Annotated in this window: 33 protein-coding genes and 1 rRNA gene (1 of these 34 running past the window's edge); 16 read left to right on the forward strand and 18 right to left on the reverse strand. The window is 45.1% G+C overall.

Annotated elements, in window-relative coordinates:
* Positions 1-457, reverse strand: the 5' portion of a protein-coding gene (locus IRJ16_RS03645) for a glycoside hydrolase family 5 protein (protein ID WP_194110151.1). 623 nt of this gene lie to the left of the window's left edge; only the first 457 of its 1,080 coding nucleotides appear in the window; its start codon is at positions 455-457; its stop codon lies off the left edge, out of view.
* 130 nt (positions 458-587) lie between these two features.
* On the opposite strand from IRJ16_RS03645, the gene IRJ16_RS03650 reads away from it, so the two are divergent.
* The 4 genes from IRJ16_RS03650 (at position 588) to IRJ16_RS03665 (ending at position 7,526) form a co-directional block, all read left to right on the forward strand.
* On the forward strand, positions 588-1,934 hold the full coding sequence (locus IRJ16_RS03650) for a sensor histidine kinase (RefSeq protein WP_194110152.1): 1,347 nt from the start codon (positions 588-590) through the stop codon (positions 1,932-1,934).
* 17 nt (positions 1,935-1,951) lie between these two features.
* Positions 1,952-4,039: a cellulose biosynthesis cyclic di-GMP-binding regulatory protein BcsB gene (locus IRJ16_RS03655; RefSeq protein WP_194110153.1), complete on the forward strand. Its 2,088-nt coding sequence runs from the start codon at positions 1,952-1,954 to the stop codon at positions 4,037-4,039.
* Between the two features lie 80 nt (positions 4,040-4,119).
* Positions 4,120-5,964, forward strand: coding sequence for a glycosyltransferase family 2 protein (locus IRJ16_RS03660; RefSeq protein WP_194110154.1), 1,845 nt, complete (start codon positions 4,120-4,122; stop codon positions 5,962-5,964).
* Positions 5,961-7,526: a hypothetical protein gene (locus tag IRJ16_RS03665; protein WP_194110155.1), complete on the forward strand. Its 1,566-nt coding sequence runs from the start codon at positions 5,961-5,963 to the stop codon at positions 7,524-7,526. The genes IRJ16_RS03660 and IRJ16_RS03665 overlap by 4 nt, the downstream gene beginning before the upstream one ends.
* A 34-nt stretch (positions 7,527-7,560) precedes the next feature.
* Here IRJ16_RS03665 and IRJ16_RS03670 read toward each other — a convergent pair whose 3' ends face one another.
* Positions 7,561-13,233, reverse strand: a complete 5,673-nt coding sequence (locus tag IRJ16_RS03670; RefSeq protein WP_194110156.1) for a carboxypeptidase-like regulatory domain-containing protein — start codon at positions 13,231-13,233, stop codon at positions 7,561-7,563.
* A gap of 326 nt (positions 13,234-13,559) precedes the next feature.
* On the opposite strand from IRJ16_RS03670, the gene IRJ16_RS03675 reads away from it, so the two are divergent.
* From IRJ16_RS03675 to IRJ16_RS03710, 8 genes are all read left to right on the forward strand, one after another.
* Positions 13,560-14,213: a hypothetical protein gene (locus IRJ16_RS03675; protein WP_194110157.1), complete on the forward strand. Its 654-nt coding sequence runs from the start codon at positions 13,560-13,562 to the stop codon at positions 14,211-14,213.
* Between the two features lie 122 nt (positions 14,214-14,335).
* Complete coding sequence (locus tag IRJ16_RS03680; protein WP_228079784.1) at positions 14,336-15,307, forward strand: TIGR01212 family radical SAM protein; 972 nt, start codon at positions 14,336-14,338, stop codon at positions 15,305-15,307.
* A gap of 346 nt (positions 15,308-15,653) precedes the next feature.
* On the forward strand, positions 15,654-16,670 hold the full coding sequence (locus IRJ16_RS03685; protein WP_194110158.1) for a ParM/StbA family protein: 1,017 nt from the start codon (positions 15,654-15,656) through the stop codon (positions 16,668-16,670).
* A 16-nt stretch (positions 16,671-16,686) separates the two neighbouring features.
* Complete coding sequence (locus tag IRJ16_RS03690; protein ID WP_194110159.1) at positions 16,687-17,463, forward strand: polymer-forming cytoskeletal protein; 777 nt, start codon at positions 16,687-16,689, stop codon at positions 17,461-17,463.
* A 98-nt stretch (positions 17,464-17,561) separates the two neighbouring features.
* Entirely contained in the window at positions 17,562-18,761 is a 1,200-nt protein-coding gene (locus IRJ16_RS03695; protein ID WP_194110160.1) for an acyltransferase family protein, read from the forward strand.
* Positions 18,762-18,764: 3 nt separating this feature from the next.
* Positions 18,765-20,894, forward strand: a complete 2,130-nt coding sequence (locus IRJ16_RS03700) for a tetratricopeptide repeat protein (protein WP_194110161.1) — start codon at positions 18,765-18,767, stop codon at positions 20,892-20,894.
* 138 nt (positions 20,895-21,032) lie between these two features.
* Entirely contained in the window at positions 21,033-22,391 is a 1,359-nt protein-coding gene (locus tag IRJ16_RS03705; RefSeq protein ID WP_194110162.1) for an acetylxylan esterase, read from the forward strand.
* A gap of 34 nt (positions 22,392-22,425) precedes the next feature.
* Entirely contained in the window at positions 22,426-23,271 is an 846-nt protein-coding gene (locus tag IRJ16_RS03710; RefSeq protein ID WP_194110163.1) for a hypothetical protein, read from the forward strand.
* A gap of 141 nt (positions 23,272-23,412) precedes the next feature.
* Here IRJ16_RS03710 and IRJ16_RS03715 read toward each other — a convergent pair whose 3' ends face one another.
* The 4 genes from IRJ16_RS03715 to IRJ16_RS03730 all read right to left on the reverse strand — a co-directional run bounded on the left by IRJ16_RS03715 (position 23,413) and on the right by IRJ16_RS03730 (position 25,983).
* Positions 23,413-23,886, reverse strand: a complete 474-nt coding sequence (locus IRJ16_RS03715) for an SRPBCC family protein (protein WP_194110164.1) — start codon at positions 23,884-23,886, stop codon at positions 23,413-23,415.
* Positions 23,887-23,936: 50 nt separating this feature from the next.
* Positions 23,937-24,776, reverse strand: coding sequence for a sulfurtransferase (locus IRJ16_RS03720; protein ID WP_194110165.1), 840 nt, complete (start codon positions 24,774-24,776; stop codon positions 23,937-23,939).
* Between the two features lie 57 nt (positions 24,777-24,833).
* Positions 24,834-25,355, reverse strand: a complete 522-nt coding sequence (locus IRJ16_RS03725) for a TlpA family protein disulfide reductase (protein ID WP_194110166.1) — start codon at positions 25,353-25,355, stop codon at positions 24,834-24,836.
* A gap of 154 nt (positions 25,356-25,509) precedes the next feature.
* A complete protein-coding gene (locus tag IRJ16_RS03730) occupies positions 25,510-25,983 on the reverse strand; it encodes a ribonuclease H-like YkuK family protein (RefSeq protein WP_194110167.1) in 474 nt (157 codons plus the stop codon).
* A 213-nt stretch (positions 25,984-26,196) separates the two neighbouring features.
* On the opposite strand from IRJ16_RS03730, the gene IRJ16_RS03735 reads away from it, so the two are divergent.
* Positions 26,197-28,236: a M13 family metallopeptidase gene (locus tag IRJ16_RS03735; RefSeq protein WP_194110168.1), complete on the forward strand. Its 2,040-nt coding sequence runs from the start codon at positions 26,197-26,199 to the stop codon at positions 28,234-28,236.
* Between the two features lie 132 nt (positions 28,237-28,368).
* Here the strand turns inward: IRJ16_RS03735 and ettA are convergent, their stop codons facing one another.
* From ettA to IRJ16_RS03765, 6 genes are all read right to left on the reverse strand, one after another.
* The gene (gene ettA / locus IRJ16_RS03740) at positions 28,369-30,048 is read right to left on the reverse strand and encodes an energy-dependent translational throttle protein EttA (RefSeq protein ID WP_194110169.1); all 1,680 of its coding nucleotides are present in this window, start codon (positions 30,046-30,048) and stop codon (positions 28,369-28,371) included.
* Between the two features lie 115 nt (positions 30,049-30,163).
* On the reverse strand, positions 30,164-30,925 hold the full coding sequence (locus IRJ16_RS03745) for a hypothetical protein (RefSeq protein WP_194110170.1): 762 nt from the start codon (positions 30,923-30,925) through the stop codon (positions 30,164-30,166).
* A 24-nt stretch (positions 30,926-30,949) separates the two neighbouring features.
* Positions 30,950-31,306: a GntR family transcriptional regulator gene (locus tag IRJ16_RS03750; protein ID WP_194110171.1), complete on the reverse strand. Its 357-nt coding sequence runs from the start codon at positions 31,304-31,306 to the stop codon at positions 30,950-30,952.
* Between the two features lie 3 nt (positions 31,307-31,309).
* On the reverse strand, positions 31,310-32,269 hold the full coding sequence (locus IRJ16_RS03755; RefSeq protein WP_194110172.1) for a hypothetical protein: 960 nt from the start codon (positions 32,267-32,269) through the stop codon (positions 31,310-31,312).
* Positions 32,266-33,105, reverse strand: a complete 840-nt coding sequence (locus tag IRJ16_RS03760; RefSeq protein WP_194110173.1) for an ABC transporter ATP-binding protein — start codon at positions 33,103-33,105, stop codon at positions 32,266-32,268. Before IRJ16_RS03760 ends, IRJ16_RS03755 begins: the two co-directional genes overlap by 4 nt.
* 154 nt (positions 33,106-33,259) lie before the next feature.
* Positions 33,260-33,655: a GNAT family N-acetyltransferase gene (locus tag IRJ16_RS03765; protein WP_194110174.1), complete on the reverse strand. Its 396-nt coding sequence runs from the start codon at positions 33,653-33,655 to the stop codon at positions 33,260-33,262.
* Between the two features lie 365 nt (positions 33,656-34,020).
* Between IRJ16_RS03765 and IRJ16_RS03770 the strand changes: the two genes are divergently transcribed.
* Both IRJ16_RS03770 and IRJ16_RS03775 read left to right on the forward strand, forming a co-directional pair.
* Entirely contained in the window at positions 34,021-36,555 is a 2,535-nt protein-coding gene (locus IRJ16_RS03770; RefSeq protein WP_194110175.1) for an ATP-dependent Clp protease ATP-binding subunit, read from the forward strand.
* A gap of 176 nt (positions 36,556-36,731) precedes the next feature.
* Positions 36,732-37,712 (forward strand): acyl-ACP desaturase, encoded by a 981-nt coding sequence (locus IRJ16_RS03775; RefSeq protein ID WP_194110176.1) that lies wholly within the window; start codon positions 36,732-36,734, stop codon positions 37,710-37,712.
* A gap of 150 nt (positions 37,713-37,862) precedes the next feature.
* On the opposite strand, the gene IRJ16_RS03780 is transcribed toward IRJ16_RS03775, so the two are convergent.
* A complete protein-coding gene (locus IRJ16_RS03780) occupies positions 37,863-38,189 on the reverse strand; it encodes a hypothetical protein (RefSeq protein WP_194110177.1) in 327 nt (108 codons plus the stop codon).
* 116 nt (positions 38,190-38,305) lie between these two features.
* Here IRJ16_RS03780 and IRJ16_RS03785 point away from each other — a divergent pair, with 116 nt between their 5' ends.
* A complete protein-coding gene (locus IRJ16_RS03785; protein WP_194110178.1) occupies positions 38,306-39,328 on the forward strand; it encodes an aldo/keto reductase in 1,023 nt (340 codons plus the stop codon).
* A gap of 34 nt (positions 39,329-39,362) precedes the next feature.
* Here the strand turns inward: IRJ16_RS03785 and IRJ16_RS03790 are convergent, their stop codons facing one another.
* The 5 genes from IRJ16_RS03790 to rrf all read right to left on the reverse strand — a co-directional run bounded on the left by IRJ16_RS03790 (position 39,363) and on the right by rrf (position 42,033).
* Entirely contained in the window at positions 39,363-39,521 is a 159-nt protein-coding gene (locus IRJ16_RS03790) for a hypothetical protein (RefSeq protein WP_194110179.1), read from the reverse strand.
* A 52-nt stretch (positions 39,522-39,573) separates the two neighbouring features.
* Positions 39,574-40,335 (reverse strand): DUF4846 domain-containing protein, encoded by a 762-nt coding sequence (locus IRJ16_RS03795; protein WP_194110180.1) that lies wholly within the window; start codon positions 40,333-40,335, stop codon positions 39,574-39,576.
* Positions 40,332-41,015, reverse strand: coding sequence for a M23 family metallopeptidase (locus IRJ16_RS03800; RefSeq protein WP_194110181.1), 684 nt, complete (start codon positions 41,013-41,015; stop codon positions 40,332-40,334). Before IRJ16_RS03800 ends, IRJ16_RS03795 begins: the two co-directional genes overlap by 4 nt.
* Positions 41,016-41,041: 26 nt before the next feature.
* Positions 41,042-41,575, reverse strand: a complete 534-nt coding sequence (locus IRJ16_RS03805) for a DUF922 domain-containing protein (protein ID WP_435404474.1) — start codon at positions 41,573-41,575, stop codon at positions 41,042-41,044.
* Positions 41,576-41,921: 346 nt separating this feature from the next.
* Positions 41,922-42,033, reverse strand: a 5S ribosomal RNA gene (rrf, locus tag IRJ16_RS03810).
* Between the last annotated feature and the right edge of the window lie 4 nt (positions 42,034-42,037).

Raw genomic sequence — 42,037 nt, forward strand, 5'->3', positions numbered from 1 at the left:
GTTCGTTATAGATCTCAAAAAAAAGCTGGTCGGGGCTGGCTGACTTAAATCTTTCGGCAACGGCGGTCCAGGTTTTAACAATGGCGGCCGTTTCGTTGTAGTGGTTCTCGTTGGTCAGCTCGCCGTAATGGTAGTCTATAACGAGTTTAAAGCCATATTTGCGGCATTTTTGCCAGAAATTTTCTACCCGGGCAAGAACTTTTTCGTTAGGCCCTTGTTTATTTTCCAGATACTTAAACGCGACAGGCAATCTTATGCTTTTAAAGCCCAACGTTTTAAGCAACTCAAAGTCACTGTCTTTAATACCCTCGCTATCGGCCAGGTTATTATCCCAGGTTTGTTCCAACCACGATACACTTATCCCGTTGTTAAGCGTTTGTGCACGCTTAAAAGCCGTTTGCCTTTCGGTTGATAAATTTCGCTGGGGTTTTGCCTCTTGAGCAACCACTGTCAGCATAATTAAAAAAATTAATATTACCCGATGCTTTACGCGTGTGTTTGGTATTGAATACATTTTTTAGCTATATTTCATCCGTTATTTATGCTAAACGAGGCGTATTACTTATATAAGTAAATTTTTTGCACAGATGTTTGTCCAGATCACTAAAGAAGAGCTTGCGAAAGAAATTAATAAAAAAGCGTGGTTTCAGACTAACAATATCGTATGGACCATCATTTTCTTATATCCTATCTTCAGCATCATCGATTTTATTTACGCTAACGAGGTTTGGATACAATTTTTGATCGTGCGGATAATTACCGTAATGATCATTTACGCAACTTACACCTTCTTCATCAACCGAAAATACGATTATCGGATACTCCTGCATATCAGTTTCTTCATGCTGTCGTTAATTTCGGCCATCCTTTGTAACATCGTAACCGATTCGCGGCTAACTATCTATTTTTTAACGTATTCGGTCATTGTCCTATTTCTTAACCTGCAGGTTTTTTGGGAGCCGATAAACTCGGTGATACAAGGTTTGATAGCACTGATGTTGCTTGCTATTTTTTACAACTCGCTCAGCAACTATACGCTAGATCTTATAGTAAGTAATGGCGGTCAGTATTTTGTGGTCATTTTGATCATTTCTACATTGATCCCTAACGCGCGTTACAAAGTGATCGTGCGCGAAGTGAAACAGTCGATCGTGATCGAAAAATCTAACGAGCAACTGAAACAGCAGAACCACGATATTGCCGAAAAGAACAACATCATTGATATGCAGTACGACAGGCTGCGCAAGCTTGACGAGCAAAAAAACAGCTTTATCAATATTGCCGGCCACGATCTAAAGAACCTGATCGGCTCTATTATCATGAGTAATAACATGGTGAAGGACGAAGACTACCGTTTAAGCTCGGACCAGCGCGAATTTGTGCAATACATTGGCGACTCGGCCGATAAGATGCAATACATGCTTAACAAGTTAATGGATGTTAAAGAGATCGAATCGCCGGAGTTGAAATTTAACCTGGAGATGTTCGACATTAACGCCGAAGTGCAAATGATCTACAAAGGACTGGTAGAAACGGCCCTGATGAAGAATATCCATTTGATAGACAACATCCTTAAACTACCGCTTAACGTAAAGCTGGATAAGGTATTCACCGGGCAGGTATTCCAAAACTTGTTGTCGAACGCTATCAAATTTTCGCAGACAAATAACAACATCCGTGTAATAACCAGCCTGCAACGCCAAAAGTTCGTTTTCGAGATCATTGACGAGGGCGTGGCCATTGGCCAGCAGGAGTTGGACATGATGTTCAATAAATTAAAAACACTTAACGACGCATCGGGCCACGTAGAGAGCCGTTTAGGCCTTGGATTATCTATCGCCAAACTAATGACCAAAGAATTAGGCGGCGAATTAGCATACCGAAGCGACGAGAACGGTAATTATTTTAGAGTAGAGTTTTACGTGATCAATTAGTATTTTCCGAAACAGCGATGAACAAAATTATAGCCTTACTTGCATTTATACTTTTATTAGCCAAAATACCGGCTTCAGCACAGGTGATATCCTCATTCAAGTCGTACGGGCACGATGATGACCCTATAAACGGCATGAGCGGATCTACATCCTACTTTTTTAGGATAGATCCATTGGTGGAGATGAACGGCAGTAAGATGGTCCTATACTTTGAGCCATCAAGGGCTTTGGTAGCTCAAAACTCATTCATCAACGTTATTGTAGCCGATAAACCTGTTTACAGCGGCAGGTTAACTAAAGATTCTATCCAACGGATCATCCTCCCTCTTTCCCGGGCTGATGTATCCAGTGATGGCAAATATCTGAAAGTGCAGATAAAGACCTTGTTGAACATATCCGACGATAAATGCCGCGACCTTGACAATCCGGCTATGTGGGTAAAGATCAAAGGCTACTCGTACCTGGCGCTTAACCGCAACACTAAAGATTTTTTCTCTAACATCAACATCGCCAATTCTTTCGAATCAAAAAAAGCGATCGTTTATCCGGTAAACCCTACCCTGCACGATCTGAAGGCTGTGGCTTGGGCTTACTCACGGATGAAAAAAACAGACCTGAAAAACATACCCGTTTTTGAGGCTGATAAGATACCGGATAGTGTCCGCAACTATATTATGGTGGGCAAAATAAACAGTTTGCCGGCACCAATGCGCAGCCTGATCAATGTTACTCCGCAAGCCAAACAAGGTATGTTTTATCTGAGCAAACGCTCGCTTAACGTAACCGATAGCGTGTTGAAACTGGTAGATGTTAACGGCAAACTGGTACCGGTACGTTCGGTAGAGAACCTGACCGTTCCGGGCGAAGTGTTATTCATCACCGGTGGCGATGATGAGGGTTTAGAAAAATCTATAACCGCGCTGGGTAATATGAATATCCTGAACTCGACCTTTGGTGATTACCTGATCATTGACCATGCCGAGAATACCTTCTTTAAAACCGTTGACGAGAACCGCTCAAGGCTGACCTTAAAGCAAATAGGCGGCGTTACCAACTTTATGTCGGGTATCGGCGCGCTGAAAAGCGAATACAACTTTAAAAATAGCGACTTTAGCTTTACCCCTAAAGAGGTGGAGATATCCATTACGGCCAACTACAGCAGCTTGAATGCTAACGACCGTGGCTTCTTCAATATTTACCTTAACGGTATGCTGATCAACAGCGAAAAGCTGGATGCATCAGGTAAGTTAAAAACGTCGGTAACTATTAACCGTTACCAGCACCACAAATATAACACGCTGGTGGCCGAGTTTAGGTTCTACCCAAGCAGTGGTAACTGTATGAACAGCTTTACCAACTTCTTTGCCGAGATAGATGTAGATAAATCATACCTGGAATCAAAGAACCCATTCATCACCAGCGACCTGAGTTTCTACCAATATCCGGAGGCTTTTAACGCCGGTTCTACCCGTATCGTGGTGAGCAAACAATACGCTAAATATGCCGCTGCTGCTATGGGCGAGGTTGTTTACGAGTTGAATAACAACATTAACGCTAACAACTTCCCGATCTTTCAATATTCGAGCGATGTTAACACTTCGGACATTAAAAAATACAACCTTATCGCCTTACTTACACGGGATGATAAGTTGATGGGCGAGTTCCCCGATGCACCGATCACCTTTAGTAAGGATTTCAGGCTTTATAATAACGATAATAACCAGGTGGTGTACCGGCTGAACGATTCGGTATCCAACGGTCTGGCGCAGATATTTTATGGGCGGGCCAACAATGCCACATTGGTAGTAACGGCCACGGGCACGCATCTGGCGGATGCTTTTCTATCGGTATCAAAATCCATCACAGAACAGCTTTCTACCTTATCCAGTAACGTTTGTATAGCCGATGTTAGTGGTAACAAATATCTGTTCAATATCAGTAAATCGAGCGAAAACCTGGAGTACGTGGATACCAAGACCGCCCTATCGCGCTTTTGGGAAAGCTACAATTTGTACATCCTGTTAGCCATTTTGATATTGATATTGCTATCGTTCCTTTACGTGCGTTCGAGGGTGCAAAAATCTCAGGATATGCTATCCGAATAATTTAGCATCAGGTTATTATTGGTGTCCCCTGTTTGTTAACAGGGGATGCTTATTAGTTTTACCGATACAAATGATCGGCAATGAGTTTAGATATTCGCGACGTTTTAGTTCAGGATAAGTTCATCACCACGGCAGATAAGGACCGCATCCTTGGTATAGCATCTAACCTGGGGCAGTCTTTCATTAAGGTCGCGCTCAATTTCGGCTTCATATCGCGTAAGAACTACGAGCGTTCATTAATAAACGCCGGGTATCCGTTGCAGCAGATCAGGGAAGAAGAATTTGACCGGGAGCTACTCGACAAAATAGAGCTGAAATTTGCTTATGAACACCTTGCCCTCCCCCTCCGTATCGAGAATGGTAAAGTGGTAACGCTAATGGCCGACCCTACCGATGAGCTTTTTATCGACTTTATCAGGTTCACTTTTGATATGGAGCCGCAGATCATTGTAGCGTCGGACCTGGATATTACCTGGCTAAGCCATAAGCTATTAGGCGATAAATACGTAAAATCGGCAGTTTACGAGTTACTAAACCGCGACCCCGCAAATTCAGCCATCATTACCTTCACAGCTAATCAGCTCCTGTTCATTTTTATCTCTATCGGGCTGATCATTATTGGTCTGTTCATCAACTTCAAGATCGTATCCATCGTATTGAACGTGTTGATGAGTTCGTTCTTTTTGATCGCTATCGTATTCAAGCTGTTCCTGGCATTGGTGGGTTCCCGGTTCGAACTATTCCAGGCGGTGACACGCGAGGAGGTGAGGAAAGTAAAGAACGAGGACCTGCCCGTTTATACCATTCACCTGCCCGTTTATAAAGAGGATAAGCTGATCAAAAAACTGATCTGGAACTTGCAAAGTCTGGACTATCCCCGCGAGAAACTGGACATCAAACTGATCATTGAAGAGGACGACGACAAGACCCTGAACGCGGTGCGCGACCTTGATTTCCCGGCCGTTTTTGAGGTGATCGTTGTGCCCTTTCACATGCCTAAAACCAAACCAAAAGCATGTAACTACGGCCTGCACTTTTCGCGTGGTAAATACCTCACCATTTATGATGCGGAGGACATCCCTGACACTGACCAATTAAAAAAGGTGGTGGCCTTATTTGCTAAACTGCCATCCAACTATATCTGCGTGCAAAGCGCACTGAATTACTTTAACCGCGGCGAGAATTTCCTTACCCGCATGTTCACGCTTGAGTATTCTTACTGGTTCGATTACATGCTCCCGGGACTGGATACCATGGATATCCCTATCCCGCTTGGCGGCACCAGTAACCACTTTAAAATGGCTAACTTGTTAGAATTAGGCGCCTGGGACCCATTTAACGTTACCGAAGATGCCGACCTTGGCCTGCGTGCATACTCAAAAGGTTACAAAGTAGCGATCGTGAATTCGACCACGTACGAAGAAGCGAACAACGACTTTTTTAACTGGATACGCCAACGCTCGCGCTGGATCAAAGGGTATATGCAAACCTATCTGGTGCACATGCGCAACCCGGTAAAGCTTTGGAAAAAAGTAGGCTGGAAAGGTTTCTTAGGCTTTAACTTTTTCATTGGCGCTACACCACTTACGTTTTTGGCCTACCCCCTGCTGCTATCGGTATTTTTGTTTTACGTAGCCTTCGACCTGAGATTTATACGCGAGTTATTCCCGGATTGGGTACTGTTCATTAGTATTTTCAACCTGATGGTGGGCAACATTCTGATGATCTACGTGAATATGATGGCCGTATTTAAACGCCGTTATTACGAGCTGATCTTGTTTGCCATAGCCAACCCAATTTACTGGTTAATGCACTCGGCAGCGGCTTATAAAGGCCTATGGCAGCTGATCGTTAACCCATTCTATTGGGAAAAGACCAACCATGGCTTAAGCAAAGTTAATAACCCAACCAACGTTGTTAAATGAGCATGTCTAAAAACTTCATGGTGCTTGTGTTGACACTGGTTTTGGCCGGCTACTACGTTTTTGTGGCCGTGTACCTCAACAACATGGGTTATTACAACCAGGAGTCGTTATTTTATATCGAAAAAGGGAAGATCGTTTTTGATGGTATTGGTCAGCGCTTAAAAGTGATCGGCCTTACCGCGCCGCTTTTTCCATTCTATGCCACTTTTGTGTTCTCTATTGTCAGTGAGCAATTATCGGCCGTATTGGCATCGGCTGTAGGTACGGCAGTATTGTTCAACATCATGGCCAACGCCATCATAAAGCGGCTGGACGATGAGTTTTATGTATTCTTTCTGTTAGGCATTTTCCTGATACACCCGGGGATATTATATGCGGCATGTTCTGGCAAGTCCGTCTACCTGATACTCATATTCTTTTTCCTGTTCTACCTTAACTTTTTTAAGTTCTATCTTTCAAATACCACTTTCCACGTTTCCATTGCCAGTATATGTTTGGTGGTATTGGTTTTTTGTGATTATAAGTTCATTTGGCTTACGCTGTTCTTTTTACCACTGGTGCTGTCTATATCTATCGATAGCTTAAACCTGAGCGAGAAAGAATCGGTATTTCGTCTGTTCATCAGTTTTAATAACCCGTCGTTACGGCGTAAGCTGATCAACAAGACCTTTGCCATGTACATCATCATCTTTATCCTGCCGTTGGTTTCGGTGCTGATCTACAAGATGCTGAACTTAACCCACGCGGCCGACCTTAACTACTTTATAGACAGCCCTTACGCCACCTGGAGCGTAATGGCCGAAAAGATAGATTACAACGTGCTGCTGGATACCACCATGCACCATAAACTGCCCGAAGCGCCTATCGTGATATCTACCCGGATGATCTTGTATTGCCCCATGATACTGGTGGCCATTTACCTGTATCGCCAACGTACCTACCAGATCCTTACCCTGCTCACGCCGTTTGCCTTTGTAGAGTTTTTACGGATAAAATACGACAAAGTGTACCTGGCGCAACAATACTATCTGATCTTTTTGATATTGGCACTGCTTTGCGTAGTGATCAGGGCGGTGACCATTAAGGAGCAAAAAGCATTTAAAATAATGCTGGTAATTTTGGGCGTGGTGCAAATATACAGTGGCTACATGTTCCTGGACAGATCGTACGTAAAGGAAGAGCAAACTTTTATTCGCGTGCTGATGAAAAAAGAGGCCCCGGATTCTCAGAACGAGAATATCGACATGGCCAATTATATTAACGCCCTTCCCGGTAACCCGCGTTTGTTGATCGATGACGGCGTCGCCTATCCCGTTGCCGCGTTCATTAAAAATGTGCAAGGCCTGATCATGCCTTACGAGGAACGTTTTTTAAGCGCCGTAGAATCGCCGGGGCGATACGCCTCTTATATTTTGGTGGCCAGTACTAAAAACCCGGCCAATGGTTACACCCAACTTACTCCAAAATACCTGCAAATATTACGCACGGGTAACAACAAGATCTATCTCGAAAAACGTTTCGAGACCAACGATTGGATCTTGTATAAAATAGATCAGCACTAACGCTGACCTCATTTTTATTTTGGCATCGCACCTACTATTGCGATGCCTGCTTTACATCCTTATTTAGCTCACGCACCGCGCCGCCTATCGCCCCATCGGGTGTTATCCCTTGGATGTTGATCGTGTAGTTGGCGGGCAGGTCCGACGTGTAAAACGATATTTTAGCTTTTCCATTGGCATCGGTAAAAATGTTCGGCTCCCAATGCAGGGTAGCTCGATAGTCGGGCATGCCGGCAGGTTTTCCGTTAGCTTTGTATTTAGGCCGATAGAATTGCTGCGGCACCATCAATGGTAAAGGGCGATAAGTGACCGCCGATGGTGCACGGTTTTTGAACCAGCCGGCCCCATTGCCGGTAGTGATCTCGATGATCGCTATCTCGGGTGTTACGTTACTGTAAAGGTTGGCCCTTCGATCCAAATAAGATGGTTCATTACCTGGTATGTAGAACCATCGTTCCACATCTCCGCCTTGCTTAAATTCATCTAATTGCTTGTTGATGTCTTGGCCTTTGAATGACCTCATGATCCAATCATTTTTCGGGCGAAAATATTTGGTAACATGTTTATCACTCCACATCACCTCCATACCCTTAAAATTAGCTATTTGGTATTGGCTGATCTCGTCTATCAGGTCATCTACCCGGTAAGGTATATTCAGTTGAATAGGTAACCCACCGCCATCCATTAAGATCACCACCATATGTCTGCCTAATTTTAAGGTGGGCACTTCTTTAAGCGTGGTCACCGTTATCCCCGGCAATTTTTGCCTGAGCAATTGCCATAGATTCATCACTGCCGATTCCTTGATATCCTTTTCGTCAAATACCAGATCCTGCCTGCCCGGTCCGTTACGGTTATGTGAGTTTTTGATCACTTTTACCGTTTTGATGTTCACGTTACGAAGCAGGGTGCCTTGCCCTTTCATGTTAGAAAAATCGACTTGCTGGCCTACCCGTTTTACGTAATTCAATTGTGTGGTGTCGCTATTGACATACCAGGGCAGTACCGCCTTACGGATGGTCTCGGGCACCGGCATCGGTTTAAATTTCTCTACGCTGATCCCGCCAAAGGCTCTTGCTTTGCCGTTCTTATTATTCGCCTGCAAAAAGAATGAGCCTGAATCTATCCGCGGCAATTTGTTAAAGCTATAGCGGCCATTAAAGTCGGTTTGGGTAGATGTAACAAAACTCGGCCTTTGCGACGAGATGATCACCTCCGTATTGGGCACCGGTTTATTAGCAAGATTAACTACCCTGCCCGTCACCTCTATATCCTGTTCGGCTTTGTATGCCGGATCTTTGTGTTCAAAAACTTCTTTCCAATCGTAAGCGGCCCATCCCTGCGTCAACAGCAAATTGTCTAAAGCTGCCCAAGCCTGCTTGTCTTTGCGGGTTAGATAATAGCCGGGATCTTCGATATCGCCTTTCAATTCCGAATTCAACAGCAAACTGGCAGCCATGCCAAAATTTTGGACACTATCCGGCTTCACCTGCGAATCGTCCGTCACCGCTAAGGAGAAACTGCCCTGCACCGGCAAACCGCTCTTATCGGTAATGGTCAGTTCCATGCCCACACTATCGCGTTTTGCATACTTTGGTTTATTGGCGATTATGCTGATATTGAGTTGCTCTTTATTATCAACGAACACCAACCTTTGATTTAGCGGGCGCTTACCTTTAAATAAGGTGAACTTAGCAATACCTGTAGGGAAAAGCTTTTTATCGATACTGATAGCCGGCCCACTCAGCGCCGCCTTTTCAGAATAATAGATCCTGCCGCCCGATGTGCCGATCAGGTAATAAGCACTGTCGGTACTTGCTGCAACAATGCTTGTTAAATTGCTGCTTGCCGCGATGCTTACTTTCAGTTGATCTGCGGTTTCATCGTTGTCAATGTGTAACACGATACCCCTTTCGCTCGCTTTGGGCAGACTATAAGTTTGTTCGATACCCTCGGGTTGGATGATCCTAGCCGTGTAGGTATCCCCTTTTTTTGGGGTGAACTCGAAACTCCCCATACCGCCGTGCAGCGTAATAAAGTCGGCTACTTTGTTGCCTTTACTATCTTGTACCTCGCCGGCTACCGGGGAGCTCTTGCCGTCTTCGCCTATCGCCTTAAATCCAACAGTCGACCGCAGGCCAGCTACCATGCTGCCGCTTTCGGGCAAAAATTGCAAGTCGGTCTTTTGGCTGCGGTTAATGCGCAGTGGTACCTGGACTGTCTTTTCGTTATCCTCGGGTTCTAAACTTTTTATCTGTAGCCTAAGGTTGCGCCCATCCAATTTGTCTTTAAGCGTTTTGCTGAATTTAATGCTGCCATCTACACCCGTCTGCATTTCTTCTTTATGCAGGTAGTATTTGCCCTCGTATATCCGCACTTCCACCTTTTTAAGCGCTAAGGATGACAGGCCTTTATCCGCCCGGTTCAGTTTCAGATCCACATCCAATCTATCCTTTTCGCCATCGCGCTTGATACCCGCGCTCGACCGCACCAGCCAGGCATTTGTAGCCGGGACACCGAGATAAAAACGCTGGTTAAACACAAGGTCTTCGCCAAAGTTCTGCATCCAGTTGGTGTAGGCCCTCAAGGTGTAGCCACCCTCGGCAAAAATGGCTTTGGTCAGCGGGATCTGTCCCGAAGCCATGCCATCCTTTATCTTTAAACTTACCCGGCGGACAGCCTCGGTGCTATCATTATCCAACTCCACATAAAGCAATCCGCTTTGCCTGGATGGCTTCCCTTCAGCATCGGTCACATATCCTTTGAACCAGAGCGTATCGCCCATATTATAGTATGGCTTATCGGTATGCATGTACACCTTTTCGATCGGTAGTTTTTGGCGCATCTTATCCAGTGCGGCTGCAATGACGCGTTGGGTATCATCGATAGTCCTTAATGGACCAATGGCCGCGCTATCTGCCAGATCCCCATCTACCTGATACCTAAAAACCTGCCTGCCTAACTGGCCATCTGCATTGATACCCTCAACCGTTACCCGGTAAGTACCCGGCCCATCGGCGTTGTAAAAGTTAAAACTACCTTGCCCGGCTGCGTAAGTTTTCAGGTATGGATTCCAGTAAATGGTGGTCCGCATATCGGGCAGTTGTTTGGCGTTGCCAGGGCGATCATATTTAGGCGAATAGAATTCTCTTGCTTTGTTAAAACCTTTTGGCGTGGTGTTGACCATCGAAGGATTTAATTGCTTTCGGTCCTGAACGGCTTTAGTAAAAATGAGCAAAACCGGTTGGTCGCCTGTGCTTAACATCGACTTGACCGCCATGTTTGTGATTACTGCTTCTATCTTTATAATATCAGTGCATTCTACATAGGAATTGTCAAAAACGCCCTCAGCTTCTTCTTTAGTTAACAATCGTCCGTTGAGAATAACACGAAAAGGCAAAGTACCACCGATTACTTTTGCAGCGGGAAACCCTGTTGGTGTCATGGTAATATTCGGGATCGCGCCGGCAGCAAGAAACGTTCCTAACGAGCCGCGCTGTGCCATTTCTTTCTCATTTATCATCAATGTCCGATCTGCATGACCTTCGGGGATTCTAAGCGGACCTTGAAGTGCATAAACGTCCTTTTTATCCTTCGCCCCTCTGATATTCACCTCCCGCAACTTATGCACCCTATCCATCCGGCCCATTTTGATATTCACCGCGTCCTGCTTTTTACCGGCCTCTATATAAGCCTTCAGCGCGCCGGGGATGTTTGTGGACAGATCGCCGGGGTTAGGGTTTTTGGTCACCTTTTGTAAGGGAATACTGTCCAGGATCAGTTTCAAATTGTCGCCGTTCTTTTTGGTCCGCGCCTGCACCGCAAACTTGATGCTGTCGGTCAGGAAGATGCCATCAAATTTAAATTTGCCTTCGGCATCGGTAGTAGCAAATTTGGTTATCCTGGCTCTTGTTGATAATAAAGTTACGGATGCATCGGGCGCCGGGTTGCCGGTAAGTGTCTCCACTTTGCCCGATATGGCAATGCCGACGCTCTCGGCCGGATATTGGGATACGGTTTTATTGTCGGACGTGGCCGAAATGGCATTTACAGCGTCCGGCTTTACGATATCCTGCCAAACAAACCTGCGGTAACCCTGGGTCAGCATAAGATCATCAAGGGCGATGTTGGTCTGTTCGTCATCGTTCAGGAAATAGCGGTTGGGCTTTTCTACGTATCCTTTAATGTCCGATGTTAGCAGCAGGCTGGAGAAGATGCTGGTCTCGTCGCCTTCGTTAGATGGGATCTTGCTTTCATCTATCACCGATACCGAAAAATTGCCCGCAGTGTTTTTACCGCTGCCGTCTTTGGCCGTCAGGTTCATTACCACCTGCTCTTTGCTTTTGTAACTGCTTTTATTGGGTTTGATATCAAGGTTTAGTCTGTCATTACCTTTAATGAAGGCCACGCGCTCATTCAGCGGCGTGCCCGATGCATCGAACAGCGTGAACTGCGCTATCCCGCTCGAGAAAGCTTTCTTGTCCAACCATACCGATTTCATAGGCTGATCAACAATAATATGGGTAGCAAAAATGGTCTCACCCCCTGATTGAACCATTAGGCCTACATTTCTTGGCTGGCTTGCCTGTAATTGCGTTGTGCTGATCCGTACCGACACACTATCGGTACCCGGTTGGAATACGCTAAGCACATAGCCATTGTCATTCGCTTTCGGCAGCGGTATGTCCCTTACAGAACCATCCGAAAAGGTAACGTTAGCGGTATAGGCCTTCCCGGCTTCGGGCCTTAAAATAAAGTGGCCCATACCCACACTCGATGTGGAGAAAGACGTTACCTCTTTATTTTCGTTATCGACTACCTTTCCGTTCACCTTCAGCCCCAAGCCATCTACGCCGACAGCCTTAAAAGCCACGCGACTGGTAACGCCGTTGACCATATTGCCACTCTCGGGGAACAATTGCACATCGTTTTGCGATAACGAAGCTTTGATGGGAAAGTCTTTAATGACCTCTTTATTACTGCTGTTATTTAAGGTAGTACGGATGTAAGCTCCGGCAAGATCTACCTTTCCTTCGTTAGCAATGTTGACCGAGACGTTGCCATTAGCGTCTGTCTTAGCACTTTTGATCCACACCACTTTTTTATCAATGACGATGCGGTACAGGATATCCTTACCGGTTAAGGGTTTGCCTTGCTCGTCGCTATAGTTTAGGGTAGCGGTAAGCACTTGCTTGCCGTCGACCTCTTCATATAGATAGTCGGCTTTAGTTATGATACCATTGCTTGTCACCGAGCCAACCGTAAAGGTTTTATCAAAATACCATGCCTCGCCGGCGTTACGCATCCATTGGGTGTAAGCGCGGATACGATAGTTTCCATCCTGCAGGTCGTCGCCTAAAACCACATCGCCCATGACCATTCCGGTAGTGATGGGTAGCTTAAGATCGCGCACTATAGAATCGCGCTCGTTGATCAGATCCACATAAAGCGCACCGCTCATGGCCGATAGCTGGTGTTTACTGCCGGTAGTGACGTAACCTTTAAACCAAATGGTATCACCGAGGGCATAATAAGGTTTATCCAAATGCAGGTAAACTTTTTCCTGAGGTTTATCCGTCGCCCACTTTTGTAAAGCGGCGACTAATTTATCGATCGGATCATCGGCTGGTTTTGCGATGGTGAAGGCACATAGCGACAGTATTGCCATTAAGGCACCCACGATAGTATGTTTAGGTTGAAAAGCCATTGGACGATAATGTTAGGGTTGATGCAGGGGCAAGGCAATAGTAGCTATAAAAATTTACAGATCAGCAAATTTTTGTTGATATTTTTAATATAAATTACTGTAAACAAGACACTTATTACACCCATTTTCAATTGTCGATATTACATTTGTTATCAATATCTTAACGATCGCCTTATATTTTTAATAACCGGGCAATAAAGCGGCCCGGATGGTGACAGGTTAATTTAAACAGTTTAAAAGACAGTTAGTAGATATTAAGATCGTCCCTTACTACAGGCGTGCTTTTTTATAGATGCACAATATTAAAAAGATGATTATTTTGCAGGATGTTAAGATCATTAAAAAACCTCTTCGCCCTTATCGCGACCCTTTGTGTATGCCAGGCAGCGTTCTCGCAAGATAACGCCAACATTATCCGGATAGCCGACAAAACCTTTTCGGTCGGTACTTATGCCCGACCTTTCAGAATGGAAAAAATGACCATCACCGACCCTGACACAGGCCCGTTCTGGAATTGGGCTGTTTGTATAGAAATGTGCCTGAATTATGCAGGGTTAAATGTATCGCAAGATCAGGTGATGAGCTTGGTGAACGGCACACCTAAAGAACCTTTGGGCACGCCGTCCGATCTTACTTTCGCCATCAACAAGACCACACCGCCTGCCTGGGGGAAACCATCAAAGATATATTGCGCCATTGCCAATGTTGACCCTGACGTGATCTTTGACGAACTGCATGCAGGCAGGCCAATGATCATGGGAACCGGGGGTGTAGGCACCGAAGGTACAGCTTATATGATCACCGCAATGCAATACACCATCAATTACGATACTGCAGGTAATATGACTGGTATCACGCCTGTATCGATCACTCTGCGCGACCCCTGGCCCAACGGTAAAACCAGCCAAAACTATATTTGGAATGATTTTTTAGCCATCAAGGCATCACTATATACGATCAAAGTAGAGTTTAAAAAGTAGGCAGGCGTATTGTTCATAGATCATAGTTGATGGTTCATGGTTTTAGCATTTCCGTGCTTACCATCCCCTGATCGGTGAATCGGCAACCATGAACCGTACAAAATCTGTATCTTTGCCGTATTATGATGCTTACAAATTCGTCGGGGGCGCAGTGGGAAAAGGGCTATAACAATTATGGCCCCTGGTTGAAAAGGAAATATAACGGCGAACGCGTTTTTAAAGTGATCGTAGATGGTGGCTTTACCTGCCCGAACCGCGATGGCAGCAAAGGATATGGCGGTTGCACCTATTGCAACGTAGATTCGTTTACGCCATCCGTAGCCCGGCAGGCTCCTTCCCTGCGCGAGCAGGTGATCCAGGGAATGGAACGTGCCCGCCGTGGCAACAAAGCCGATAAGTTTATCATTTATTTTCAGCCCAATACCAATACCTATGCCCCTACCCATTATCTGAAAATGATGTATGACGAGGCGCTGAGCATCGAACCCGAGAACATCGTCGGCCTGTCTGTAGGTACCCGCCCGGATTGCATAGATGCGGAAAAGATAGCCTTGCTTGAAAGCTATACCGATCGCTTTGATGTGGATCTGGAGATGGGCATGGAGAGCATCTATAACGATACCCTTGGCCAGATCAACCGCGGCTGTACCCATGATGACCTGATCAAAGCTTTAGAATTGGTTAAGAACAGCAAGCTTGATATTTGCGTACACACCATTTTTGGCCTGCCCGGCGAGAGCAAAGAAATGATGCTGAAATATGCTGACGAGATAAACCGTTTCCCGCAGATCAAATTTGTAAAGTTCCACCACCTGCACATTGTAGAGGGTTCGGTAATGGGCGTGAAATACAAACGCGAGCCATTCAAATTATTCTCGTTAGATGAATATGCCGACTTCGTGTGCGACATTTTACCGTTGGTCCGTCCTGATGTGGTGATCCAACGCTTGTTCGGTATATCAGACTGGGATCTGCTGATCGCGCCTAACTGGGGATTAAAAAAATCGGAGATACAGTATTTTATCGATCAACGCATTTTAGAGCGTGGCGTTGTACAAGGTAGCGCTTGGCAAGTTCCCGAATTAGTGATCTAAATTACCTTCCTCCAGCGCCTCTATCAAAAATATCAAATTTCTGACCGATAATATCTGTAATTAATAGTTACAGCGTTCAACTATATCTTATTTAAATTATAATACCTGAGTGTATTTTTTGCGGCTACTGTAAAGCTAACGGTAGAACATAGCTTCAAATATCGTATATCTTATTATAGTTAACCTATAGGTAATTGCAAAAAATTTGCATGGTAATAACTATAAAGATCTATATTGTGATGCGAAAGAAACTTTATACGCAACCGTCGTACAGAAAGTTATTTTGTAACAAACTACTTACACAAAATCGTAACTATAAAAAACTTAAACAATATCTTATAAATATATGCTTCTATCCCGATCTTTTTCGAGCTTAATAGAAAACAATAACACCAATCTTAACAACACAGCAGCCGACCTGCTGAACGGCTTAAAGGTATTTCACAACAACCAATGGTACATTTGTGGAAACCTGGCACTGACCGAAGGGCAAGCACCGCACAAGCTGATCAACTCGTCGCCAAACGATATGGATTATCAGTTGCTGACCAAAGCGGCCATGCTGTTGGTTGCGGATAGTGTGGAACAACCGGTGACCATTACTACCGGCTTTCCGTATGCTACCTACCGTATCTACAAAGATGCCGCGATCGAGCATCTGAAAAAGACGCATGTGTTAGAGTACGATTCATCAACTTTTGGCAGTGCAGGCAAAAAAACCAAAATGCTGGACGTTGGGAACGTGGATGTGATCCCCGAGATCGTTGGCTGTTCTATCGCCCTGCGTAAAGGCGAAGAAAAAGCAAGCGGTAATTTCTTTATCCTGAGCTGTGGCTTCGGCACGTTCGAGTCTATCTTAAGTACCGATGCCGGTGTGATAGAGCAAAGTATGATCAGTACCCACGGTTTGCGCTACGCGATCAACTTCATGATCAACGAGCTATCGAACAAACACTACCTGGGTTTCCGCACAGCGCACACATTGGATGAGGCTTTCCAAAAAGGATCGCTTTACATCGACAAAAAGAATGTCGATGTCCGCGAGATCCGTCGTAACGCATTGAAAGCTTATTACAGCGAGGTTATCTCTCCTGCCCTGCGCAACGTGATCACTGATAAGAACCTTACCCGTACCAACAAAGTTTACCTGTGCGGTGGCGGTATGTACTATCAAGATCTGGTAGACTGCTTCTCGGCCGAATTTGGCGAGATCTTGCAAATGGAGGTAGTTAGTGACCCGGCATCATTGGCCAGTAAAGGTTACGCGCTAAACTCGCACCGCCTGTCGGGCAATGCAAGGGCTTCTGTAGGTATCGACATCGGTAACTCTACTACAGTGGTTACCAGCATTGATAATGGATAAGATCTGACGTAGAGATATGCTCAAGTTATTTAAAAGAGGGGCTGAAAAGCCCCTTATTGTTTCGAACATAGCCGGTTTGGCAAGCAACGGTACCGAGTATTTTGCTCAGGACCTGATCTTACTGAACGAGCCGCTTAACGGTACCCTTTACGGCGCCGGGCAGATCCTTATTGAAGTTGACGGAAAACTTACCGGCAACGTAACAGGTAAGGTATGCATCATTAGCGGGGCTGTAAAAGGGAACATTGTAGCTACCGAGCAATTGCTGATACGCAATACAGCGATCATCACGGGCAATATCAGCGCTCCCGATATCGATATCGAGGCCGGCGCTAAAGTAAGCGGCAAAGTAAAGATCGGCACTGATATTTACGCCATTGTTGAACTGACCGAAAAACTAAAGAATAATTTACCTACCGACGAGATCCCCCAAAAGCTAAAGATCGCCCCCGATGCGGTATCTATTACCGGGCGTGCCGATGAACAGGCAAAGGGCCAGGTACAAAAAAATGGCATCAGCAAGCCGTCTGCGGCCAGGTCTGTCGCTCAGGACGAAATCCCTCCTGTTACCCGAAAAAAACAAACAGTTGCTGCGGCCGCTGTATATGCCGGCGTAGCCAGCGACGAAACCAATTTGGTACCCGAGGTAAAAAAACGACCGGTATCAGCTGCGCCTACCAATGAAGCGGAAATTACATCTGTAGTGACCGAACGTCCCGCTCCTTCGCCTCTCAAGGCCCCTGCCCCCAGCAAGTCAAATGCCGGCGAAGAAGCCGGTGAAAAATGGTGGTAAAGATCACACGAAATACATTTTGGGGCTTGTTACAGCGTTATATTTTTCGTATATTAGCATTTACGATATTAATTGTTGAATTAATATAGCTACAGCCTTTGCAGACAGCTCAGCCCAATTATTTCCCGGCATTAACAGGTGTGCGTGCGCTGGCGGCCTATCTGGTTTTTATATCCCATTACGATTACGTTGGCGAGGACATCTTCCCCGCCTGGCTAACCCGTTTTTTTCACGAGTTCCATATCGGGGTTACGGTGTTCTTTGTGTTATCAGGCTTTCTGATCACTTATCGGTACTACAATAATTTTCAGCTGACCGGCAATTGGTTCCGCAAGTATCTAAAGAACAGGGTAGCGCGCATCTATCCCATGTATTTTTTACTAACTACAGCCGCTTTTGTTTACTGGTATTTTACAAAAGACCCGGTCATCACCAAAAACTTCCCCAGTCCATTCGGGCTGTATCTGATGAACGTATTTTTTGTGCGGGGATTTTTCAGCCAACTTTGGGATACGGGCATAGCCCAAGGTTGGAGTTTGACGGTTGAAGAATGCTTTTACTTTTCGGCACCATTCATTTTCTATCTGGCCGCTAAGTTTAAACGGCTTTATGTTCAGCCGGTGATCATTACAGCATTTGGGGTGCTGCTGGTACTGATATTCAGGAATGTGAACTGGTATGGGTTATTCGGCAATTTTACTTTCATGATGCTGTACACCTTTTTTGGCCGCTGCTTCGAGTTTTTTGTAGGGATGTTCCTGGCCCTGCAACTGCTCAACAAAGGTTTCGGGCGGACCAACAACATCAGATATACCTACATTGGCTTCGTTAGCATTTTCGCGTTGGTGGCGGTGATGTCAAGGTTGCCAATTCCGGATGGCGCAGTGGCAGGTCTGCAGCACCCGGTGGGTATCATACTGAATAATTATTTTATTGCGGCGGCGATAGCGTTATTCTTTTACGGCTTACTTACTGAGGACACCTCGATGAAAAGCGCCCTGGCTCTGCCTTTTGTGGAACTGTTAGGTAAAGCATCCTATATTTTCTACCTCATCCACTTAGGTTATATCTACATTTTTTTCCACAACTGGTTTGATCAGCTGAACGAAAAGGCGTTTAATTTGTATGATAAATGGGGTGTCGACTGGCCTTCGCCGTTCCAATTCGGTTTGTTGAATTTATTGTATGGATTTATCATCCTCAACATAATTTCGATAATATTATTTAAGTTTATAGAAGAGCCGCTGAACCACTACATCCGCAAGTCGCGGTTCTTAGAAAGCAGGCGTTTTAATTGATAAATGAGGTTACTGATCTTTTTTTTACTATTCCCATTTTGCCTGATGGCGCAATCAGCCAAAACGTTGGTGGATAGCGGCAACGATAAAGCCAAACGAGGCGATAACGCTGGTGCCATAGCCGACTTTACCAAGGCTATCGAGCTAACACCTAACGATGCTATGCCCTATTTTTATAGGGCAAACTCGTACACCAACCTTAAACTTAACGAAAAGGCTGTAGCCGATTACACCAAGTCGATATCGATCAACCCGTATTTTGCGCAGAGCTGGTTTTATCGGGGTAACGCTTACAATGCGTTGAAAGAATACGATAAAGCCGTTTACGATCTCACTCAACGGATCACCATGGGTGATGCAACTTACGACGTTTATCAGTATCGAGCCAACGCAAAGTCGGGTCTCGAGGACTACAAAGGAGCGGTAGCCGATTTTACCGAAGCCATTAAACTCGCGCCCAATAAACCCGAATTGTACCAATATCGTGGCGTAGCTAAAGTTAATCTGGATGATAACAAAGGCGCTATCGAAGATTACGACACGGCCGTTAAAATGGCCCCTAACAATGCCGATCTGATCTTTTACCGTGCCAATGCCAAAGGCAACATGGGCGACTATTTGGGAGCGATAGCCGATCATAAAAAAGCAATAGCCCTGGATCCTAAAAACTACGAGGCCGCTTTTTACGCCGCTAATGCCGAAGTACGTGCAAAACGTTATGACGATGCCATTGCCGACTATAAAAAAGCGATAGCGCTGAACCCGAACATCCCGAACGCTTACAAATATCTGGCAGACGCGCTGGGACATGCATCGGACCTAAAAAGTTCGCTGGCGTTTGTGGAGGATGCTAAAAAACATGCGCCTAAAAACCCGGAGGTTTTCTTATTCAGCGGGTTAGTTAAAAACCATTTAAAAGACCCTGAAGGCGCTTTGGCCGACCTGGATTCAGCCTTGAAATTGAACCCGAAATATGTGGATGGCTACCAAACCCGAGCCGACCTTAAATTAGGTACAAAGGATAACGAAGGCGCAAAGGCGGATGCGGATTCAGCGATTTCTATCGATCCGAAGAATGGTTATGCTTACATCTCCCGAGCACGTGCCGAGATCGCTTTGAGCGATACATCAGCGGAGGCGATGACAGACGTGAACAAAGCAATAGCACTGACACCCGATAATGACTACGCCTTTGTTGTTCGCGGTGATATAGAAATGGTGCAAGGTAAATACCCTGAAGCTTTGGCAGATTATGAAAAGGCTATCAAACTGAATCCCGGCAATCCTGAGACCTTTTTTAAACGCGCTACGGCCCGTTTCCAAAATGATAACAAACCCGGCGGTTTGGCCGATCTGAAAAAAGTGATGGCCCTGATGCCTGCCGATACCAATATGTATTACCGCATTGGTGAGGAAATGCTAAAGGCCGAATTATATAATGAGGCTGTACCTGTTTACGATGTGCTGATCAGCAAGGCGCCTAAAAAGGCAGACCATTATGTTAACCGCGGTGTGGCTTATCGTAACATAAACCGTTTTGCCGGTGCTATGGCCGACTTTGCTAAAGCCATGATCGTTGACACGCTTTCGGGCAAGGCTTATTACGAGCGGGCGAGGACGTATGTGGCGTTGAAAGACCCGGAAGCGGCAATGAAGGACCTGAAGAAAGCGCTAAAAATAAATGAGTTGGATGATGACTCGTACATGTTGCGCGGACAGATCTTGGCCGACCGTAAAGAGTATTTGGCAGCCGTGCTGGATTACAACACCGCATCGATGGTGAACCCAAAGAACACTAAAGTGATCTCTTACCGTGCATATGCCGAAAGCTTTTTGCCGCAATTTGCAACCCGCATGACTGCCGACTTTGCCGAGGCTATAAAACGTACACCAAAAGACCCATTGGTTTACACCATGCAAGCACGGGCTAAAGACACCAAAGAGCCTAACAACGCTTTGCAGCTATACGCTAAAGCCATAGAGCTAAATGCTAAATATGCGCCTGCCTACTTATACCGGGGTTTACTAAAGATCAGCATGAATAACAAGCCGGCGGCATGTACCGATCTTGCACAGGCTGCTCAGTTGGGATCGGCCGAGGCTGTTGATGCGGTGCAGAAATATTGTAAATAAGGTGAAACCGGCTGTTACATCGGCCGGGCTAATTTGATAAAGATGTTTAATAAGTATTTATCGATAACGTTTCAGAAACCAAAAGCGCTAATGTGCTGCTTGGTGCTGTTGGCGTTTTTTGTTAACAGTAGAAATGCTGTGGCGCAAATAACTCTCCCTAAAACACCACAGGAAGTAAAGAAAGAAAAAGCTGAAGCAAAACGGCTGCGCGAGGAAGCAAAAAAGGAAGAAGAGGCTGCCAAAAAAGAAGAGGAACAGGCCGAACTGATCCATATTGAGGTTGATCCAAGCCGACGCGATGCTATTTATAAAGACGACAACACGGTAACCTACAAAGTAAAACTAAGGAACACCATCAAGACAGCACAGGAAGGATCGATGAGTTACGACCTGCTGACCGACGATAACAAACCCGTACTGACCGGGACTTTCCCACTCAAGATGAAGTTTAAGGAGAGTAAGGACTTTGACATCACTATTCCTAAACAAGCTGCCGGTTTTTACAGACTGAATGTGCGCGTTAACGCCACCGAGTATGATGATACCATCCGCAGGGTATTTGGTGTCAGTCCGGAAAAGATAAGGAGCGAATTGCACCGCCCGGCTGATTTTGATCAGTTTTGGGCAGGTACCTTAGCTAAACTAAGGACGGTAGCACCGCAATATAAAGTGACACACCGACCGGACAAGTCGACCAAGGACAAGAAGGTTTATTTGGTGGAGATGCGATCTTACGACAACTTTTTGATCCGTGGCTGGATGGTGATCCCTACCTACGGCAAAAAATTCGCGGTACACTATAGGGTGCCGGGCTATGGTGTTGAACTACACCCCAATATGGATGCGGATGACTTTATTGCCTTCGACATTAACGTGCGTGGCACGGGTAATAGTAGCGATAACATTAAACTGAGTACGGACATTTACTCCACCATGTTTATCGAAGATAGGGATAGTTACATTTATCGAGGGGCTTACATGGATTGCATCCGTGGCATGGATTTCTTGTTTGCCGCTACCGAGATGGGTGTTGATACCAATCGTGTTTACGTAGAAGGCGGTAGCCAGGGTGGTGCGTTAGGCATCGTAGTGGCGGCTTTAGATAAACGTGTCCGCGCGCTGACGGTACAAGTACCACTTTATTCGGACATTAGGGATGTAAACTTAGTATCGTCTACCTACACCGAGGAGGTTTTCCCTTTCAAGATGTTCAACCGATACCGCAAAAGTCACCCGGGTTATACTTGGGAAGACCTGTATAAGGTATTTGATTATTACGACCCGCAAAACTTTGCGCCGCTGGTAAAATGCCCGGTATTGCTGGGTATCGGTCTGCTAGATCTGTATTGCCCGCCGCGATGCAGCCTGGCCATGTACAATCATTTAGGCACCAAGAATAAGGAATTTGTGACCGTACCGAACGCTACCCACGAGGTAGATTTCCACTACTTTATGTTCCAGAACAACTGGCTGCGAGAACAGCTAAGGATACCGTAAACAAAGATAAATACGTCGCTCAAAAGAGATACTGATGAGAAAACCATACTTGCTATTACTGATCTTCATGTGCTTTGCCGCAGTAAAACCCGCGTTTGCAGGTTGGCCTATAGGCAAATACCGCAGCGTACTGATACCATCATTCAACTACTATAAGTCCGACAACACCTGGGACCGTTCGGGCCGTAAAGTGGTGGCAGCGCCGGGGGCTGGCTTTACCTCCTACTCGGCCGGCATTTATTACGGCTATGGCCTCAGCAGGCGTATGGATCTTATTTTGAACGTGATAGCGCCAAGTCAAAACAGTGCGTTCGTAGATGCATCAGGCAATGTGATCAAAGCATCTAATCAGGGCGTTGGGGATATGCAGGTGGGTATCAACTACAACTTGGCCAATTTTAATTACAAAAGCTTCCTTACGGTGGGTGTGTCGGGCATTGTGCCGTTGTATGACACGACCAATGCTGCGGTCGCGCTGGGTTATGGTTCTTACGGGAGTGAAGTGAAACTAATGTATGCCGGAGGTATCGATAACGGTTTTTTAAAGCATACCTATTACAATTTAGAAGGCGGTTATCGTCGTTATTTCTCGGCGCAGGGCCCGAACGTATTCCTTTACAGTGCGTCTTTAGGCATACCGCTGGATAAACGTAACCAAATTGGCTTTGAGGTGGGCGGACAGGTATCGCAAAGTGCTAATAAGGCATTCAATGCCAACTTAGCTATCAACCGCGATTTTGGTTTTGTGAAGGGATCTGCAAACTATGGGCACAGCTTCACCCGTCGTTTTTCGGTCTTTTTTGTAGGCTTCTATACACTGGCGGGTTACAACACCGGTATAGGTTACGGCGGATCTGTACAAACGATATTCAGGCTGTGATATCCGGAGTTCATGGTTCCATAAAGATGGTTCATGGTATTTGCAAAATACAGATGCCGTTACGAACAACACCATGAATCATGAACCATGAATCATGAACCATGAACCATGAACCATGAACCATGAACCATGAACCATGAACTAAACTCCGTATTCTCCAAACATCTCGATTATCGCTTTACGTCGGTGCTCAAATATCTTTTCCACCTGTTTTTTAACAAGGATAGCGTTAGCTAAAGTGCCGATCGGTCCGTATGGGATGGCGTAGTTCAGGATGTCTGTCATGTGAACACCACCGGGTATCTCTTTAAAATGATGTTGATGATGCCATAAAGCATAGGGTCCAAAACGTTGTTCATCTACAAAATACTGACCATCCTTCACGTGAGTGATCTCAGTCATCCAATCCATTTTGATACCGAACAGCGGGGTGATCTTATAAGTAATGATCATGCCCTCGTACATTTTGGTCTGCTCATTGAACGGCGAGGTGACGGTAAAGCCCATCTCGACCGGGGTGATCTTCGCCAAATTTAAAGGCGATGAGAAAAAGTCCCACGCTTGCGCAAGCGGGATGGGCATATTTTGCTCGTAAGTAAACAGGTACGTTTTCATGCAAGCATCAACCTATGGCAATGAGAAATGTTTACAATACAAAAATTAAACTACTTATTCTCACCTGCTATCGGCAAACCACGGCGCGACCATTCGCTCCATGAGCCGACATATAGCTTTGGTTCGTTGATACCGGCGTAAGCCATCCCCAGCAAAGTATGGCAGGCTGTAACGCCCGATCCGCAATGTACGATCACCTTATCGGCTGGCACGTCGCCAAACGTCTCTTTGTAAATAGCGGCCAATTCATTCGGCGACTTATACTTGCCGTAAGCATTTAGGTTGTTACCATAAAACAGATTATCCGCACCGGGGATATGTCCGGCTATCAGATCCAAAGGTTCGGTATGGCCGAGGTAACGGGCATTTTCCCGAACATCTATAACCATCTGTTCATCGCTTTGGGCGGCGGCTGCGACGGTATCGATATCGACAGTCCCCGAATAACCCGATGGATTTGGGTACGGAACATCAGCCGGCGTTGGTTGAACATCGTCTGTACTTAAGGTCGCCCCTGCATCAATGGCGGCTTTTAAACCACCGTTGATCACCTGCACTTTTTGGTGACCAATAGCGCGGAACATCCACCATAAACGGGCAGCACCCATGGCGGCATTTTTATCATCATAGATCACCACGTGGCTATCGGGCGTTACTCCCCAGCGCGTGAGTGTCTGAGCAAAAACTTCAGGCGCAGGCAGTGGGTGACGGCCGCCAAAAGCAGGATCATCGGGGTGAGCGGCAAGATCATCATCCAGGCTGGCAAATATCGCGTTGGGCAAGTGGCCGGCAAGGTAACGCTGATGCGCGTCGGCACCGCCACGGGCATCTATAATAATGGTATCGGCCGCGTTAATGGCAGCGTCGGTAATTTCTATAATAGGTGACATACGATCAACGGATGCGGTTTTGGGCGGCATCCGAAAGCAAAGCTAAAAAAGTAAATGTTATTTGGCGCTTAGTTTTGACTCGAGAAGTGTAACCAGTTCGGCAAATTCTTTGTCGCTATAACCAACAGATTGATAAAGGATCTTGCCGTTCTCGTCTAACACGATATTCCGTGGGATATCCTGCGTGGCGAAGAGTTTAAATATCTTGCGACCTTCGTCTGGCAACATGGCGAAGGTGTACTTATTGCTTTCCTTAAACGGTAGCACCTTATCCCAACCTTCCTCGCGGGCAAATGCAAACAAGGCGAACTTAGGGTTATTCTTAAACTTTTCCCATATCTGCTTTTGCACATGAGGGAACTCCTCGCGGCATGGAGGGCACCAGGTAGCCCAAAAGTTAAGCAGCACGATCTTGCTTCGGTAGTCTTTTAAAGACGCGGTCTTATCTTTATCAATGTTAAAAGTAAAGTCGGGCGCGCTATCGCCGATCTTTGTTAAGGTGCTTGCTCGTGGTTCGGTCTGAGCGGTGGCAACCAAAGAACTGATCGCTAACGCGACTATCAAAAGATATTTTTTCATATAGATGTGACGGTTTGATGCAAGTTAGCGGAATGGATCGGCAAAAGCAAGTATCTACGACCTTCACTTACTTGAATAAGATCGCATGTTGTGGCATAACGTCGCAAAACGAAACGACTAACTGATCATCACTTAACTGCTAACTGTTTACTGTTCAATGCACCATCCTATCCGCACAGCAGGAGCTTGCAAAAGCTTCGGGCTTGGCTTTAAAGACGAAACCCATGCTTAGGATATAGCCCATGGCCTCGTGCAGGGCTTTGTTACTTTTGAACATGGGATTGGTGTTGATGTCGGCGTGTACTTCAAGATCTACGTCGTACAGGTCTAACAGGTCGCAAAGTTTGTAAGAGATATCGATCGACTTTTGCACTTCGGTAAGCATACGTTCTTTGATGCTCATTTTTTGCATGGTACGCTCCTGATGGATGTACATAAAGCCGCCACGCTGCTCGCGGATGAAGACGATAACGGTGGCGAAATCGGTAACGGAACCTTTAACTTGCGAATCGGTACCGATACATACTTTAAGTTTGTGACCGAGGGCCGTTTCGCGTTCTATCGCACGTTCAACTTCCTCCATAATTGGCGAACGGAGTATCTCGCCGCTAAATTTTTTCCAGGCCATATAAAGATCGGGTTAAGTGACATTATAAGAACCTGTGTTACAGGTTTATAAAAATAAGCGATAATTAACCTCACTTGCATTAAGCGCAGATAATTTATTTGTTAACATTTTACTGATAATTAACAGCTTAGCCCACATTTAAAATACAGACAAGTGCAACTACATTTTTTAATTTGTAGCATAATGCTCACCTTTAGTTAAAACAAAACGAATATGAAATACAGTAATTACCTATGGTTGGCCATTCCCGCTGTGATAGCGACCGGATGCGGCACCAAACCCGACGCCGCGAGCGACGTACCTAAGCGCACCGTATTTTTTGATAAGTCAGCAATGGATACTACGATATCTCCCGGCAACGATTTTTATAATTATGCCAGCGGTGCCTGGTTAAAAAAGACCGAGATACCGGCGAGCGAGACCGGATGGGGATCCTTCTACACCTTGTTTGATGATAACACCAAAAATCTGCATAAGATATTGGAAGAAACATCGGCAGGTAAACACGACGAAGGCAGCCTTGATCAAAAAGTAGGCGACCTATATGCCAGCGGTATGGATACCGTTGCGATAGAGAAGTTAGGCTACACCCCTATCAAACCATTGCTGGCTAAAATTGCTGCTTTGCAGGACTATAAAGCCCTGGTAAACTTTGCCGCCGCAAGTTATAAAGATGGCGATGGCTACCTGTTCGGCTTTTATGTAGGTCCTGATGATAAGAACAGCACCAAGAACATGGCGCAATTTGGCCAAACCGGTATCAGCTTGCCTAACCGCGATTACTATTTAGAGAAACAGCACGCCGAGATAAAAGCGAAGTATGAAAAATATGTTGCCCAGGTTTTCACGCTGATCGGCGATGATGCTGCTACCGCAGCAAAAAAAGCTGCCGAGGTGGTTAAATTAGAGACCGAGATAGCCAAGTCGCACAAAACGCCGGTGGAATTACGCGACCCGCAAAAAAACTACAACAAGTTTTTAGTGGCCGATCTGCAAAAACGGATCCCTGATATTGACCTGAAGAATGTGTTGGACAAAATGGATGTTAAGACGGATACCGTATTGGTTGGTCAGCCCGGCTATTATGTTGCGCTGAATGGTCTGTTAAAGTCTCAACCGATAGATACCTGGAAAAAATACTTGCAATTTAAGACCGTTAACGGCTCGGCATCGTACCTGAGCAAAGCGTTCCGCGATGCGCGTTTTGATTTCTTTGGCAAAACGTTGAACGGACAGAAAGTGCAAAAAGAACGCTGGAAAAGCATCTCATACGAAGTTGACGGTGGCATTGGCGAATTGTTAGGTCAGCTATATGTAGCTAAATACTTTACACCCGAGGCCAAAACCCGTATGCTGGATCTGGTCAACAATCTGCAAGGTGTTTACAAAGAGCGCATTGAAAAGCTGGATTGGATGAGCAACGAGACCAAGGACAAAGCTAAAGCTAAGTTAGCGTCGTTCGTTAAAAAGATCGGTTATCCGGACACCTGGAAAAAGTATGACGATGTGAACATCACCCGCACGGCTTACTATGATAACATGCAATCCATCAGCAAGCACAATTATGCCGAACAGATAAAAAAAGTTGACCAAAAAGTGGATAAGACCGAATGGGGTATGACACCACCGACCGTGAACGCTTACTACAATCCGTCGTTCAACGAGATCGTTTTCCCGGCCGGTATCCTGCAATTCCCTTTCTTTGATAAGGATGCTGATGACGCGATCAATTACGGCGCTATCGGTGCGGTGATAGGTCACGAGATGACTCACGGTTTTGATGATCAGGGTGCGCAGTACGATAAAGATGGCAACCTGAAGAACTGGTGGAGCAAAACCGACGAAACCAAATTTAAAGCCAAAACGCAAGTTGTGGTAGACCAATATAATAAGTTTGAGGTATTTAAAGGTTTGAACGTGAACGGCGCTTTAACCCAAGGCGAGAACATCGCTGATATTGGCGGACTTACAATAGCCTACAATGCCTTTAAAAATACAGCACAAGGTAAAAGTGATACCAAGATAGACGGCTTAACCCCCGATCAACGTTTCTTCTTGGCGTATGCCCAAGTATGGCGCATAAAAACCCGCGACGAGACAATGAAGGTACGTTTAAGTTCGGACCCACACTCGCCAGAAATGTACCGTGTGAATGGCCCATTATCTAACATGCCCGAGTTTTATAAAGCATTCGGCGTAAAGCCGGGTGATAAATTATATCGCGAGGAGAAGGATAGAGTGAAGATCTGGTAGTTTGAAGCTAAATTAAGCTGAAAGGTAAAAGGCTTCCAGCTTTACAAACGAAAGCGCCCCGAAAAATTTCGGGGCGCTTTCGTTTGTGTAACATTTCGCAATTGGCAGTCCGCCTTTCGCATTCCTTAAAACCTATCCTAACTTCTTATATCTGATCCTCTTCGGAGCAACATCGCCTAAACGTTTCTTACGGTTCTCTTCGTAATCACTGTAGTTACCTTCAAAGAAATAAACTTGCGATTCGCCCTCGAAAGCAAGGATATGCGTACAAATACGATCCAGGAACCAACGGTCGTGACTAATGATCACGGCGCAACCTGCAAAGTTCTCTAAAGCTTCTTCTAAGGCGCGTAAGGTGTTCACGTCAATATCGTTGGTAGGCTCATCCAGTAACAGCACGTTCGAACCCTTTTTTAGCGTGATAGCCAGGTGTACGCGGTTACGCTCTCCGCCTGACAGTACACCTATCTTCTTTTGCTGATCGGCACCATTAAAGTTAAAGCGTGATACATAAGCACGCGAGTTTAACGGGCGGTTGCCTAACATAATGGTCTCGTTACCATCTGTAATATTTTCCCAAACCGACTTTTCGGCATCAAGGTCATCGTGCATTTGGTCAACGTAACCTAAAGCTACTGTCTCTCCCACCCTGAATGTACCAGAATCCGGCTGTTCCTGACCGGTGATCAACCGGAACAAAGTTGATTTACCTGCACCGTTCGGGCCGATGATACCAACGATACCTGCCGGCGGCAAAGAGAAGCTTAAGTTCTCGAATAACACCTTATCCCCATAAGCTTTGGTGACGCCATTAACTTCTATAACTACATTACCCAAACGCGGTCCTGGTGGGATGAAGAGCTCCAGTTTTTCTTCGCGCTCTTTTCCTTCCTCGCTGGCCAATTTTTCGTAGTTGGCCAAACGGGCTTTACCTTTAGCGTGGCGGGCTTTAGGGGCCATACGGCTCCACTCTAACTCGCGCTCTAAAGTTTTTTGGCGTTTGCTTTCGGTCTTCTCTTCCTGCGCTAAGCGTTTGGCTTTTTGATCCAACCATGATGAGTAATTACCTTTCCATGGGATGCCTTCGCCACGGTCAAGCTCCAAGATCCAACCGGCTACGTTATCCAGGAAGTACCTATCGTGCGTTACAGCGATCACCGTACCCTCATATTGTTTCAAGTGTTGCTCTAACCAATCAATAGACTCCGCATCCAAGTGGTTGGTTGGCTCGTCTAACAATAATACATCAGGCTGCTGCAATAACAAACGGCACAAGGCTACACGGCGGCGTTCACCACCAGATAGTACCGAAATTTTGGTATCAGGTTCAGGGCAGCGCAAGGCATCCATAGCGCGCTCTAACTTGGTGTCAAGTTCCCAGGCGTTAACGGCATCTATCTTATCCTGCAATTCGCCTTGGCGGGCCATCAGCTTGTCCATTTTATCGGCATCGCTGTAAACCTCTTCCAGGCCAAATTGCTCGTTAATATTTTCGTACTCTTTCAGGATGGCGGTTATCTCGGACACGCCTTCTTCTACCACTTCGCGCACGGTCTTATTCGGGTCCAATTCAGGCTCCTGGGCCAAATAACCTACGGTGTAACCTGCTGAGAATACCACCTCGCCTTGGTAGTTCTTGTCGAGACCGGCAATGATCTTTAGTACCGATGATTTACCCGAACCGTTAAGACCGATCACACCGATCTTAGCGCCGTAAAAGAACGACAGGTAGATATTTTTTAAAACTTGCTTTTGGGGCGGATAGATCTTGTTGACCCCCGCCATTGAAAATATGATCTTTTCGTCGGCCACGTTAGTATATTTTTAAGTTTCTGAATCAGGTATGAGGGATTTCCCTCCTTTACGAAGCGCAAATATAATAGTTTGCTAATGCGAGAGGGTAAAGTACGATATTTTAGTTAGCTGTCTATTTAACCTGAGTAACCGTGCCCATGGTGTCGACTATATTTACCGAACTTAAGTTATCCATACCCGTGTTGTTGAAATTGCCGACCGTGCCTTTACCGACAAAAACATCGGTGTTACATAATTTATAATGCAGTCGACCAATACGGCTGGCAAAGTCTATTTTGACCTTTGAATAGTCGTTGGATATGATATTCACGCTTGCACAGCGTACATCATTTAAACTGGATATGCCGTGTGACATTGTAAGATCTATTTTATTGCGATAAACCCCATAAAGATAAACATGGGTATTTAAACAATTAACAGACAGCAACCGGGGTGTTTTGATCTTGATCAACGCGAATCTGAACGTGGTAGACATGTAGTTGTAACTATCCAAGGTGTCTTTTGTATCAAAACTAACCTTCAGAGTATCGTTATCTACCTTTAAATGCACACCACTACCAATACGGCGGGGCACCTCTGCCGAGGTAGCTTGAATGGCGGTATCCTCAACTATCATTACCCTTGGGCGCCAGTATTTGGTATCTAACATCCCCGAGCCGTCGTGCTTTTCCATCGTCCCGTTAACTTGTACGTGACTGAAGTTAGACAACCGGCCTACCGAGTACATTTCCAGTTCGGATCTTTTGGTGTGGGAGAACAAAAAGTTACCCTTATTAAACTCATTCTTGGTCAATAGAGCGTAAGCCAACATCGAACCAAAAGTTGCCAATACAATAAAAATAAACAGTTTAGTACTCGCCCGCATGTTAAGCATACCCACAAAAATACAGATCTTTAACTAATGTATTTGCTTACTAAGTTGTTCTAATTCGGCAATATCGATATTCAGTGCCTTCATTTTTTTCAGTAATGCCGGCAGCTCATTACTAATAAATGCCTGGCGCCGTTCATCAAAAATAACATGCGAAGCATTAGGCGTAACAAAATACCCCATACCTTTTTTTGTATAAATGATCTGTTGAGATTGTAATTGTTCGTACGATCGCATAACGGTATTGGGGTTAACCTCTAACATAACGGCAAGTTCTCTTACAGATGGGATCTTTTCGTCATCTTTCCACACAAGCGCCAGTATCTGATCACATACGTGGTCAGCTATCTGCAGATAGATCGCTTGCGTGTCGTTAAACTCCATTAATTATAATTGAGTTTCCTTTATTCTTAACCACACCCCTATCCAAGTGAGTACCAATCCAGCATAAAATAAATAGCTGAACATCCTTATATGTGCTATTTGAGGGTGTCCTGTGTACAGACCCGAAAAATACCTGACCACCGGTGTCTCGGCACTTTCTGATGATGCCTGATCGATATAAGCAAAGCCGTACATGGTACCTCTTACATCTCCTGCTATTTTGTCGGTTATCTTAAACCGGGTCTTTTTTCCATCGCCTTCTTGCGTCACATCGGTAAAACGCACTTTAACATACGAACCCGCCTCCCATTTTTCGGGGCGGTCGTAGACGTCTACCTGGTGTACATCGGTTGGGCCGGCAGGTACGTTAAAAACAGCTTTTAAAATGGCATAATACCCACTATGACTCACTTCAAAAAGCACGGTCATCACTATTGGTATTACCAAATAGCTATACCTTCTTACACAAATGGCGCATGCTGCAACTCCCGTTTGGCATAAAACGTAGTAATAGAAATAAATGTGAGAGCCAAGCGTGTTCTCCCGTAGGTTTTGGGTAAATACGTCAAAACTGACCAGGGGATGAAGGTGAGACATTACCTTGATCGTCACCGCGAAAAGCAATAAATGAACGACAGGAAAAAAGACAATGATCAATATAAATATTGCCAGCAAGCGCTCCAGTGCCGAAGCTGGTAACATCAACCATGTTCCTTTTTGTTTGTTGTGAAAAGCCGAGAACAACGATATGGCAAAAAAGCCGCCGAATATTAAGGGGGCGATATTAAAAACAGAATAGATAACCCCCTCGGATAATGTGGTCGTTTCGTTCTTTGCACGTATAATGATGTAAGCACTGATCAGCATGCACATCACTACACCGCTAAGGCCGTAACGGATCAAATTTTCGGTGAGCTGTTTTTTAATTAACAGATATGTGCGGTTAACAGATAGTTCCATCATTTTACTTCTAAAACCGATAATACTTTTTGTTTTTGATCCAATACAGCGTTAAAGAACAACTCCATATCAAACTTGGTGTATTCGCCCTTCAAATTAGCCGAGAGTGTTGCGTAGCCCCGTAAAGCACGTTCGCTGTAGATCACGTTAGGGATATCTTCCAGATCGGCAGCATACTTAAAGGCGATGCGATTGGTCAGTTCGTCAATAGATCTGTCTATGATCATTTTTTGTCCGTCCAGGATCAATACATGGTCTATCAAACTTTCCAGGTCTTTAACCTGATGGGTGCTGATCATAATGATCTGATCTTCCTGAAGGCCCCCCGCTATGATCTTCCTGAAGATCTTTTTGGCGGGTATATCTAAGGCGTTGGTAGGTTCATCCAGCAATAATACTTTAGCCCTTAATGCTAAAGCAAAGCAAATGGCTATTTGCTTACGTTGACCCAAACTCAGTTTAGCCGGATGCACATCTGCCCGGATGTCAAATTCGGCCAGCAAGTCGTAAAACATCACACTATTAAAGCCCGGGTAAAATGGTGTATAAAGCGCCAAATATTTATCTATAGCTCCGGGCGGAAAATATATTTCGTCAGGCAAAAAATAAACTTGTTGTAAAAAATCAACTTTACGTTGTTGGGGGGTAAAACCAATTACGGAGCATTGGCCATCGTTAGGGAACCTTAAACCGCTTAAGATGTACATTAAGCTTGTCTTTCCCACGCCGTTTCGCCCCAGTAATCCATAAATATGGCCCGGGGCGAGACTTAGCGTCAGGTCTTCAAGTACGCTCTCTTTAGAGCTGTACCTAAAATTTATATGGTTTAGGTTGATCATATAATCGATCCAAGGTGTACTACCTCGCTAGTACACTGCAATAATAAGGCGAAGAATTTAAACATACAATACTTTGTAAAAATATTTTTTCGTGGTAGTTGAATATCATCTATTTTGAAGGTAATTCCATCTCTAATATCGGGAATGGCCTGCCCTATTCATCTATTTCCCGTCGGCCAGTGATCTTAAAACCCAGGTGCGGATAGAAACCTATAGCCTGAGGGTTTTGTTCGTTCACCTCTACTTTACGTAAACCGTGTTCGATCGTTGCATAACTGATCAGTTGTTTGCCTATCCCTTTACCGAATGCATCAGGATGAACAAACAGCATAGCGATCTGATCATCGGTCAAACCTAATATTCCGGCAAGTGCTCCGTCGCTAATGATCACATAAGACATTAGTTGCGCGAATATGCCGGGCAACTGCGCCCTAATGCCAGAAATATCTTCCGCGGTCAAAAAATGGTGGGTGGCGCGCACTAATGCTTCCCACAGGTTCTGCATCTGCAAATAATGCTCAGATGATGCGGGGATAATTGTATTCTCCATTGTCAGTGTTTCAAGAGGCGGCAAAAATAATGATCTATGCCTAATTGTCAGCAATTATGACTAATTGCCTGTTATAACACTTGCGACAGTGGGCAGCCGATCCGTTTAAAACATTTAAAGTCATTATTATCAAACCATTAAACCAGTGTTGATATTAAATTTATAACTTTATATAAAAAGATGCTAAAACAAGCTTCAAAAAGCTTTATTTAGCATTTGTGATACGGGTTTACATCATATAATTGTCTGCTTTTGGCAGTAAGCTCAGCGTTGGCAACATTGTTGATAATTATATCCCCGTAAGGCCGTCGTCACAGTAAACTAATTTTGGTGTTACGACGTTCATCATAATTGAAAGGTATTATATGGAAGCTAAATTTTCGCCACGGGTAAAAGACGTTATATCATATAGCAGAGAAGAGGCGCTGCGCCTTGGGCATGACTACATTGGTACCGAACATTTACTACTTGGACTTATCAGAGATGGCGACGGTGTGGCCATTAAATTATTAAAGGGTTTAAATGTTGATACAGCCAAGCTTCGCCGCTCGGTAGAAGATGCCGTTAAAGGCACTACGGGTACCAACGTACACATTGGCAGTATCCCGCTGACCAAGCAAGCCGAGAAAGTATTAAAGATCACTTACCTGGAGGCAAAAATTTTCAAGAGCGACGTTATCGGCACAGAACATCTGTTGCTATCAATCCTAAGGGATGAGGACAACATCGCATCGCAATTATTGTTACAGTTTAACGTGAACTATGATATATTTAAACACGAAGTAGACTCGCACAAAAACAACGTGACCGACGAGATGCCGGGTTCATCAACAGGCGGCGATGATGATTTTAAAGAAGAAGAATCATTCAGCCAGCCAAAAAAGGTGTCGGACATTAAATCTAAAACCCCTGTGTTGGATAACTTCGGTCGCGACCTGACCAAGGCTGCCGAAGACGGCAAACTTGACCCGATCGTTGGTCGTGAAAAAGAGATCGAGCGTGTATCGCAGATCTTGTCACGTCGTAAAAAGAATAATCCTATTTTGATCGGTGAGCCGGGTGTTGGTAAATCAGCCATTGCTGAAGGCCTTGCACTGCGCATCGTTCAGCGTAAGGTGTCGCGTGTGTTGTTCAACAAACGTGTAGTTACTTTAGATCTTGCATCATTGGTTGCCGGCACTAAATACCGTGGCCAGTTTGAGGAGCGGATGAAAGCAGTGATGAACGAGTTGGAGAAATCTCCGGATGTTATCCTGTTCATCGACGAGATCCACACCATTGTTGGTGCAGGTGGCGCTTCGGGCTCATTGGATGCGTCTAACATGTTCAAACCGGCTTTGGCCAGGGGCGAGATACAATGCATCGGCGCTACTACTTTAGATGAGTATCGCCAGTTCATCGAGAAAGATGGTGCTTTGGATCGTCGTTTCCAAAAGGTAATGGTTGAGCCGGCTACTCCAGATGAGACCGTAGAGATACTGACCCGTATTAAAGACAAATATGAAGAGCATCACGGTGTAACTTATACTGACGAAGCTATCCAGGCTTGCGTTTCGCTGACCACCCGTTACATCACCGACAGGTTTTTACCTGATAAGGCGATCGACGCGCTTGACGAAGCCGGTTCACGCGTGCACCTGACCAATATCCATGTACCGCAACAGATACTGGATATTGAGCAAAAGATAGAGCAGATCAAGATAGAGAAGAACAAAGTTGTTCGCAGCCAGAAATACGAAGAAGCTGCTAAACTGCGCGATACCGAGAAGCACTTGCTTGAAGAACTTGATCAAGCTAAAGGCGCTTGGGAGGCCGAAACGAAATCTAAACGATACACCGTATCAGAAGATAACGTAGCCGAAGTTGTGTCAATGATGACCGGTATCCCGGTACAAAAAGTTGGCCAGGCCGACAGCCAAAAGCTGTTGCACATGGGCGACAAAATGAAAGGTAAGATCATTGGCCAGGATGATGCGATCAAGAAATTGGTTAAAGCTATCCAACGTACCCGTGCTGGACTTAAAGATCCTAAAAAACCTATCGGTTCGTTCATATTTTTAGGTCCTACCGGTGTTGGTAAAACAGAGTTAGCTAAAGAGTTAGCACGCTTTATGTTCGATACCGAAGACGCGCTGATTCAAATAGACATGAGCGAATACATGGAGAAATTCGCTGTGTCACGCTTAGTAGGTGCGCCTCCGGGCTATGTAGGCTACGAAGAAGGCGGTCAATTGACCGAGAAAGTTCGTCGTAAACCATACGCGGTAGTGTTATTAGATGAGATCGAGAAAGCCCACCCTGATGTGTTCAACATCCTGTTACAGGTATTGGACGAAGGTCAACTGACTGACTCGTTAGGCCGTAAGGTTGATTTCAGGAATGCTATCATCATCATGACATCGAACATCGGTGCGCGTCAGTTAAAAGACTTCGGTCAGGGTGTAGGTTTTGGTACCTCTGCTATGAGCAAACAGTCGGACAACCATTCACGCGGTGTTATCGAGAATGCTTTGAAACGCGCTTTCGCTCCGGAATTCCTGAACCGTGTAGACGACGTTATTGTATTCAACTCGTTAGGTAAAGATGAGATCTTTAAGATCATCGATATCGAATTGGCAGCCTTATTTAGCCGCATCAGTGGCTTGGGTTATCAAATTGAATTGACCGATGCCGCCAAGGATTTTGTTGCCGAGAAAGGCTTTGATTCGCAATTCGGCGCTCGTCCGTTAAAACGTGCTATCCAAAAATACCTGGAAGAGCCAATTGCTGAAGAGATACTGAAAGGCGAACTGACCGATGGCGACACCATGGAAGTTGACTACGATAAAGAGGCTGATGAGATCAAAGTTAACATCCGTTCATCTGGCGAGAACAAAAAAGAAGAAGAAGCACAAGGTTAACAGCCTGTACTTCATACCATATCGAGTCCGGCCAATTGGCCGGACTTTTTTGTTTAAAGACGATGTGATAATTATCATTTTTCGAATCACTTTTTGGGTTTATTTTCGTTAATAGATAGCAGCGGCAAGGGTCGATTTCTGTTAAAATTGATTATATTTGCCCCAAACACATACTGATGAAATTTTTTGAAGAAAAAAGGCGTGAGGTGATGAAGCATATCGAAGGCTTTATGCTCGAGAAAATGAACGATTACCTTAAGCCGATAGATACTAATTGGCAGCCGGCAGATTTTCTGCCCGACTCTACCCGCCCTACTTTTCTTCAGGAGATCAAAGAACTTCAAGAGACAGCCAAAGGTTTGTCTTATGACCTAGTAGCGGTACTGATCGGCGACACCATTACCGAAGAAGCTTTGCCTACCTATGAATCCTGGCTGACCATGGTTGAAGGAGTTAATATGGCCGAAGATGGTGGCTGGATGCGATGGACACGCGCCTGGACAGCCGAAGAGAATCGCCACGGCGACCTGCTGAATAAATACTTATACCTGAGTGGCCGCGTAAATATGCGTGCTATGGAAACATCCACCCAGTACCTTATTGCTGATGGTTTTGATATCGGTACAGGTACAGATCCATACCGAAACTTTATTTACACCAGCTTTCAGGAGTTAGCTACCAACGTATCTCACCGCCGTGTAGCCAGCTTGGCTAAAAAGAGTGGCGATACTTTGCTATCAAAAATGTGTGGTGTTATCGCGTCGGATGAAGCCCGTCACGCAAAAGCTTACATGGCTTTCATTGGCAAAGCGTTTGAAGTTGACCCAAGCGAAGCTATGATAGCCTTTGAAGATATGATGCGCAAAAAGATCGTGATGCCGGCCCACTTCCTGCGCGAGGTTGGCTTAAAGATCGGTCAAACGTTTGGTCACTTTACCGATGCTGCACAACGTTTAGGCGTTTACACCGCGGTTGATTACGTAGATATTTTAAAAGACCTGATCGAAGAATGGAAGGTAGAATCAATGACCGACCTTAACGAAGCAGGCGAAAAAGCTCGTGATTATATCACTGCCCTACCCAACCGTTTACTACGCGTTGCCGACCGTATGAAAAATCCTGAACTGGAATATAAATTTAGCTGGATAGCGGGTTGAGAAAGAATCAAGAGTAAAGAATCAAGAGCCAAGATGTAAAACGCATTTTGGCTCTTTTGTTTTATCCGTCTTCACCGGCTTGAATCCCCCCTGTCCCTGTCACAGTGCCTTCCATGTCTTGTTTCTTGACCCTATATTCTTGACTCTCTCCTACTCTCCGCTTATCTTAACGATATCCGCTCCATCCCAATCTTCCATTTGCAGCGTTTCCAGGATGCTTTGCAAAGTCAGTTGGTTAATGTCGTCCACATAGTGTTCGGATTTAGCTACATGTAGTTCCCGTCCTTCGGCGGTCAGCTTAAATAAGTATCCATCATAAAATTCGGGGATACCCACTTCTATCGAATCGGCAACTTTGTTAACCTTTACTTCGGCATCTATTTGTCGGGCCCCCTTAAAAAGCGGATCCAATTTATCCTGCAAAGTTTGATACAATCTGTCGGTATTCCAATTAGTTGATGCGGTGATGATCTTCATGCTTAAAAGTACATTTGATAGATAATATTGTTTGGGCCATGGGTAAATGCTAAATTGCCAAGCAGGCAAACGCAGCGCATAGTTTGCTGTTCATCTACAAAACATCATACCGATATATGAAATACAAATTGCTTGGCCGCTCAGGCCTTAAAGTATCCGAATTATGTTTAGGCACTATGGGCTTCGGCACCGATAATGGTTGGGGAGCCGACAAGGATACCAGCTTTGCTATTATGGAAGAGTTTGCCAACGCGGGCGGGAATTTCTTTGACACAGCCAACGTTTATCAAAAAGGTACCAGCGAAAGACTGATCGGCGACTTCATCAGTCAGCAAGACCGAGACTTTTTTGTATTGGCCACCAAGTACACCTTAAAGGATAATCAGACCAACCCCAACGCTTCAGGCAATAACCGTAAAAATATGATGCGCAGTGTAGAGGAAAGTCTAAAGCGCTTAAAGACCGATTTTATTGATGTACTCTATCTGCACATTTGGGATGACATCACACCTATCGACGAAGTGTTACGCGGTTTGGACGACCTGATTCGCCATGGCAAAGTAAACTACGCTGCCATCAGCGATACCCCCGCCTGGGTAGTGTCCAAGGGTAACACCTTAGCCGAACTAATGGGCTGGAGCCAGTTTATTGCCTTACAAGTAGAATACAGCCTGATCCAGCGCACCCCTGAACGCGAACTGATCCCAATGGCTAAACACTACGGCATGACAGTAACGCCATGGGCGCCTCTTGGCGGAGGCGCGCTGACAGGAAAATACCTGCGTGGCGAACAAGGCAGAGTGAAAGCAGAAAGTAACCGCCGTAATGAAAATGCCGAAAAGATAACCCGTACTGTAATGTCCATTGCCGACGAACTGGGCGTAACAGCAGGAAACGTAGCGCTACAATGGATGCGACAGAAAGGGTTTTCGTGCATCCCTATCGTCGGGGCTACAAAGATAGATCAGCTTAAAGAAAATCTAAAAACAGTTGATATTGCACTGACTGATGCACAAATGCAGCAACTGGATGAGGCCAGTAATATCCCTTTAGGATTCCCCGGAGATTTCTTTAAAGAAGATGCGGTGAAATTAAACTCCTTTGGCGGATTTTACGATCGGGTGGAGAAACGTAAATAGAAAAGGGGAGTAAGCGTTCAGCTTCTCCCCTTTTTTATAATGTATCACGCCTATAGTTATGGCGTTTTAACGTATTCTTGATGATATCCTTTTTGCCGGCCGCGTAATTGATGAAGATAATGCTTCCTAAAACACCGGCTACAACGATAATGCTTGCAATCGTTCCCCAAATACCTTCTATTGCCAATATCATATTACTTTAGTTTTCATTAACTATTGTGCAATAGCTATGCCAGCCTACAATTTTAATTAAATCGTTTCAAAAATTTGAGGTTTACCAGCTCTCCATAAGGAATATTAGCAGGCGATGACAGATCGAACCAAGCATTTCCGTTAGCGTTCTTTAATAATTGAATATCCTGAGCGGGCATAAAACTCTGGGCCAGTAGAAACTTTTTCTCATGTGTGGAATTTTCTGCTATAGCCATCACCATAAAACAATGCCCCGGTGAGCCCCCTTTTATAAAAACGTCGCCGGCCTTGAGTTCGGCCGCTGTGTTTACTTTTACCAATTCTTTCTCTAACGACAATGTACCGGCATAAGAGAACACCAGATCCATATAATTAAGAAAAGTTTTATACGAATGGTCTTTACCCGACTTTAAAACCCATTTACCATTTGCGTACCTGTAACCATTAGCATAATGCAGATAATCGCATTTAAAGCCGCTGGTGAAGTTAAAAGCAATAGTATTGTACTTTTTTTGCTGATAAAGATATTCGGCCCGTAAACGCATAACCGCATCGGCACATTGTTGCAGGTCGCGCTTACCTAAACTCATATCTATCACCCCTGCGGTGTATGCATCAGTCCGGGCTATTTCACCCCGGTAATTACGCGTAGGTGTTCCGACAGGTTTTAGAGGCAAATCACCTAACCACTGCCCAAAACTATCAGGACTGGCTAAGTGATAACCATCTGGAATAATTACGCGGTCCTTAACCCTATCGGCTGGCTTAACAAATGAACTCGCTACAAAAAACAAAAGCACTAATGCACACTTCATAAATACCTCGTTTTAACAAATTGCTGGTAACCATTAAACGGAACGGGTACACCATCGACCAAGCGATACGTGCCAAAATGCAAATGCGTAGGCGAGCGCTTTTTAAAAGCATTCAAACCGGTCCTGCCTACCTCTGCTATTTTTTGCCCGCTTGTTACCATATCACCTGGTTGAACCAGCACCTCCCTGTTATGCGCATAATAGCTGATCATTTCTAACTTAGGATGATATATCCAGATAAATTTGCCACCACGCAGATCGCTGCCATTTTCCCATTCGTTCTTGCAAGCCAGCACCACGCCATCAGCCAGGGCTAAAACGTTAACAGGCTGTTTTGTTTTATCGTCAATATCGTTTTGATCCCTGTCATTGATAAAGATATCATGGGCCGGATGCGCAGTATGCTTATTGCCATCAAAAAAATTGTAGCCTTTATCATAGTAACCATTACCTCGACTACCACCGACAGCACTCAACCTATATCCTTGTAGCGGAAAAGTCCAAGATGCATTACCGGCTACGGGCACAACCGTTTTCAGCTGAACAATCAAACCTAACAGCTGGATTTTAGCATCCTGTTTCTTTATCTCACCGGATAAAATTCGATCATTCAAACCATCTATCTGACGGCATATAGCGCGAACATCCTGGCTGAATGTTACCGAAGGTAATAAAGCCATCAGAATTGCAATTAACAATTTTATCTTCATGGATACGTCGGTGTTTCTGTCAATTGTTGTTTAACTACTGCTTCCCAATCGGCCTGTTTCTCCCGATCGATGGAATGTTTAGTATCAAGATCGTATTGCAATTGTTGAGCGGTCAGGCGCTTGGTGATCGAAGCAAATATATCTCTCACCTCCTGCTGATAGTTAGCCGTATAGCTCTTATTCGTGAGTTCCCAATAAAGTTTACGCGTAAAATACTCGTTGATATCAAAATGCAACTGCTCGTGTCCAAGCAAGTTCTCGGTCTGTTTGTCTTTTTGCACCCAAGATGTTTTCTTTAAAAAGTTGTTCTCTACTTTAAATCTAAGCTTATAATTACCGTCGACAAATTCCGGATCATAACTATAGCCAACATCCACGTGCGTAAAAGCCATAAACGGTGTATTCGCGGGTACCTTTCCATTAAAATCACTCCACGCCAATGACCTATCCACCGCCCATTTCACCTGAGCTTTAACATAGCTGACGGATAAACAAAATAAAAAAGACAATAATATAAGTGCTCTGTTCATTATCCAACTAAACCTTTAATAGATGTAATGATAAGTAAAATAGTATTGATGATGGAATGTTTTATGCTATTGCATGTTCGCATAGAATAACATCTTACTAATATGGTAGACGTTGCTAAGAAGAAGTTTCAGTAAACGAGCATCCCCTGCCAATGGCGGTGGTCCGGCCCCGCTATCTGTCCAAGTTTTGCCCGTACACCCGGATCCTTCGCTTCGCAAAAGCTTTCCCGCCTATCGGGTTTAGGGTGAGGGGGCTGTAGGGAGGTGTTATTGGAAGGTATAGGCACAAAAAAAGCCCCTCTACTTTCGTAAAGGGGCTTAAGTTTAACGTCCTATAGACGATAAGGTTTGGCACCGACCTACTCTCCCACATTTTACTGCAGTACCATCGGCTCTGGCGGGCTTAACTTCTCTGTTCGGAATGGGAAGAGGTGGACACCGCCGATATAGGCACCTGAATTT

The sequence above is a fragment of the Mucilaginibacter myungsuensis genome (assembly GCF_015222005.1).
Classification (GTDB): domain Bacteria; phylum Bacteroidota; class Bacteroidia; order Sphingobacteriales; family Sphingobacteriaceae; genus Mucilaginibacter; species Mucilaginibacter myungsuensis.

Coding starts and splice junctions, on each gene's coding strand:
- IRJ16_RS03650 (WP_194110152.1), top strand. CDS start 588: ATGTTTGTCCAGATCACTAAAGAAGAGCTTGCGAAAGAAATTAATAAA.
- IRJ16_RS03655 (WP_194110153.1), top strand. CDS start 1,952: ATGAACAAAATTATAGCCTTACTTGCATTTATACTTTTATTAGCCAAA.
- IRJ16_RS03660 (WP_194110154.1), top strand. CDS start 4,120: ATGAGTTTAGATATTCGCGACGTTTTAGTTCAGGATAAGTTCATCACC.
- IRJ16_RS03665 (WP_194110155.1), top strand. CDS start 5,961: ATGAGCATGTCTAAAAACTTCATGGTGCTTGTGTTGACACTGGTTTTG.
- IRJ16_RS03670 (WP_194110156.1), bottom strand. CDS start 13,233: ATGGCTTTTCAACCTAAACATACTATCGTGGGTGCCTTAATGGCAATA.
- IRJ16_RS03675 (WP_194110157.1), top strand. CDS start 13,560: ATGTTAAGATCATTAAAAAACCTCTTCGCCCTTATCGCGACCCTTTGT.
- IRJ16_RS03680 (WP_228079784.1), top strand. CDS start 14,336: ATGATGCTTACAAATTCGTCGGGGGCGCAGTGGGAAAAGGGCTATAAC.
- IRJ16_RS03685 (WP_194110158.1), top strand. CDS start 15,654: ATGCTTCTATCCCGATCTTTTTCGAGCTTAATAGAAAACAATAACACC.
- IRJ16_RS03690 (WP_194110159.1), top strand. CDS start 16,687: ATGCTCAAGTTATTTAAAAGAGGGGCTGAAAAGCCCCTTATTGTTTCG.
- IRJ16_RS03700 (WP_194110161.1), top strand. CDS start 18,765: ATGAGGTTACTGATCTTTTTTTTACTATTCCCATTTTGCCTGATGGCG.
- IRJ16_RS03710 (WP_194110163.1), top strand. CDS start 22,426: ATGAGAAAACCATACTTGCTATTACTGATCTTCATGTGCTTTGCCGCA.
- IRJ16_RS03715 (WP_194110164.1), bottom strand. CDS start 23,886: ATGAAAACGTACCTGTTTACTTACGAGCAAAATATGCCCATCCCGCTT.
- IRJ16_RS03720 (WP_194110165.1), bottom strand. CDS start 24,776: ATGTCACCTATTATAGAAATTACCGACGCTGCCATTAACGCGGCCGAT.
- IRJ16_RS03725 (WP_194110166.1), bottom strand. CDS start 25,355: ATGAAAAAATATCTTTTGATAGTCGCGTTAGCGATCAGTTCTTTGGTT.
- IRJ16_RS03730 (WP_194110167.1), bottom strand. CDS start 25,983: ATGGCCTGGAAAAAATTTAGCGGCGAGATACTCCGTTCGCCAATTATG.
- IRJ16_RS03735 (WP_194110168.1), top strand. CDS start 26,197: ATGAAATACAGTAATTACCTATGGTTGGCCATTCCCGCTGTGATAGCG.
- IRJ16_RS03745 (WP_194110170.1), bottom strand. CDS start 30,925: ATGCTTAACATGCGGGCGAGTACTAAACTGTTTATTTTTATTGTATTG.
- IRJ16_RS03750 (WP_194110171.1), bottom strand. CDS start 31,306: ATGGAGTTTAACGACACGCAAGCGATCTATCTGCAGATAGCTGACCAC.
- IRJ16_RS03755 (WP_194110172.1), bottom strand. CDS start 32,269: ATGATGGAACTATCTGTTAACCGCACATATCTGTTAATTAAAAAACAG.
- IRJ16_RS03760 (WP_194110173.1), bottom strand. CDS start 33,105: ATGATCAACCTAAACCATATAAATTTTAGGTACAGCTCTAAAGAGAGC.
- IRJ16_RS03765 (WP_194110174.1), bottom strand. CDS start 33,655: ATGGAGAATACAATTATCCCCGCATCATCTGAGCATTATTTGCAGATG.
- IRJ16_RS03770 (WP_194110175.1), top strand. CDS start 34,021: ATGGAAGCTAAATTTTCGCCACGGGTAAAAGACGTTATATCATATAGC.
- IRJ16_RS03775 (WP_194110176.1), top strand. CDS start 36,732: ATGAAATTTTTTGAAGAAAAAAGGCGTGAGGTGATGAAGCATATCGAA.
- IRJ16_RS03780 (WP_194110177.1), bottom strand. CDS start 38,189: ATGAAGATCATCACCGCATCAACTAATTGGAATACCGACAGATTGTAT.
- IRJ16_RS03785 (WP_194110178.1), top strand. CDS start 38,306: ATGAAATACAAATTGCTTGGCCGCTCAGGCCTTAAAGTATCCGAATTA.
- IRJ16_RS03790 (WP_194110179.1), bottom strand. CDS start 39,521: ATGATATTGGCAATAGAAGGTATTTGGGGAACGATTGCAAGCATTATC.
- IRJ16_RS03795 (WP_194110180.1), bottom strand. CDS start 40,335: ATGAAGTGTGCATTAGTGCTTTTGTTTTTTGTAGCGAGTTCATTTGTT.
- IRJ16_RS03800 (WP_194110181.1), bottom strand. CDS start 41,015: ATGGCTTTATTACCTTCGGTAACATTCAGCCAGGATGTTCGCGCTATA.
- IRJ16_RS03805 (WP_435404474.1), bottom strand. CDS start 41,575: ATGAACAGAGCACTTATATTATTGTCTTTTTTATTTTGTTTATCCGTC.